This is a genomic window from Brevundimonas sp., assembly GCF_003248455.1.
Lineage (GTDB): Bacteria > Pseudomonadota > Alphaproteobacteria > Caulobacterales > Caulobacteraceae > Brevundimonas.
In genome coordinates this window covers 1-56079 of the sequence record NZ_QFNM01000005.1, presented here as the reverse complement: position 1 = coordinate 56079, position 56079 = coordinate 1, and the positions used below count along the sequence as shown (strand labels likewise).

Sequence of the window (56079 nt, the reverse complement as noted above, 5' to 3'; positions counted from 1 at the left end):
CCGCCCCGCCGCCGTCAGCGTCTCCCCCAGCCTCAGTCCGTGCATCTCTCCCCCAATACGATCGTCCGATATAGCCGCGCACCATGACACGGCGCCAGCCAGTGGCTAGAAGGCCGCGATGACTGTTTCCTCCTCTTCCCCGCCCGTCCATGTCATCGGCGGCGGCCTGGCCGGCTCAGAGGCCGCCTGGCAGATCGCCCAGGCCGGCGTACCCGTCGTCCTGCACGAGATGCGCGGCGCGCCAGGCGTAAAGACCGACGCCCACCACACGGACGGCCTGGCCGAACTGGTCTGTTCCAACTCCTTCCGGTCGGACGACTGGGAATACAATGCCGTGGGCCTGCTGCACGCCGAGATGCGGGCGCTGGATTCGATCATCATGGCCTGCGGCGACGCCCATCAGGTGCCGGCCGGCGGCGCCCTGGCTGTGGATCGGGAGGGTTTTTCCCAGGCGGTCACGGCCAGGCTGGAAGCCCATCCGCTGGTCAGGATCGTCCGCGAGGAGATCGCCGGCCTGCCGCCGGAAGACTGGGACAACGTCATCGTCGCCACCGGCCCCCTGACGTCGCCCGCCCTGGCCGAGGCCGTGCTGAAGGCGACCGGCGAGGAAAGCCTCAGCTTCTTCGACGCCATCGCCCCCATCGTCCACGCCGACTCGATCGACTTCGACATCGCCTGGCGTCAGTCGCGCTACGACAAGGAGGGGCCGGGCGGAGACGCCGCCGCCTACGTCAACTGCCCGATGGACAAGGCCCAGTACGACGCCTTCATCGACGCCCTGCTGGACGGCCCCAAGGCCGAGTTCAAGGACTGGGAAAACGTCCCCTATTTCGACGGCTGCCTGCCCATCGAGGTGATGGCCGAGCGGGGCCGCGAAACCCTGCGGCACGGCCCGATGAAGCCCGTCGGCCTCACAAATCCGCGCGACCCGACGGTCAAGCCCTACGCTGTCGTGCAACTGCGCCAGGACAATGCGCTGGGCACGCTGTTCAACCTGGTCGGCTTCCAGACCAAGCTGAAGCACGGGGCGCAGGCGGAGACCTTCCGCATGATCCCCGGCTTGCAGAACGCCCAGTTCGCGCGCCTGGGCGGTCTGCACCGCAACACCTTTTTGAACAGTCCGAAGTTGCTGGACAAGCAGTTGCGGCTGAAGGCCATGCCGCGCCTGCGCTTCGCCGGTCAGGTGACGGGCGTCGAAGGCTATGTCGAGAGCGCGTCCATGGGTCTGCTGACCGGCCGCCTGGCTGCGGCTCAGGCGCTGGGGCGCGATCTGTCGGCCCCGCCGCCCGAGACCGCCATGGGCGCGCTGGTCGAACACATCACCGGCGGACACCTGGAAGGCTCCAAGTTCCAGCCGATGAACATCAACTACGGCCTCTTGCCCCCTTTGGAGGCGCCCAAGATCGACGAAGACGGCAAACGCATCCACCCCAAGGAACGCGGCCGGGCCAAGAAGCGGCTGATGAGCCTGCGGGCGATGGAGAGCCTGAAGGTGTGGCGGGACGCCGGCTAGACCCGCCCCCGCAGCGTCGCCCATAGCAGGCGCAGGCGTTTGAGCGGCTCGGGCTCGTCCTGACGGATCAGGGTTGCCGAGGCCACGGCGGGAAAGGCGGAAATCGGAAGTCCCTTCAGGGCGGCGTTTGCGCCCGATCGCGCCGCCTTCGCCTCTTCCACACGTCCGACCTGGCCCAGGGCTCGCATCCGACCGGCCTCGATCACCCTGTCCGCATGGCCCGGCCCGGCCAACACTTGCACCGCCGCCTGCATCGGACCAACGTAGAAGGCGTCCAGGTCGTGAGCCTCGCCGTGGACGCGACCGATATGCGCCTCGATCAGGGCGTCGAAGGGGGCACGGTCCAAGGCGTGGCGCGCGACCAGGTCGGTCAGGACCTCCAGCACCGGATGACCCTTGCGGGGGACGCCCGCGAAGACCCCGTCCATCTGTTCCGCCCACCAGGTGTAACGCATCTCGGCCAGCAGGGGCTGGGTGACGCGCGTCGGAATGGCCATCAGTTCGGCCTCGAAGGCGTAGAGGGCGATCAGATCGGCGCGCGCCTGCGGATCCGAGACCAGGCGGCTGGACAGCCAGCGATCCAGGTCGGCCCCGCGAACCTGGGCTTCCAGCGGGGACGCAGCCTCGGTCACGGTCAGGCCGCGCGCGACACCGCGAAATCGGCCAAATCCTCCAGCGCCGCGCGCCAGTCGGAAGCGGGCAGAACCGCCAGAGCGGTCTTCGCGGCGTCGGCGTAATCGCCCGCCAGGTCCAGGGTCGCGCCGATGGCGCCGGAGCCGACCACCAGTTCACGGGCGCGGGCGAAGTCGTCGGGCGTGCGCTCGCCCCTGGTCACGGTCCGCTCCCAGAAGGCGTCCTCGCGGCCCCGTGTCCGGGCGACGGCCAGCAGCAGCGGCAGGGTGGCCTTGCCCTCGTTGAAGTCGTCGCCGGCGTTCTTGCCCAGGGCTTCGGCCGTCGCGCCATAATCCAGGGCGTCGTCGGCCAACTGGAAGGCGACGCCCAGCGCCATGCCATAGTCGCGCAGCGCCTTGACCGCCTCGGCCGAGGCGCCGGCCCCGACCGCGCCCGCCTCGGCGGCGGCGGCGAACAGTTCGGCGGTCTTGGCCGAGATGATCTGCAGATAGGTCGCCTGGTCCAGGTTCAGGTCGTGGGCGCGGGTCAGTTGCAACACCTCGCCTTCCGAGATCACGCGCGACGCCTCGGCGAGGATGCCCAGCGCCCGCATCGAATCGGTCTCGACCATCAGTTCGAAGGCGCGCGCGAACAAAAAGTCGCCGACCAGGACGCTGGTCGGCGCGCCCCAGATCAGATGGGCGGCGACCTTGCCCCGGCGCAGTTCGGACGCATCGACGATGTCGTCGTGCAGCAGGGTGGCGGTGTGGATGAACTCGACCGCCGCGGCCAGCTTCTTGGGCGAGGCGATGTCGCCGGTCGCGCCTGCGGCCCGGGCGGCGGCGACGGTCAGCAGCGGACGTAGCCGTTTGCCGCCCGCCGACACCAGATGTTCGGCCAGCTTCGGAATGATCGGCACGTCCGACTGCATCCGGTCCAGGATCAGGGCGTCCACGGCGGCCATGTCGCCCTCGGCCAGCCGGACAAGGGCGTTGACGTCCCCCTTGGGGCGGGGAGCGGCGGCGAGAGCGACTTCCAAGAGATACTCTTTCACTGGCGCGGCGAACCGCGTCGAAGGTTTGGCGGCCGGTTCGGCTTGCCCCGGCGCACTGCGGCGCACAATGATGTTCACCCCCTTGAGGGTCAAGGAGATTGAGGCTTGGACGCGGTCGAAACGACGCCGCCGCAGATCGTGGAGAACGGGCTGCTGAACGGACGGGTGCGGCTGCGCCAGCCCGCGCGCGGCTATCGCGCCGGCATGGATGCGGCCCTGCTGGCGGCGGCCGTCGACGCCTCGCCGGGCCAGACGGTGATCGAGGCCGGATGCGGCGCGGGCGCCGTGCTGATGCAGATCGCGGCGCGGCGGCCGGGGGTCGTCCTGACGGGGATCGAGCGCGATCCGGCCATGGCGGCCCTGGCGATGGAGAACGCAGCGCTGAACGGCATGGAGGCGACGGCCACGATCCGACAGGGCGATGTCGCGGCGGGCTTTCGCGCGCTGGGCAGGGCGCCTGCGGACTGGGCGGTGTCGAACCCGCCCTTCTTCGACGACGCCAAGGCGCTTCGCGCCCCGTCCGAGGGCAAGCGGGGCGCCTGGATGGCCGACGACGGGTTGCGGGCCTGGACCGGCTTTCTGCTGAAGGCCGTGCGCGAAGGGGGGCGGATCGTCGTGATCCACCGGGCGGACCGGCTGGCGGACCTGCTGGCCTTGCTGGGCGACAAGGCGGGGTCCTTCGCCGTCAGGCCCGTTCATCCTTTCGCGGACGAACCGGCCAAGCGGGTTCTGGTCCATGCGGTCAAGAGCGGCCGGGCGCCGCTGCGCCTGTTGCCCCCCTTGGTTCTGCACGACCGCGAGGGCGGCAAGCACAGCGCCCAGGCCGAGGCCATTCTGCGCGGCGAGGCGGCGCTGGAGTGGTGAGCCGGGTGGTCATTCGCCGCCAGACGCCCTAAATGCCGCCTCCCCGACAACAAACGAGCCCCGAACAGTGTCCGCCGACCATCTGCCCGACGACCTCAAGGACGGCCTGATCGCCGTCGGCGAGGCCGCGCGCGATCTGAAGTCGCCGTGGTGGATCTTCGGCGGGGCGGCCATGGCGCTCTACGGCCTGACCGACCTCCATGTGCCCGACGTCGACGTGCTGTGCGCGCCGCGCGACGCCCGCGCCCTGCTGGCGGCGCTAGGCGGCCATGTGGAGCCCGATCCGGGCGAGGGCCTGTTCCGCTCGGCCGTGTTCGGCCGGGCGCCGGACCAACCGATCCTGATCGAGGTCATGGCCGGGCTGGAGGTGCGCGACGGCGGCGACTGGGCCGAGGCGGCCTTCTCTTCGCGCCGCCAGGTCTTCGTCGAGGACACGCCCCTCTTCGTGCCCGACATCCGGGACCACATCGCCCTTTACCGCCTGTTCGGCCGCCCCAAGGATCTGGCGCGGGTCGAACTGCTTGAACGACTGATCGCCTGATGCCCTTCCCCTACCAGATCACCGCTGTTGAAGGCCGCGCCCGCGCCGGCGTGCTGAAGACCGCGCGCGGCGAAATCCGCACCCCCGCCTTCATGCCCGTCGGCACCGCCGCCACGGTCAAGGCCCTGACGGTCGACCAGGTCGCGGCGACCGGCGCCGACATCATCCTGGGCAACACCTATCACCTGATGCTGCGCCCCGGCCCCGAGCGGATGGAGCGCCTGGGCGGGCTCCACCAATTCATGGGCTGGGACAAGCCGATCCTGACCGACAGCGGCGGCTTCCAGGTCATGTCCCTGGCCGGCATCTCCAAGGTGAAGGAAGAGGCCGTCACCTTCTCCTCCCATATCGACGGCTCCAAACATGTCCTGACGCCGGAACGGTCCATCGAGATCCAGGCCGACCGCATCGGCGCCGACATCTCCATGCAGTTGGACCAGTGCGTGGCCTATCCGGCCGAGAGGGACGCCGCGAGAAAGGCGATGGAGCTTTCCATCCGCTGGGGCGCCCGCTCCAAGGCCCGGTTCGGCGCGCGCGAAGCCCAGGCCCTGTTCGGCATCCAGCAGGGCTCGACCTTCGAGGATCTGCGCCGCCAGTCGTCGGAACAGCTTCAGGAAATCGGCTTCGACGGCTACGCCATCGGCGGCCTGGCCGTGGGCGAAGGCCACCAGGCCATGTGCGAGGTGCTGGACTACGCCCCCGAATTCCTGCCCGCCGACCGTCCCCGCTATCTGATGGGGGTGGGCAAGCCGGTCGATCTGGTCGAGGCGGTGTGGCGCGGGGTGGACATGTTCGACTGCGTCCTCCCGACGCGGGCCGGCCGCCACGGCCAGGCCTGGACCTGGGACGGGCCGCTGAACCTGAAGAACGCGCGCTTCGCAGAGGATCAGGACCCGCTCGATGAGACGAGCCGATGCCCGGCCTCGTCCGGCTATTCGAAGGCCTATCTGCACCACCTGATCCGGGCGGACGAAATCCTCGGCAAGGTGCTGCTGAGCTGGCACAACATCGCCTTCTATCAGGCGCTGACGGCGGCCATGCGGGCGGCGATTTCGGAAGGCCGATTCGAGCGGTTCCGCCGCGACTTCCACGCCCGGCACACGTCGAACGGCTGACGCCTATCGGTGCGGCCGGAACCAGCTGGGGGCCGCCGGAGGCGTACAGTTTCGCTGCATCCCCATGCCCTTCAGGAAGGCGCGGCGAATCCGGCCGGCCTGGATGGCGGACTGGACGTGCTTGGAATGCTGGTCGGCCCCGCTCAGGCGGCGAATCCAGCTGCGGCCGGGGATGAAGTCCGTGGCGGTGTCGCGTATGGCGTCCAGCGTCGCCTTGGCCGCCGCATCGGCCGCGCGCTCGCTGAGATAGGAGCCGTCCTGACGCGGCGGCTCGTCGGTGTCCGGTCCCAGGGCCTCGTCCAGCCGGGCGACCTCTGCGCCGATGGTGGAGCATCGGTTCAGGTTGCGCAGGTCGTAGGGATTGGCCTGGGCCTGAAGCAGGACAGTCGGAATGATCTGGCGGCGCAGGTTGAAATCCTCCAGCGGCGCGGTCGCCGCCGCCGCGAACCCCGCACCGACCTGTTCGGCCCCGCCCACGGCCGAACGCCCGGCGTTGCACCCGGCCAGACCGCCCGCCAGGCCGCCGACCGCCAACATCACGCAAACAACGGTTCTCATCCGATCCTTAGACCATGCCCTGCGACGGGCGCCAAAGGCCGCGTGTCGTCCCAGACAGCAGAAGCCCGCCGAAGCGTGTCGGGTTTCAATAGGCGTGATTCACAGCCTCTGCCACTAAGCTCAGGACCCATTGATGTGAGGCGCGCGATCTGATTCAGGCTCCTGAGGAATCTGGATATGAGTGACCTGTATTGGCTGACAGACGAGCAGATGGCTCGGCTGGAGCCCTATTTTCCCAAGAGCCACGGCAAGCCCAGGGTGGACGATCGCCGGGTGTTGAGCGGGATCATCTTCGTCAACCGCAACGGTCTGCGCTGGCGGGATGCACCGGCGGCCTATGGGCCGCATAAAACGCTCTACAATCGCTGGAAGCGGTGGAGTGAAGCCGGTGTCTTCGTTCGGATGATGGAGGGCCTGTCCGGCGCTCAGACCGAGCGTCGGACTGTCATGATCGACGCGACCTATCTGAAGGCGCACCGCACGGCCTCGAGCCTGCGGGTGAAAAAGGGGGCCTGGGGCGGCTGATCGGACGCACCAAGGGCGGCATGAACACCAAGCTTCACGCCGTGACCGATGCGAACGGAAGGCCCATCAGCCTGTTCATGACGGCAGGTCAGGTCAGCGACTACACCGGCGCCGCCGCCCTGCTGGACAGCCTGCCCCGCGCCCAGTGCCTGCTGGGAGACCGGGGCTATGATGCGGACGGGTTCAGGGACGCTCTACAGGCCAGGGGGATCACGCCCTGCATCCCTGGCCACAAAACCCGTACTGAACCCATCCGTTACGACAAGCGCCGCTACAAGCGGCGAAACCGGATCAAAATCATGTTCGGCAGGCTGAAGGACTGGCAACGGGTCGCCACCCGCTACGATCGTTGCCCGACCGTCTTCCTGTCCGCCATAGCCCTCGCCGCAACCGTGCTCTTCTGGCTATGAGTCCTGAGCCTAGGTCAGCGCGGCCTCGGCGGTGCGGCGGGTGGCGCTGAAAGCCGAGACGGGCGGCCACGGGGTCACAGTCGCGGATATTGGCCAGGAACTGGTTGCCCAGCCCCTCGCCCTTGGACGCGCCGCGCACGAGGCCGGCGACATCGACGACCACATTTACCGGCGGGCTGCGCTGCGACGGCCTGAGCGCGCCCTTCATGCTCGACGGACCGATGAACCGGGAGGCCTTCCTGATCTATGTCGATCAGGGGTTGGGCCCGACGCTCAAACCCGGAGACATCGTCGTCATGGACAACCCTCCCGCTCATAAGGGCGATCAGGTCCGCGACCTTATCCGAAAGCACGGCGCAACCCTGCGCTTCCTGCCACCCTGCTCGCCGACCTGAATCCCATCGAAATGGCCTTCGGAAAGCTCAAGGCCTTGTTGAGAGCCGCCGCCGAGGCGACCATGACCGCCCTGTGGGACCGCATCGCCGATGTCCTCAAGACCTTCACGCCTCAAGAATGCGCAAACGACTTCCGACACGACGGCTATGCGCCAACTTGAGCGCCGAATGCTCTAGCGCAACTCCGGCGCGGCCGCTCGCCGCTGGGAACGACGGATTCCAACTAACAAGAATCCTCCGCCGGCGACCAGATAGGCTCCGCCGATCAGCGAAACCGCAAATCCGATCCCGCCGAGGGCGACGAGCGGCGCGACGACCCAGGGGTTGAGGAAGGGTCCCAGGAACATGGCGACGACATTCAGTCCAAGCGCGCGATCATGCGATGGCTCAGGCACGCGCTTGATAATCTCGGAGGCGATGGTGGCCTCGACCACGCCCATGCCCAAACCGGTCACGAAGGATGCCAGGACAAACCAGGCGTTGTTCGGCGCCCAGACCGCCAGCACCAATCCCCCGCCCATAGTTGCGGAAATCCATACGAACATGCCGCCAAAGTCGAGCCAGCGGCGCATGAAGCCGTAGCAGAAGCCGCCCAGCGCACCGAAAAGCGACGACACGGCCAGCAGCGTTCCGATGGTCGACGACGCCGTCACCCCGTGCGATTCCAGCAGGAAAGCACCCTGGATCGCCATCATGAACACGCCGATCGTATATGCGGTGAGCAGCACATAGATCGGCCAGATCGCGAAGACGGGCCCCCAGCTCGGCCCTTGCTCCCGCCGTTTGACCGCCGTCCGCCCGCCGACGCCGATCGCGAGCGGAATCAGGACCGCGCTGATGAGATACAGGAGGAAGGGCGCCCGCCAGCCGAAAGCCTCGACCAACTGACCGCCCAGGGCCAGCATGAGGACCGCCGCCAGCGACCCGGTCATGGACATGAACCCTAGGATGCGCTCGCGCGCCTGGCCCTCATAGTACTCGCCGACCAGGCCGTAGGCCGTCGTCATCAGCACGCCCGCCGAGAAGCCGAGAATCGCGCGGCCGACCAGCATCGGCGCCAGCGTATCCACGACATAGCCGACGCCCCCGCCCAGCGCATAGGCTATCATGAACAGGATCAGTGTCGTGCGTCGGCCCAGACGTTCGGCGATCAGCCCGGCGCACCCGGCGCCCACGATCATGAGCAGCATGGGCAGGGTCTGGATAAGCTGGGCCTGGCTCGTGCCGAAGACTCTGGCCAGATCCAGAAGGCCGGGCGCAATCGCCAGCACGATCATGGCGATGAGGGCCGGGATCAGCATGCACAGGGCCAATATCCCCGGTCCGCCCCGGGGCGGGTCCCTTGGAAGATCATGGGTGGCGGTCATGGCGAGGATGTCCTTCTGCATCAGGCGGATGAGATGTCGGGGCGTCAGACGCCGAAACCGCCGGAGACGGAAATCTGCTGGCCGGTGATGTAGTTGGCCTTGGCCGAGGCCAGGAACACGGCCGCCTCGCCGATATCCTCGGGCCTGCCCCAGCGTTTGAGCGCCAGCATGCGGTGGGTGGCCTCCACCCATTGCGCATCGAAGGCGCCTCGCTCCAGCAGTTCCAGGAACATGCCGGCCTCGATGACGCCGACCAGGACGCTGTTGGCGCGGATCTCGTGCCGGCCCTCCTCCTTGGCGATGCCGCGCACCAGGGCTTCATTGACGGCCTTGGGCGCCACCGACAGGCCGTCGCGCTGGGGCCAGTACTGGTCGCCGGCGGAGCCGAGGTGGACGAAGGAGCCGCCGCCGGCCTCGCGGAAATGCGGCAGGGTCGCCTGGACGGCGTTGAAGAAGCCGAAGGTCTCGGTCTCCAGGGCAAGCCGCCATTGCGCCTGGGTGGTCTCGGCCAGCAGAACCTGATCGACGACGGGTCCGGCGCCCCAGACCACGGTGTGGATCCGGCCGTGCGCCTCGACCGCCTGCGCCAGGGTTTCGCGGACCTGGTCCTCGGCCGTGACGTCCACCCTGTGGGCGGTGGCCTTGACACCCTGGTCTTCGAACGAAGCGGCCAGAGCTTCAGCCCGCTCCTTCTTGGAGCGGTAGCAGATCGCCACGCCCGTTCCAGCGCGGGCGAAACAGGCCGCGACGCCCTGGCCGATGCCGCCGCTGCCGCCAAAGATCAGCGCCGCGCCGGCGGGAAAGTCCGCATCGGCCATATTCCGAACCCTTATCGGCCCCTCCGACAGCCCATCGGACCTGAAGCGGCGCCTTTGAAACGTTTCCATCCTCCGAAGCAAGGCTTCGGCGGGCCTGTTTTTACGCATTTCATCTGCGCAGCAGCCTTGTCACTGCAGTTTGCACGATATTTAAGGGCAAGCAACCACGCAAATCGCGCGGGATAATAATGGAGGAAACCATGTCCATCGAAGCCCGCATCGCGAAACTCGAAGCCGAAAGCGACATCCGTCGCCTGAAGGCGCGCTACTGGAACGCCTGCGACGCCAAGGACGTCGCCGCCATAAGGGCCTGCTTCACCGAAGACGCCGAGCTGGATTACCCGCCATTGGGCCAGTTCGGTCTCGACGGTCTCATCGAGATCTTCACGTCCATCGCGGTCGGGACCCCGGTGGTGGATGTCCACCAGGGCCACAACGCCGAAATTCGCGTCATCGACGGCGACAACGCCGAGGGCGTCTGGAATTTGGGTTTCTCGACCTTCAATCCTGCCGTGGGCGCCTACAGAACGATCGCCGGCATCTACCACGACCGTTACGTCCGCACGGCCGATGGGTGGCGGATAGCCTACAGCCGCCATCAGCCTCGCTCGGTCGTGGACGGCCAGATGGGCGCGGAGGGAATGACCGGCGCATGGAGCCCCGGCTGACACGCCGCATCACGGGGTCAGGATGCAGTATTTGAGGTCGTGCTTGATGAAGGTCTGGCCGAGGCTGTAGCGAACGCGGCGCACGCCGGGGATCTTGTCGATCGTTTGGTGCAGGTAGTCCGTCAGGTCTCGGCCGTTCTCAACTAGGGTCATGGCCAGAATGTCCGCGCGGCCCAGGGTGGTGGAGACGAAGCCGATCTCTGGAAGCTCCGCCAGGGCGGCGGCCAAGTGCTGGATGTCCGCGGAAGTCTCGGCCTCGATCCATAGATAGGCCAGGAACGGATTGCGCAGCCGATTGGCGTTGGTCACAGCCACGACCCGGATCACCTCATCGTCGAACAGGCGCTTCAGCCGGGCGCGGATGGCGCCTTCGGTCAGGTTCATTTCCCGGCCGATCTCGCGGTTGCTGACTCGAACATCCAGGGTAAGGCGTTCGATCAGCGCGCGGTCGAGATCATCCAGAGCCGAGGCGCTCATAGCGGCGCCCATTCGGGATTGTATTTCAGCACGTTCAGCGCCAGGGCCGGATACACCCGCGCTACGCCGGGCGTTTTGGCGACGACCGTCGTGAGCATGGTCTCCAGTTCCTTCAGGTCGCGGGCGATCACCTGGATTTCCAAGTCATAGAAGCCGACGGTGACATTGACCGTGGTGATCTGCTCGTGCCGGGCCAGGTCCTGTCCGACATCCAGGGCCGAACGGCCTTTCACCTCGACGCCGACGGCGGCCAACGCCTCGAAACCCATGGCCCGCAGGTCGCGAAGGGCGATCAGGCGCAGGACTCGCTCGTCCTCCAGGCGACGCGTACGGGATCGAACGGTCGCCTCGTTGGCCCCGATGGTCCGGGCCACTTCGCTGTAGGACGCCCGGCTGTTTCGACGGAGCACGGCGATGATGCGCTCGTCGATCTCGTCCAGCACGAGTTGGTCGCCGGCTTCGCCATCGCTTTTTCGTCCCCGCGACCGGCGCGGCGCGGCATTGGAATCCGCCATCTACTACTCCACGGCGACTGAACACGGTCACGCACGCCGTGAATGCGCCTAGCCCGAAAGGCAAGTCAACGTCGGCGCGAGTCCGAAGGTCGGCGTCTTGTCGCGACGCGGCTGGGAGATATGGTCTAGCCGCGGTCCCACTTGTGGCCCCACAGGCTCTCCTTGAGGCTGAAGGTCGGGGTGAAGGAGGACCAGTCCGGACGCAGCCCGCCCGTGCCGTACTCCAGGTCGCAACCGGCCGGGGTGCGCATGTAGAAGGACACCATCTCGTCGTTCGAGTGCTTGCCGAGGGTCGCCGAAATGTGGACCCCGGCGTTGAGGGCGCGGTCGTAGCCCCGTCCGACATCGTCCAACGTCGCCACCTCCACCATGAAGTGGACCAGCCCGCTCGGAACCGGGATTTCGCCCAGGGCGAGGCTGTGGTGCCGGGGATTGTCGCAGTGGAGGAAATGGAAGCCCAGGCCGGGATCGTCGGGCCAGCCTTGCATGAAGAACCGCGCCTCGTCGCTGTCGCCAAAGCCCAGGACCTGGGTGTAGAAGTCATAGGCCGCGGCCAGGTTCTGGGCGGGCAGGACGACATGGCCCAGTCCCATTTCCCCCGTCACGAAACCGGCGACGCCGACCGGAGAGATGAAGGGCCGATAGTCTAGCGTGTGGCCCCAACCGATCTCCAGACGATTGCCGGCCGGATCCGTGCACCGGAACATGGCCTGGAACGACCGCGCCCGCGCTTCCGCCGTCGATGCGGATTCCGTCGCGACGCCGGCGGCCTCGACGGCGGTGCGGGCAGCGGCGAAGGCGGCGCGGGTCGCGCACTGCCAGCCCGCGACGAGGAAGCGATCCTGGGCGCCCTTTTCGACCCGGACGCGGAAGGGACGCCCATCCATGCGCAGCAGCAGGGCGTCGTCTCCGCTGTCTTCGGCCTCAGCCATGCCGACGATCTCGCAGCCGAAGCGGCGCCAGGCGTCGAGGTCGGTCGTCTCCAGGACGATATAGGCAAGAGATTGGATGGTCATTGAAACTCCTTCGATCTAAGCGCCGCGGCGGTCGCCGGACGCGACGGGAAAGGTGGGTTCAGCGCACGATGGCGGGGTGGGGAATGCGGGGCTCGCCCAGCATCTCGCGGTAGGACGGGGGTTCGCGGCCGCCCGTGTCGGTCAGACCGTAGATCCTGGCCTGCTCCGCGCCGATCAGGGTGCGGCCGGACAGGGCCATCCGCTCAACGTCCGCATGGATGGCTGCGATCAATTGGCCGGTGAACTCCGGGGTCTCCGCGACCGTCATCATCTCGTCATACTGGCCGGGGCGCCGCTTGGCCGACCAGGCCGTCCGCTCGGTGACGAGAGGCCCCATCCAGATGGAGACGGCGGCGACGTCGCTGTCCCGCAGATCGACCGCCATGTCGGCCGCGAACTTGTCGAGGCCGGCCTTCTGCGCCCCATAGGCCGGCCCGTGCATATAGCAGGCCGAACCGAAGGAGGAGGTGAAGGCGATCAGCCCGCCGCCCGTGGCCGCCATCAGCGGCGCCGCATAGTAGCTGGCGACATAGGCCGACCGCAGCCCGACATCGAGAATGTCCACCTGGCTCAGGGGCTTCTCCCAGAAGGGGCCCGGATCGACCAGGGTGTCGTCGATGGTCGTCGCATTGTTGACGAGGATGTCGAGCCGCCCGGTTTCCGCCCGGATGCGCTCCAGAAGCCCGGCGACGGCCGCGTCGTCCCGATGATCGACGGCGCAGGCGATCCCTTGCCCTCCGGCGTCGGTGACGGCGGCGGCCGTGGCGCTGATCGTGCCGGGAAGCGGTGCGTCCCCCTCCACCACGGAACGGCCGGTGAGATAGACGGTGTACTTCGCCGCGCCCAGCGCACGGGCGATCCCGGCTCCCGCACCCCGACTGGCCCCTGTCACAAGGGCTACCTGTTCGCCATCCGCCATGATCGTCCTCCATGCCGCGCCGTGTGAGCGCGATCGTTATTTGACGCTTGCGGCCGATGCGGCCAGCCCGCCTTCTATACGCGATACGCAAAGATATGAAAATAGTTTGACGGAATGCGTAGCACGGATCACTATATGACTGCGAAAAATGATGCGCCGTTTAACGGACGCCCGCTGGAGGAAGTCGAATGTCCAACCTTGCCGCCCTGGCGACGAAAGCCGGCGACGCGCCGTCTGCAGAGGTTCTGATCGCTCGCGCCCATGCGCTGGCTCCCGCCCTGCGCGCTCGTGCGGCCGAGGCTGTCGCCGGGCGCCGAATTCCGGCCGACACCATCGCGGACCTGCATGCGGCAGGGCTGTTCCGGATTCTCCAGCCCCGCCGTTGGGGCGGCTATGAGATGCATCCGAACGTCTTCTTCGAGGTGCAGCAGATCCTTGCCCAGGCCTGCATGTCGACGGGCTGGGTGTTCGGCGTGGTGGGGGGGCACCCCTATGAACTGGCCCTGTTCCCCGACCAGGCGCAGCAGGATGTCTGGGGTCGGGACGACACGGTGCTGGTGTCCTCGTCCTACCAGCCGGTCGGAAAGGTCGAGCGCGTCGATGGAGGCTTCCGCCTCTCGGGCCGCTGGGGCTTTTCCAGCGGTTCGGACCACTGCGACTGGGTCCTGCTGGGGGCGATGATCCCGCCGCTGGAGGCCGGAGGGCCGCCGGACATGCGCACCTTCCTGGTGCCGCGCACCGACTACGAGATCGCCGACGCCTGGCACGTCTTCGGCCTCCAGGGCACCGGCAGCCAGGACGTCGTGGTGGACGGCGCCTTCGTGCCCGAGCACCGCACGCACCGCAGCATCGACGGCTTCCTGTGCCAGAATCCGGGCCAGGTCGAGAACGACGGTGCCCTGTATCGCCTGCCCTGGGCCCAGGTCTTCCTGCGCCTGGTGTCCACCGCCGCCCTGGGCGGGGCGACCGCCGCCGTCGAAGGGGCGCTGGAAATCACCCGTTCCCGCGTCTCGACCAATACCGGAAAGGCCTCGAAGTCGGACCCTAACGTCCTGGCCGCGATCGCCGACGCCCATGCGCAGATCGCGGAGATGAGGGTCGTATTGCGCAACAGTTTCGACACCCTGATGGACCTGGCCGAACGCGGCGAGACCATCCCCCTCCAGACCCGCGCCCTCTATCGATATCAGTCGTCCAGCGTGGTGCGACGCTGCGCGGCGCTGGTCGACCGGCTCATGCCCCTGCTCGGCGGGCGGGCGGTCTATATGTCCAGCCCGATCGTGCAGCCCTGGCTCGACCTGAACGCGGCCCGCGCCCACGTCGCCAACGACCCGAACAACATGGCGCCGGACCTGGCCAATGGCCTGCTGTCCGGCGAGCCGCCGGCCTTCCCCTTCCTCTAAGGCGCCTCGTCATGTCTCTCGCCCTGACCTCCCGCCGCATCCCCGTCGCCGGGGGCCACGAGATCGTCGTCGCCGAGGCGGGCGACGGTCCCGCCGTCGTCTTCATCCACGGCAGCGGCCCCGGAGCCTCCGGCGTTTCCAACTTCCGGGGCAATATCGGCGCCTTCGTCGACGCCGGCTTCCGAGTCCTGGCGCCGGACCTGATCGGCTATGGCGGATCCTCTAAGCCCGACGACATCGACTATACCCTGCAACTCTTCAGCGACACGCTGTACGAGGCTTTGCGCGCCGTCGGCGTGGAACGCGCCGTGCTGGTGGGAAATTCCCTGGGCGGCGGCATCGCCCTGCAGATCGCCCTCGATCATCCCGAATTCGTGCACCGACTGGTGCTGATGGCGCCGGGCTGCATCGAGGAGCGCGAGGTCTATTTCGCCATGCCGGGCATCAGCCGAATGGTGGTCGATTTCACCAGCGCCGAGTTTTCGCTCGACGACCAGCGCACCCTGGTCTCCCGCCTGGTGTTCGATCCGTCCGTGGTTTCGGACGCGCTCGTCGCCGAACGCTATGCGGTGGCGCGCACCCAGCCCAAGGCGGTGCTGGCGCGGATGCGGACGCCGAATCTGGCGGCCCGCCTTTCGGATATCGCGGTCCCCATCCTCGGCTTCTGGGGCGCCGAGGACGCCTTCTGCCCCGCGTCCGGCGTCCGCCACTTCGAGCCCTGCGCCGATGCACGCTTCGTCACCTTCACGCGCACGGGCCACTGGGTTCAGGTGGAGCGGACGGCGGCCTTCAACTTCATGACGCTGGAGTTCCTCAATGGCTGACCGCGACTGGGCCGGGTCGCTCTATCGCGCGCTCAGGGATGGGACGACCATCGCCCCGCCGAGCGAGACGGACCCCTCGCTGACGATCGACGACGCCTACGCCATCTCCCTGGCCGTCCTCGAACGACGCCTCGCCGACGGCGAACGGCTGATCGGCAAGAAGATCGGCGTGACCTCAAAAGTGGTCCAGGACATGCTCGGGGTCGATCAGCCCGATTTCGGCTTCCTGACCGACGTCATGCTGGTCGAAGACGGCGTGATCGACATGGCGGCGCACGGGCTGATTTCGCCCCGGGCCGAGGCCGAAATCGCCTTCTGCCTGAAGGACGATCTGGAGGGACCCGGCGTCACCGAGGCGGCAGTGCTGGCCGCGAGCGACCGGATCGCGCCCTGTTTCGAGATCGTCGACAGCCGCATCGCCGATTGGCGGATCGGAATCGTCGACACCGTGGCCGACAACGCCTCCTGCGGCGTCTTCGTGGTCGGCGCCGCCCGTGCGGACCCGGCGGCCTATGACCTTGCGGCCCTGCGGGTGACGGTTCGCAAGAATGGCGGCTTCCTGTCGGAGGGGCTGGGATCGGCCGTCCAGGGCTCGCCGCTCGCGTCTGTCGCCTGGCTCGCCAACACGCTGGGCCGATACGGCGTCGGGCTGAAGGCCGGCGACATCATCCTGTCGGGCAGTCTGGTGCCGCTCGAGCCGGCCCGGGCCGGGGACCGGTTCGACATGACGCTGGACGGCGTCGGCGCGTGTTCCGTGCGCTTCATCTGAGGAGAACGATCATGAACTCGGTCAAGGCGGCCATCATCGGATCGGGCAATATCGGCTCGGACCTGATGATGAAGATGATCCGGCGTCCGGAGGCGATGACGCTGGCTGCGGTGGTCGGCGTGGACCCACAGAGCGACGGCCTGGCGCTCGCCCGCAGTCACGGCGTCTGGACCACTCACGAGGGCCTCGAGGGCCTGCGGGCCTGGGAGGGCTATGCCGACATCGGAATCGTCTTCGACGCGACCTCCGCCTACGCCCATCGCGATCACGACAAGGCCTTGCGCGCCGACGGCAAGCTGATCGTCGACCTGACCCCGGCCGCGATCGGCCCCTTCACCATCCCCTCGGTCAATGGGACGGCTCATCTGGGCGAAGCCAACGTCAACATGGTCACCTGCGGCGGCCAGGCGACGATCCCCATGGTCGCCGCCGTCAGCCAGGTCGCCACCGTCCACTATGCCGAGATCGTGGCCTCGGTGTCGTCGCGCTCGGCGGGGCCGGGCACAAGAGCCAATATCGACGAGTTCACGAGGACGACGGCGCGCGCGATCGAAACGGTCGGCGGGGCCGGGCGCGGCAAGGCCATCATCATCCTCAATCCCGCCGAGCCGCCGATGATCATGCGCGACACCGTCTTCACCCTGTCTTCCGGCGCGGACGAAGACGCCGTGCGCGCCTCGATCGAGGCCATGGTCCGCAAGGTCCAGGCCTATGTCCCCGGCTACCGCCTCAAGCAGGAGGTCCAGTTCGAGCGTTTCGGCGACAACGACCCGGTCCACATTCCTGGCCTGGGCGACTTCGCTGGCCTGAAGACGTCCGTCTACCTCGAGGTCGAAGGCGCTGGAGACTATCTTCCGCCCTATGCCGGCAACCTGGATATCATGACCGCCGCCGCCAAGGCGACGGGCGACCTGATGGCGGCCCGCCTCCAGGCCGGGAGGGCGGCGGCATGAGCGCCTTCGACCCCGCCGTCGACGCCCTCTACATCCAGGACGTCACGCTGCGCGACGGCATGCACGCCATCCGTCACAAATACAGCCTGGACGAGGTCCGGGTCATCGCCCGCGCGCTGGACGAGGCCGGCGTCGCCGCCATCGAGGTGGCGCACGGGGACGGGCTGTCGGGCGCCAGCTTCAACTACGGATTCGGCGCCCACACCGACTGGGCTTGGCTGGAAGCCTGCGCCGAGGTGCTGACACGGTCTGTCCTGACCACCCTGATCCTGCCAGGCGTCGGCACCGTCGAGGACCTGAAGCGCGCCTATGACCTGGGCGTCCGCTCGGTCCGGGTCGCCACCCACTGCACCGAGGCGGACGTGTCGCGCCAGCATATCGGCTTCGCCCGCGACCTGGGCATGGACGTCGCCGGCTTCCTGATGATGAGCCACATGATCGAGCCCGAGGCGCTGGCCGCCCAGGCCCTGCTGATGGAGGGCTATGGCGCCCACTGCGTCTATGTGACCGACAGCGGCGGCGCCCTGGACATGGACGGCGTCCGCGCCCGTTTCGAAGCCTATGACCGGGTGCTCAAGCCCGAGACCCAGCGCGGGATGCACGCCCACCACAATCTGTCGCTGGGGGTCGCCAACTCCATCGTTGCGGCCCAGTGCGGGGCGGTCCGCATCGACGCCAGCCTGGCGGGCATGGGCGCCGGCGCCGGGAACGCCCCGCTGGAAGTCTTCGCCGCCGCAGCCGACCGCAAGGGTTGGCGGCACGGCTGCGACGTGATGAAACTGATGGACGCCGCCGAGGATCTGGTTCGCCCGCTGCAGGATCGCCCGGTGCGGGTGGACCGCGAAACCCTGAGCCTGGGCTATGCGGGCGTCTACTCCAGCTTCCTGCGCCATGCGGAAAAGGCGGCGGCCGACCATGGCCTGGACACCCGCGCCATCCTGGTCGAACTTGGCCGGCGACGCATGGTCGGCGGCCAGGAGGACATGATCCTGGATGTCGCCCTGGACATGGTCCGGGCCCGCCCGGCGTCATGACGATGCCCAACGACCGACCGGAGATCGGCGTGGTCGAGCCGGCGGCCGTCGCAGAGGCGACGCGCGCGGCGCTTCGCCGGTTGGCTGGGTCGGTGGCCGTGGTCACCAGCCGTCATGACGGGCGGCGTTTCGCGATGTCGGTAACGGCCGTGGACGCCCTAAGTCTGGATCCGCCCGCCGTGCTCGTCTGCATCAATCGCACGACGGCCATCCATCCCCCGCTGGCCGCCGGCGCCGACTTCGCGATCAATCTGCTCGGCCGCTCGCACGAAGACATCGCCCGCGCCTGCGGCGGTTACATGAAGGGCGACGAACGCTTCACCCTGGGTCAGTGGCGGGACGATGGCGGGGCGCCCGTGCTGGAGGGGGCCCAGGCGACGCTGCTGTGCCGCCAGGACGGCCGGTTCGACTACGGAACCCATACGATCTTCGTCGGCCGGGTCGTGGAGGCGATCTCGGGGGACGTGGTCGATCCTCTGCTTTACGCCGACGGTGGCTACAACGGGCTGGCAGACCTTTCCCAAGCCTCATCGCGGCGTTTTGCGTAAGAATTCTTCTATTTTTCCACGCAAAACGTATATCGAAGAACCATCGATATTGTTTTGCGTCACGATCCGGGTTACTCCTTGGGCACACGATCGCCACAAAAACAGATCGGGGAGGGTAACACCATGAATCGACCAGCAAAGCAGGCTGCCTGGCTTGCGACGACATCCTTCTGCGCTCTTCTCTATGCATTGCCGTCATATGCGCAGGAACCGACCACCGGGCCTACGCAGCAACAAGAGACAACCGTCGTGGACGACATCGTCGTCACCGCCCGCCGTCGCGAGGAGAACCTCCAGGACGTTCCGATCGCCGTCACCGCCTTCAGCGCCGAAAATCTGGAAGCGCGCGGCTACACCTCGATCACCGACATCCAGCAGTCCACGCCCAATCTGAACTTCACGCCTGGCACGGGGGGGACTTCGAGTCAGGTGTCCGCCTTCGTCAGAGGGGTGGGCGAGTTCGACTACATCGTCACCTCCGACCCGGCCGTCGCGGTCTTCGTGGACGGCGTCTACCAGGCCCGGCCGTTCGCGGCCCTGACGTCGCTGATGGGCATCGAGCGCGTCGAGGTCCTTCGTGGCCCCCAGGGCTCGCTGTTCGGCAAGAATACCATCGGCGGCGCGGTCAATGTCGTGCTGGCGCGGCCGACGGGATCCAATACGGGCTCGGTCGATCTGCGCGTGGGCAGCTACGATTCCTTCCAGGGCCGCTTCAGCTATGACGGCGCCATCACCGACGACCTGTCGTTCCGGGTGTCGGGGCTCGGGACCGTGGCCGACGGCTGGCAGAAACTGGACAGCGGCGGAACCCTGGGCGACCAGAACGTCGTCGCGGGGCGGGCCGCACTCCGCTGGCGAAGGGGCGACCTGGACGCGACCTTTACGGTGGATGGTCTGCGGCAGCGACAGAATTCCGCCGCGCACAGTATGATCGCCTTCGAACCGACCTTCTTTTCGGACCTCTTTTCAACCTTTGTCGGACCGTGCTGCACGGTTCCATCCAGCATAGATCGAACCGAAAGCACGCCCGAACTGAACATCGACAACGCGGACGCCCTCAACACGAGTCTGATCATCGATCTTCCGGCGTTCGGCGGAGACCTGAAATCGATCTCGGCGGTGCGCTACTCCGATGTGGAATTCGCGCGCGACGCCGACGCGTCGGTCCTCAACTACACGGGGGACCGCCAGCACATCCGCAGCACGCAGTACTCCCAGGAGTTCCAGCTTTCCCACGACCTGTTCGACGGCCGGGTGACCAGCCTCCTCGGCGTCTACGGCTTTTTCGAGCGATCGAGCCAGAAGACCCGTCTGGTGACGGCCGACGGCCTTTATCCGCGCCTTATCGACGCGGGATTCCCGCCAGCGGACGCCGCAGGCCTGGATTTCAATATCGACTTCGACATGCGCCAGAAGACCCAGAACGTGGCTGTTTTCGGCAACGCCACCGTCCGCCTCACCGACGCGCTGTCGGTCGATATTGGCGCCCGTTACACCTGGGAGGACAAGGACTTCTACCAAAGCGCCATGCGAGTCTACGCCGGCGTTCCGCTGATCCCGGGCATGGCCTCCTACACACTTGACGAATCCTGGTCGAACTTCTCGCCGAAGGTGACGGCGAACTACAAGATCAACGAAGATGTCAGTATCTACGCCCTCGCCTCTCGCGGATTCCGCAGCGGAGGGTTCAACGGCCGCCCGACCTCGGCGGCCGAGGTCGGAGCCTTCGACCCGGAGGAACTGACCAGCTACGAGGTCGGCATGAAATCCGACTGGCTGGATCGCCGTCTGCGCCTCAATCTCAGCGCCTTCCACAACACCTACGACAATATGCAGGTTACGGTGCAATACCCGTTGCCTGGCGGGGTTGGAATCATCGCGCGAACGGAGAATGCGGGCAAGGCGACGATCTGGGGACTGGAGGCCGAAGGCCGGCTGGTCGCGACCGACTGGCTGACCTTTGACACCAGCGTCGGCTATCTGAACGGCTCCTACGACGAGTATCTGAGCCAGGACGCCGCCGGTAATCCGGTCGATCTCAGCGATCTGGACCTGCGTCACGCCCCGCCGCTCTCGGCCAGCCTTGGGGCGACGTTCAACTGGACCGTGAATTCGGACATCGACGCCAGCCTGCGGATCGACGCCGCCTACCAGGACCGCCAGTTCATCAACGCCCAGAACACGCCCGAGTTGGAAGCGGAGGCCAACACCATCGTCAACGCCTCGCTGCGGTTCGCTTGGCGGTCGGGACTGTCCTTCAGCATCGACGGGCAGAACCTGACCGACGAGCAGGTCATCAAGGAGGGCTTTGGCGCCTTCGGATCGTTCGGCTTCATCGAGGCCTACTACAATCCGCCGCGTCGCGTGTTCGCGACGATCCGGTACGATTTCTGATCGTCCGATCAATCCGTTCGCCGAGCCCCCTTACTCCCCGCTCAGCGCAACTGCCGCCCGGTTTCCGCCGGGCGGCTTTTTATTGTCGGAAACGCCGCTCAGTGAATGCGACCGGCTGCCAGACCGGACGCTCGCCCAATTGGCCTGGACGTTTCAGATCATTTCCAAGATCGCGGTCCCAGTGCGATGGGCTGAAATAAGCATGATTTCCGACATGATGTCCTGCCTATGTGGGTTTCACGCGTGGCCGTCAGCAAGTTGGCGGAGCGTCTGAAGTCCGACTCCGCCTTCGACGACCTGACCGCGTCCCTGGGCGATTCCCGTCCGCACCGGAGCGAGGATGCGCTGGTCCAGCTCGTGCGCGCGCTCATGACCGAACTGATGGACGTGATCTCCGACACGGCCCTGGAGGATTATCAGACAATCATCGGAGAGGCCCTGATCGGCGCCTTCCATTCGGCGGCCGGACGCATCGAATGGGATGCGGACCCGACCCGGGACGCGATGCGCGCCCTCGACCGCGACTTCGACGGATCGGAAGGCGGCCGACATCGAGCTTCAGGCGGCGACCGTTCAGGCCCGCGCGGGCGACGCCGCGCCCCGGGCCTGTGAACTGATCAGGGATGCTGCGTCCGAGACCTGGACGATCGCGACCGGCGAGGTCTGGACCCCTGGCGCGGATCGCGGCGCGGCACGTATCTCACGCCGCCCAGCTGGAAGCGAAACAAGCGATCCGGGCGATCAAATACCGGCGGCACGTGAGGCCGCTCCCGGCGGCCAGGTGGTCGCCTTCCGGGGCCGGCTGCCGACCTCGCCGAGGATGGGGGCCGGATTTTCGACGCCCTGAACTGGGCGAAGGGGCAGTGGCCGCACATGCGCTGGCGACGACCAGGGCAAAGGACTCCGAGAAGCTGGCGATCGGATGGGGCCAGCAGAAGGGGGTGAAACTGTTCCTCCCGCGGGCGAATTTCGATGATCCCGCTCAGCACTCGACGATCATCCAACCTGGGCTTGCCGTGGCTCTTAGGGAGATAGGGCTCCAGTCGAGCCATCTGCTCGTCGGTCAGCCCAATACAGGTCAGTCATAATCCAGATTCCTTGGGAGCCTGAATCAGATCGAGCGCTTCACATCCATGGGGCCTGAGCCTAACGCGGCGATTGAATCACTCGAGTGAAATTCGAATCACTCTCGGTGAAACCCGACATCCAAAAAGAAAATGGTACGTCCTCTCGGGCTCGAACCGAGGACCCTCTGATTAAAAGTCAGATGCTCTAACCAACTGAGCTAAGGACGCACCGCGCGACGTCCGGGCGGCGCCCGAACGGTCGAAGGGCGCCTTCTGTTGCAATCCGGCCTTCCGGTCAAGACCGGGTCTGCTACCAATGTCGGATGCAACCGCTTCAAGGTCTCCGCATCATCGAGTTCGACGGGCTGGGGCCGGTGACGTTCGCCGCCATGATGCTGGCCGACCTGGGGGCGGAGGTGCTGCGACTGACCCGCAGCGAATCGGCCGCGCCCGCCGTGTTCGACCAGGTGGGCGGGGCGGTGCTGCATCGCGGACGCGATATCGTGCCGGTCGATCTGAAGAGTCGGGCGGACAAGGCGGCGATCCTGACGCTGGTCGAAGGCGCCGATGCGGTCATCGAAGGGTTTCGGCCCGGCGTGATGGAACGGCTGGGCCTGGGCCCGGAGGTCTTGCAGGCCTTTAACCCCGCCCTGGTGTTCGGGCGGGTGACTGGATGGGGCCAGACGGGGCCGCTGGCGCAGTCGGTCGGTCACGACCTGAACTACATCGGCCTGACCGGCGTGCTGCACGCCATGGGCGAGGCGGACCGTCCGCCGGCCCCGCCGCTGAACCTGGTCGGCGACTATGGCGGCGGAGCGATGATGCTGGTGACGGGCGTCCTGGCCGCCCTGATCGAGGCCAGGACCACCGGGCGGGGTCGGGTGGTGGATGCGGCCATGACCGACGGCGCGGCCCTGCTGGCCGGCCTGTTCCAGGCGCTGCGGGGCCAGGGGATGTGGAGCGATCGACGCGGCGCCAACCTGCTGGACGGGGGAGCGCCCTTCTACCGCTGCTACACCTGCCGCGACGGCGGTTTCGTCGCCGTGGCGGCGCTGGAGCCGCGATTCTACGCCGCCCTGCTGGCCGGGCTGGAGATACGGCCCGAGACGGCGCCGCAGTACGACATGGGCGGATGGCCGGCGCTGCACGCCCGGTTCGCCGATCTGTTCGCCCGGCGCGACCGCGACGACTGGGCCGCACGCTTCGCGGGGACCGAGGCCTGCGTCACGCCGGTCCTCAGCCTGGCCGAAGCGCCCGATCATCCGCACAACCGCGCCAGGGGCGTCTTCGACCAGGGTCTGCCCGGGCCCGCGCCTCGCTTTGGCGCGGCCTCGAATGCGCCGCGTCATAGTTCCGCCCTGCCCCTGCACGAGGCTGTCGCCCGCTGGTCGGCCGCGCGGTCGGGCCGGGCCGGATGACCCGCGCGGTTTTCGGCGCTAAGGAACATGAGCGCGCGAAAAGCGTTGCAAGGGCGAGGACCCGGGGAATTCAATGAGACCTTCCAACACCCTACTGGCCGCCGCCGCCCTGCTCGCGCTCGCGCTCTCTGCGTGCGACGACCGCCCGTCGCGGTCGGACGGGGGTCGCGAGCCCGTCCAGATCCAGCAGGAAGCGCCGCCGCCGGTCGAGGAGCAGCCCCCCGCCCCCGCGCCCGAAGTGCGTGACCCCGCCCCCACGCCGCCGACCGACACCCTGCCGCCCGAAGAACGCTCGTCGGAGCAGTCCGTCCAACCCGAAAGCGAGACCCTGTTCTATTGAGAACCGGGTCTCCAGGCGCCGTGCTTTGACGAAAGATCGAGTTTGACGTTCAGGCCTTCCCTGCTGGTCGCGGCGCTCGCGGCCTTTTCGGGCTGCGCGCATGTGGCCGCCGCCGATCCCCGCGCCCAGATCCGCGGGGAGATGGACGCCGAACTGCGCCGCGCGCTGGAACGGGCCGTGGGCGAGGTGGACGATGCGCCCGAAAGCCGGTTCGAGGCGCGCCGTCGCGCCGAAGGGGCGGTCGCCGCCGCCACCGCCCTGTTGCGTTCCGAAGGCTATTACCAGCCCACGGTTGAGGATCTGGTCGAAGGGGACGACAGCCCCGTCGCCATCGTCGCGGTCCAGCCGGGCCGGCGCTTTCTGCTGACCGATCCGACGGTGGCCTGGACAGACCCCGCGCCCGAGGCGGAGACGCAACGGAAGGGGCGCGAGGCCATCGGGCTGAAGGCCGGCGATCCCGGCCGCGCCGTCGATGTGATCGCGGGCGAAGGGCGGTTGGTCGCGGCCCTGGTGCGCGACGGCTACGCCGACGCCACGGCCGATCCGCGCCGGGTGGTGGTGGACCACGCCGCCTATACCGTCGCGCCGGAATACCGGATCGATTCGGGTGCCCTGGTGCGGCTGAACGGGGTGCGGGTGCTGGGTCGGGGGCGGACCAATCCCGGATGGGTCGCCGGTCTCGCGCCCTGGGGGGAAGGCGACCGCTACGACCCCGATCAGGTCGCGGAACTGGAGCGGCGGCTTCTGGACACGGGCGTCTACGACGGCGTCGGCGTGTCCCTGTCGCCGGTGGACCAGACCACGCCCGAAGGCCTGAGACCCGTGATCGTCAGCCTGCAGGATCGGCCGCGCCGCGTGCTGGAGGCCGGCGCCACCTGGTCGACCGCCGAGGGCGTGGGCGTCGATCTGATCCAGACCCGCTACAACCGCTTCGGCCGCGCCGACACGTTGAGGCTGGAAGCGCGCGTGGCCGATATCGACAGCCGGATCGGCGCCGACCTGTCCCTGCCCCACTGGCGCAAGCCCGGCCGGACGCTGAAGCTGGGCGCCGCCGTGGTCAACGAGGACACCGACGCCTATCTGCGCACGGCCCTGGTGCTGTACGCCGACCTGCAGCAGCGGATCGGCAAGACCTCCTATTTCAACTATGGGATCGGGCTGGACGCGGGGCGCTACAGCGAGACGCGCTACGACTACACCACCCTTCCGCCGCAGCGGGTGACGTTCGACCGCGACCTGGCGATCATCACCGCGCGGACCAGCGCCTACATCGACCAGTCGAACGACCCGCTGAACCCGACCAAGGGCTGGCGCGTGAATCTGGCGGTTCAGCCGACCGCGGTGACGGGCGAGAGCAACATCCTGTTCCTGCGCACCGAGACCCAGGCCACCGCCTATATGCCGGTGGGGGGCGAGCGGACCATTCTGGCCGGGCGGGTTCGGATCGGCTCCATCGTCGGCGGCAGCGAGCTGAACGTGCCGTCCGATCGCCTGTTCTATTCCGGCGGCGGCGGATCGGTGCGGGGATACTCCTATCAGGGCGTGAACCCCCAACTGCCCGACGGCACGCCGCGCGGGGGGCTGTCGTTGTTCGAGACCTCGCTGGAGGCGCGCCAGTCGATCGGCCAGAGCTTCCAGGCCGTCGCCTTCGTGGACGCCGGGTCCATCGGCTTCCAGGAGACGCCGAACTTTTCCAACATGCGCTACGGCGCGGGCGTGGGGGTGCGCTACATGCTGCCGTTCGGACCGATCCGCGCCGACGTCGCCCTGCCTCTGAACAAGCGCGAAGGCGATTCCGACTTCCAGATCTACATCAGCATCGGGCAGGCGTTTTGACCGAGACACCGCCCGAGCGCGAGGCCGAACACAAGCCCCAGGTCGCGTCGCAAGAGACGACATCCGCGACCCCGGCCAAGCGGTCGCGGCGGCGCGGCCTGGCCCAGCGCGTCGCCCTGATCGCCGGGGCGGTGGTCGCGGGCTTGCTGGTGCTGGCCGCGGCGGCCCTCGTGGCGGGTCGATTCTACATCGCCTCGGACGGCGGACGGCAGATGGTGCTGGAGAGAATCCAGGACTTGAAGATCAGCCGCTACGGCCGGCTGAAGGTCTATGGGCTGAAGGGCGACTTGCTGAGCGACTTCAGCATCGACCGCATCACCCTGGCCGACGCCCAGGGCGTCTGGCTGGAAGCGAACAACCTCAGCCTGGACTGGTCGTATAGGGCGCTGCTGGGCCGCCGCTTCCACGCCAACGACCTGAAGGCCGAGACGATCCGGGTGCTGCGCCGCCCTGTGCTGGAGCCGCCGACCAACGAACCCTCCCGCCCCCAGCCGATCTCGGTGCGGATCGACAAGTTCGCCGCCGACATCGAACTGATGGAGGGCTTCTCCAAAGAATATGGCCGCTGGAGCCTATCGGGCGACGCGAGCCTGCCCCGCCGCGGCGCCAAGAGCGCCACCATCAATGCCGACAGCCTGAACCGGCCCGGCGACTATCTGCGGCTGGCGGCCAGTTTCGGCGGCAAGCTGGAGGACACCCGACTGAACCTGCGCGCCAACGAGGCTCAGGGCGGCCCCCTGGCCGGCGCCCTGGGCTATTCGCCCGACCAGCCCTTCTCGGCCGTCGCGGTGGTGAACGCCGACGTGGTCGACGCCCGGGTCCAGACGGGCCGATTCGTTCCTCTGATCGTCCAGGGCCATTTCGGCGAAAAGGGTTCGCGCGTTTCGGGCTTCGCCGACTTCAGCGGATCGGACCTGCTGGCGCCCTTCGTGACGCGGGTCGGGCGCACGGCGCGGTTCGGCTTCGCCATGGTTCCCACCCCGGACAAGGCCAGTCAGGGCGTGGCCTGGAAGCTGATCTCCGAAAACGTCCAGTCCGAGGCGCGGGGCCTGATCCGAATGTCGGATCGCAGCGCGCCGGACGGAATCAAGCTGGATATCCAGACCGCTTCCTTGAGCCGGCTGGCCGGATCGGACGTGGCTGGACCGGCGGCCTATGGCGGGCTGTTCAAGGGCGACGCGCGGAACTGGACGCTGGACGGACAGGTCACACTGCTGAACGCCAATGTCGCCAGCTATCGCGCCACCCGCATCGCCGGGCCGCTGAACGTCGCGGTCATGAACGGCCAGATGGATCTGAACGGCGACATCCGCGCCAACGGCGGATCCGGCGAAGGCATCATCGGCGGCCTGCTGGGCGCCGCGCCGCGGGTGCAGATGCAGGCGGCGCGGATGAGGGACGGGGCCATCCTGCTGAAGAAGATCGACCTGCAGGGCCAGGGACTGAGGCTGAACGGCTCGGGCTCGCGCAATCTGCTGGGCGGCATGAGCTTCAGGGGCGAGGCGCAGTTGACGGACGCCGCGCGTATCCGGCGCGAGGCGCGCGGCGCCTTCGGGGGACCGATCCGGGCGTCGTCGGCGCGCGCGGGCGCGCCCTGGGTCCTGAACTTCGACGGGCGGGGCCGCAATCTGAGCGTCGGCATGGCCGAGCTGGATCGCATCCTGGGCAGGACGCCGCGTCTGCAACTGGCGGGACGGTTGAACGGCGGCCGCATCGAGGTGGAGCGCGGCGAACTGACCGGCGCGGCCGGCCGCGCGGGCGCCAAGGGGCTGATCGAGACGGCGGGACGGCTGCGGCTGGCGCTGAACTGGAACGCGCGAGGACCGTTCGCGGCCGGGCCGGTCGAGATCGGCGGCGACATGAATGGACGCGGCGCCCTGACCGGCACCCTGTCGCAGCCGCGCGTCGACCTGACCGCCGGCTTCCAGCGGGTGACGGCCGGCGCCCTGACGCTGAACGACGCCGACATGACGCTGAGCTTCCGCAAGGGGGCCGACGCCTCCGACGGCCGGATCACGGTGGTCAGCGGATCGAACTACGGACCGGCCCGCGCCTCGGGCAACTTCTTCCTGGGCGGCCAGCGCATCCGCCTCAGCGACCTGGACGTGGATGCGGGCGGGGTGACGGCCAAGGGCGCCGTCGCCCTGTCGGACAACATCCCCTCCAGCGCCGACCTGACCTTCACCGCGCGCGCCGGGGCCTTCCTGGCGTCGGGCGAGGCGAACGGCCGGGTGCGCCTGACCGACGGGGGCGGATCGGACAGCGCCATTCTGGACATCAACGGCCGAAACGTGCGGCTGGCGGGCCAGGGCTGGGTCATCCGCACCCTGGACCTGGACGGGCGCGGCACGCTGAACAACCTGCCCTTCACCCTGGCGCTGGACGTCGGCGGGTCGACGCCGGCGCAATTCAACGGCACGGGCGTCTATTCGCGCCAGAATACGACCCACGGCCTGACGCTGCGCGGCGGCGGGCGGGTGCGCGAGGTGGCCTTCACCACCCGCAGCCCGGCCTCCATCACTCTGAACGGGGCCAATCGCACGGCGCATCTGGATCTGGGCGTCGGCGGCGGGGTGCTGCTGGCCGACCTGAGGCAGGATGCGCGCACGGTCGCGGTCCAGGCCGATCTGACACGGGTGGACCTGGGTTCCATCTCGCCGGACCTGCGCGGCAGCGTGACCGGCCAGGTGGCGATGCGCGGCGCCGGAAGCGATCTGTCGGGCGCGGCCAACATCGCCTTGCAGAACGTGCGCAGCATCGACGCGCCGCGCGGCCTGGCCGTGGACGGCCGGGTTGACGCGACCCTGGCCGGCGACCGGCTGACGATCAAGGCGACGGCCGTGGACGAGGGCGCGGTTCAGGCCTCGGCCGACGTGGTTCTGCCGGTCGAGGCGTCGGCGGCGCCGCTGCGGCTGGCCATCGCCCGCACGCGCGAGATGTCGGGACGGGTGTCGATCAACGGTCAGATCCAGCCGATCTGGGACCTGTTCCTGGGCGGCGAACGCAGCCTGGCGGGCCAGGTGGCGGGCCAGGCGACGATCGGCGGCAGCCTGAACGCGCCGCGCCTGAACGGCCGCTTCGACCTGAGCCAGGGCAGCTATCGCGAGAAGGCGGTGGGCCTGGTGCTGGGCGATCTGACGCTGCGGACCCGGTTCGACGACACGGCGGCTCAGATCGAGACCTTCACCGCCAACGACACGAGCGGCGGGACCGTGTCCGGCCAGGGCCGGGTGGGCCTGCGCCAGGGGTCGGGCTCCAACGCCCAGCTGACGCTGAACCGTTTCCGGGTCATCGACAACGACATCGCCGAGGCGCGGGCCTCGGGGCCGATCACCATCGTTCGCGGGGCCGACGGCAACATTCAGCTCGGCGGCCAGATCGTGGTCGACGAGGCCAATATCGAACCCGAACTGCCCGGCTCGACAGGCATCGTCTCGATGGACGTCGTCGAGATCAACCGCCCCGGCGGCGATCCGGTCGAAACCGAGCGGAAGGCGCGCGGTCCCCAGATCGGCATGGACATCAGCCTGAGGTCGTCAGGCGGCAAGGTGCGGGTCAACGGGCGGGGCCTGAACGTGATCCTGGACGTCAACGCCAGGGTGCGCGGCACCATCGCCGATCCGCAGCTGACCGGCGCAGCCAATGTGGTGCGCGGCGACTACGAGTTCGCGGGCAAGCGGTTCGTGTTCGACGACACCGGCCGCGTCACCCTGTCGACCGATCCCAAGCAGATTCGCCTGAACCTGTCGGCCACGCGCGAGGACGCGGCCCTGACCGCCTCCATCGACGTGACGGGCACGGCGGCCGAGCCGAAGATCGCCCTGACCTCCACGCCCGCCCTGCCGCAGGACGAAATCCTGTCGCAGGTGCTGTTCGGGCGGTCGGCGTCGCAACTGTCGGCGTTCGAGGCGGCGCAGCTGGCGGCGGGGGTCGCGGCCTTGGCCGGCGGCGGCGGCTTCGACGTGATCGGCAACCTCCGCGAACTTGCGGGCCTGGATCGGCTGTCGTTCGGCGGCGAAGCGTCGGCGGTCACGGTGGCGGGCGGACGCTACATCACCGACGACGTCTATCTGGAGGTCATCGGCGGCGGCCAGAACGGCGCGGCGGTCAAGGTCGAGTGGCAGCCCCGGCGCAATATCGCCGTCGCCTCCCAGTTCGGCGGCCAGGGCGACACCAGCCTGTCGATCCGCTGGCGCCACGAAAGCCGCGAGGCCGGCGACCGTCGTCCGAACCGGGGCGGACGAAACCGCTAGGTTCGATCGACATTCGATCCATGATCGTCATTCGACGAGTCCAACAGAAGAAAAAAACAGTCCAACGAGTCCAACGAGTCCAAGTCCAGGCGGGAAATGGCGATGTCAAAGACCGGTCTGGATCATAACCCCGTTCGACATCGTGGGCGGGTAAATGCCGATACCGGCTTTCAAGCCGCTGAAAAGACAGGGGTTGGCGTGCGGGATTAGGCGGGTCGGCGGCCGCAACCCATCGGTCCGGCTAGGTTCGATCGACATTCGAGAAGACAGGCGTCTCGGCGCGTCATTCCGGGGCTGAGCGGAGCGAAGAACCCGGAACCCAGGGCCGCAGTCGCGCTATTGGACGCCTCCAATGCCCGACGCCCGCCTCCTGGGTTCAGGGTTCGTCCTGCGGACGCCCCGGAATGACGTTCATCGTCCGAATGTCGATTGAACCTAGAGAACCTCCAGCACCCGCTCCAGCGGACGGCCGACGACGGCGCCCTTGTCGGTCTCGACGATGGGGCGTTCGATCAGGATCGGCTGGGCCAGGGCGGCGGCCATCAGCGCCTGATCGTCGGCGCCGGCGTCCATCAGGGCCCTGGCCTCGGCCTCCTTGTCGCGCATCAGGCCGGACAGGCCGCCGCCGGTCCTGGCCGCCAGCCGTTCCAGCGTGGCCCGGTCCCAGCCGGTCTTCAGATATTCCACCACGGTCGGCTCAATCCCCCGCTCGCGCAGCAAGGCCAGGGCGTTGCGCGAGGTCGAGCATTTGGGATTGTGATACAGGACGACGGCCGTCACGCTTGGCTCCGCCGTGGCCTGCGCAGCATCTTTCCGCGCGGGGGATTCAGCGGCTTCACGGCCCGCAGCCAGAGCTTGATCGTATCGCGCGCCATCGTCGCCCCCTCGTGATGTCGCGCGGACACTAGCGGCGATCGGCGACGACTTACAGACCCCGACCTTCACCTTTGCCGTCGGGCCGTCTAGGGTGCGGCCGATGCGGATTCTGACCTCCGACCAGGCCGTCCTCGACCACGTCGCCGGGCGACGCGAGGCCATCGTCGGGCGCACCATCGACTGGGCGAACATCAACTCCGGCAGCCGCAACGCGGTCGGTTTGAACGCCGTGCTGGATGCGCTGGAAACGACGGCGAAGGCCCTGCCCGCCACGGTCGAGCGTATCCCGACGCATGGCTCGACCAGCGTCGCCGACGACGGATCGGTGCGGACCGAGGCCCACGCCGACGCCCTGAAGATCTCCGCGCGACCCAGTGCGCCGCTCCAGGTCGTGCTGACCGGCCATTACGACACGGTCTTCCCCGCCGACAGCCGGTTCCAGACCGTGACGACGCGGGCGGACGGCGCCCTGAACGGGCCGGGCGTGGCGGACATGAAGGGCGGAATCAGCGTGATGCTGGCCGCGCTGGAGGCGTTCGAGACCCACCCGGATCGGGGCGGCGTCGGCTGGACCGTGCTGCTCAGCCCCGACGAGGAGATCGGCTCGCCGGCCTCCGGGCCGCTGCTGGCCGAACTGGGCGCGCGCGGTCATGTGGGCCTGACCTATGAGCCGGCGCTGGCGGACGGGACCTTGGCGGGCGCGCGCAAGGGCAGCGGCAACTATCATCTGATCGTGGCGGGTCGCGCGGCCCACGCCGGGCGGGCTTTCGACGAGGGGCGCAATGCGGTGGCCGGCGCGGCCATCCTCGCCGCCGCCCTGCACGGGCTGAACGGTCGCCACGCGGGCGTCACGGTCAACGTCGCCAAGATTTCGGGCGGCGGCGCCCTGAACGTGGTGGCCGACAAGGCCGTGGTGCGCTTCAATGTGCGCGTGCCGGACAAGGCGGCCGCCGACTGGATCGACGCGGCGGTGCGCCAGATCGCGGCCGAACCGCCGTTCGAGGGGCTGACGCTGGACCTGCACGGCGGCTTCACCCGCCCGCCCAAGCCGATGGACGCGGCCCAGACCGCCCTGTTCGAAGCGGTGAAGGCGGCCGGCGCCCTGCTGGGCCAGGACATCGCCTGGACGCCGTCGGGCGGTGTGTGCGAAGGCAACAATCTGCACGCCGCCGGCCTGCCCAACATAGACACCCTGGGCGTCCGGGGCGGCGACATCCATTCGGGCCAGGAGTTCGCCTGGCCCGACAGCTTCGTCGAACGCGCGCAGTTGAGCGCCCTGATCCTGTGCAAGATCGCCTCGGGCGAGATCGACGCGGCCAAGCTGAAGTCCTTGCGTCTGGAGACGATGTGATTTCGACCCTTGTTCTTTCGTCATCCTCCGGCAAGGCGCGCAGCGCCGCAGACCGGGGGACCCAGCGGCGCGCGAAAGCGCGAACCTGCCACGCACCGCAGCCGCAGCCCCATCCCCTTCGCCACGCTGTGGCGCCGCTGGGTCCCCCGGTCTCGCTGCGCTCGCCGGAGGATGACGACAGACCAATGATGGGAGGGGCGTTCTGAATGCTTGTCGTGCGTCCTGCCGGCCCCGCCGATCTCGACAGCCTGCTGGAACTGGCCATCCTGTCCGGGCCGGGCTTCACCAGCCTGCCCGAAGACCCCGACGCCCTGTCGGATCGGCTGGAGTTGAGCCAGGCCAGCTTCCGCGGCGAGGTCGCGCGGCAGGAGGCCTGGTACACCTTGATGCTGGAGGACGGCGACACGGGCGACATCGACGGCGTCGGCTCGGTCAAGGCTACGGTGGGGCTGAAACGACCGTTCTTCTCGTTCCGGGTGGTCAACAACACGGTCCAGTCGCCGTCCCTGGGGGTCAAGCTGGATCACCAGACCCTGGTGCTGGTCAACGAATGCACCGGCTGGACCGAGGTCGGATCGCTGTTCCTGAAGGCGGACCGCAGGAAGGGCGGCGCGGGGCGGCTGCTCAGCCAGTCGCGATACATGCTGATCGGCGCCCAGCCCGAACTGTTCGCCGAGAACGTGCTGGCCGAACTTCGCGGGGTGTTCACCCCCGACGGCGCCTGCCCCTTCTGGGATCATGTGGCGCACAAATTCTTTCCGATGGAGTTCGACCACGCCGACCGGATGACCGGCTCCACCGACAAGCAGTTCATCCTGGACCTGGCGCCGCGCCACCCGATCTATGTCGAACTGCTGCCCGAACCGGCCCGCGCCGTGATCGGCAAGGTGCATCCGCAAGGGGTGCCGGCGATGGCGCTGCTGGAAAGCGAGGGCTTTCGCCCCAACGGTCTGGTGGACATCTTCGATGCGGGACCGACCGTCTCGTGCGGGCGGGACAATATCCGCACCGTGCGCGATGCGCGCGTTCTGACGGCGGAGATCGCGGAGGAGGTGGAGGCGGAGCTGCCGGCCCTGATCTCGACCGACAGCGTCGCCGCCTTCCGGGCCGTGCGCGCCAGGTGCGACATCCATGATCCGGTCGTGCGCATCACCCCCGAAACCGCCGCCGCGCTGAAGGTGCGGAACGGCGCCGTCGTCCGAGTGAAATCGTGATTTCTCTCTTTCCGCTCATCCCCGCGAAAGCGGGGATCCAGTGCTTTCGCATCGTCGGTGCGTCGGATGACCGCCGGAATTTGATCTCACGCACCTTTCGCCCAAAGCGCTGGGTCCCCGCTTTCGCGGGGATGAGCGGATTGGAATAGAGCCATGACCCACTTCAAATCCTTCGACCCCGCCACCGAAGCGACCAACTGGGAAGGCGAGGCCGCCGGCCCCGCCCAGGTGCAGGCCGCCGTGGACGCCGGCCGCGCCGCCTTCCCCGCCTGGGCCGATGCGCCGCGCGCCGAGCGGATCGACGCCGTCAAACGCTATCAAGCCGTGCTGAAGGACCACGCGCCCCGGATCGCCGAGGCCATCAGCCGCGAAACCGGCAAACCCCTGTGGGAGACAAGGACCGAGGCGGCCGCCATGATCGGCAAGGTCGACATCTCGATCCGGGCCTATGACGAACGCACCGGCGAACGCGCCAGCGACACCGCCTTCGGCCGCGCCGTCCTGCGCCACCGGCCGCACGGGGTCGCGGCGGTGCTGGGGCCGTTCAACTTCCCCGGCCACCTGCCCAACGGCCATATCGTCCCGGCCCTGCTGGCGGGCGACACGGTCGTCTTCAAGCCCTCGGAGGAAACGCCCCTGGTCGGCCAGGTCATGGCCGAGGCGTTCGAAGCCGCCGACCTGCCCCGGGGCGTGGTCAATGTGGTCCAGGGCGGGCGCGAGACGGGCGCGGCCCTGCTGGACGCCGGCATCGACGCCCTGATGTTCACCGGCTCGGGCGCGGCGGGGGCGCACTTCCGGCGGAAATTCGCCGACGATCCGCACGTCGTCCTGGCGCTGGAACTGGGCGGCAACAATCCGCTGGTCGTCTGGGACGCCGCCGACGCCGAGGCCGTGGCGGGGATCGCGGTGCAGTCCGCCTTCGTCACCACCGGCCAGCGCTGCTCGTGCGCGCGGCGCCTGATCGTGCCGGAAGGGCCGCAGGGCGACGCCGTCGTCGAAGCGATAGCCGCCCTGTCCGACCGTCTGGTGTTCGGCCCCTGGGACAGCGATCCCGAACCCTATGCCGGACCGCTGATCTCGGCCCGCGCCGCCGAGACCGCGCTGAGGGCGCTGCAGGACCGGATCGACAGGGGGGCCAAGGTCGTTCGCGCCTCCGGCCCTGTCGCCAATCTGCCCGGCGCCTTCGTCAAACCGGCCATCATCGACGTGACCGGCGTCGACGTTCCCGACGAGGAGATGTTCGCCCCCTTCCTGTCTGTGACTCGCGTCCCCAGCTTCGACGCCGCGATCCAGGCCGCCAACGCCACCCGCTACGGGCTCTCCGCCGGTCTGGTCAGCGACGATCCCGCCCACTGGGACCGGTTCATCCGCCGCATCCGAGCGGGCGTGGTCAACTTCAACCGCCCGACCACCGGCGCCGCCGGCGACATGCCCTTCGGCGGCCTGGGGGCCAGCGGCAACCACCGGCCCAGCGCCTATTACGCCGCCGACTACTGCGCCTATCCGGTCGCCAGCTTCGAGGCCGATGCGGTCGCCAACATCGAAGGCGAGATCAAGGGGCTGCGGTCGTGACGGCCCACCATGCCTCTCCCTCCCCGTTCCGGGGAGGGTCGTCGCGCAGCGACGGGGTGGGGGCGGCCCGGCAGGGACGCACTGCTGGATGCCGAACAGGTCTGTGGGACGTCGCCTGGCCCTCCCCACCCGGCTTCGCTTCGCTCAGCCACCCTCCCCGGATCGGGGAGGGAGAATTCCAGTGACCGCCGCCGTCGAAGCCAACGCCGACGGCCTGATCGGACCGACGCACTCCTACGCCGGCCTGTCGCCGGGCAATCTGGCCTCCAGCCTGAACAGGGGCGAGGCGTCCAACCCGCGCGCGGCGGTGTTGCAGGGCCTGGACAAGATGAAGGCCCTGGCGGACCTGGGCCTGCCGCAATTCGTCCTGCCGCCGCACGAGCGGCCGGACATCCCCTTTCTGCGGACGCTGGGGTTCGCCGGATCGGACGCCCAGGTGCTGGAGCGGGCGTGGAAGGACGCTCCGGCCTTCGCCGCCGCCGCCTGTTCGGCCTCGCCGATGTGGGCCGCCAACGCCGCGACGGTGACGCCCAGCGCCGACGCCCGTGACGGCCGGGTGCATTTCACCCCCGCCAACCTGATCACGAACCTGCACCGGTCGCTGGAGCATCAGCAGACGAAGCGCGCATTGGACGCCTTGTTCCCCGATACGGCGCGGTTCGCCGTCCACGACGCCCTGCCGTCAGTCGCCCATCTGGCCGACGAGGGCGCCGCCAACCACGTCCGCCTGTGCGCCGACCACGGCGCGCCGGGCGTCAACCTGCTGGTCTGGGGCCGGGAGGCGTTCGAGCCGTGGGACGGCCTGTACCCCGCCCGCCAGACCCGTGAAGCGTCACAGGCCGTCGCCCGCCGCCATGAGGCGTCCGGCGTGGTCCTGGCCCAGCAGTCGAAGGCCGCCATCGCCGGCGGGACGTTCCACAACGACGTGGTCTGCGTCGGGGCGCTGGAGACCCTGTTCTTCCACGACCTGGCGTTCGAGGACGCCGCCGGAACGCAGGACGCCGTCCGCCGCGCCGCGGACGGGCTGTTCGACCCGATCTTCGTGGAGGTCTCGTCCGCCGACCTGCCGCTGGCCGACGCCATATCCAGCTATCTGTTCAATTCCATGCTGATCCGAATCCCGGGCGAGGACCGCCTGACCCTGATCTGCCCGACCGAGACCCGCGACAACCCGAAAAGCCATGCCGTGGCGCAAGGCCTGGCCGCCTCCAACGGTCCGATCGGCGCTGTCCGCTATGTCGACGTGCGCCAGTCGATGCGGAACGGCGGCGGGCCCGCCTGCCTGCGTCTCCGGGTCGTGCTGACCGAGCCGGAACTGGCCGCGACCAACCCCGCCATGCGCCTGACCGACGCCCTGCACGCCGACCTCTCGACCTGGGCGAACCGCTGGTATCGCGACGAACTGCGGCCCGCCGACCTGGCCGATCCGGCCCTGCTGGACGAGAGCCGGGGCGCGCTGGACGAACTGACGACCATCCTGAAGCTGGGCGCCGGCTTCTATCCCTTCCAGAGAGCCTAGCCGATGACCGCCGAAGCCCCCGCCGAACCCATGAGCCCCGCCCGCCGCCTGAGAAACATCGTCGGCGGGTCCGCCGGCAATCTGGTGGAGTGGTTCGACTGGTACGCCTATGCGGCCTTCACCCTGTATTTCGCCCCGGTGTTCTTTCCCAGCGAGGACCCCACCGCCCAGCTTCTGAGCGCCGCCGCCGTCTTCGCGGTCGGTTTCCTGATGCGGCCGATCGGCGCCTGGATCATGGGCGTCTATGCGGACCGCAAGGGCAGGAAGGCGGGATTGACCCTGTCGGTGACGCTGATGTGCACAGGCTCGCTGATCATCGGCCTGACGCCTGGCTATGCGACGATCGGCCTGGCGGCGCCGGCGCTTCTGCTGTTCGCGCGGCTGCTGCAGGGCCTCAGCGTCGGCGGGGAGTATGGGTCCAGCGCCACCTATCTTTCGGAAATGGCCGAGCCGCACCGGAGGGGCTTCTGGTCCAGTTTCCAGTACGTCACCCTGATCTCGGGCCAGTTGATCGCCCTGATGCTGCTGATCCTGTTGCAGAACACGCTCAGCGAGACGGCGCTGGCGAGTTGGGGTTGGCGCATCCCCTTCTTCGTCGGCGCGGCCCTGGCCGTGGTCGTCTTCTGGCTGCGTCGCCGGCTGGACGAAACGCATAAGGAATCCGACATCAAGGACACGCCGAAATCCAGCGCCGTCCAGCTGATCCTGAAACATCCGAAGGAAGCGCTGATGGTGCTCGGCCTGACGGCCGGCGGCACCCTGGCCTTCTATACCTACACGACCTACCTGCAGAAGTTCCTGGTCAACACGACCGGCTTTCCCAAGAACACGGCGACCGAGATCAGCGCGGCGGCCCTATTTCTGTTCATGCTGTTGCAGCCTGCCGTGGGCGCCCTGTCGGACCGGATCGGGCGGCGGCCGGTGATGATCGCCTTCGGGGTTCTGGGCGTCTTGTGCACCGTGCCGATCATGACCACGCTGTCGCGGGTCGAAAGCCCGTTCACAGCCTTCCTGCTGGCCCTGGCCGGCCTGGTGATCGTGTCGGGCTATACGGCGATCAATGCGGTGGTGAAGGCCGAGCTGTTTCCGGCCCATATCCGCGCCCTGGGCGTCGCCCTGCCCTACGCCATCGCCAACGCCGTGTTCGGCGGGACGGCGGAATATGTCGCCCTGTGGTTCAAGAACGCAGGCCTGGAGAGCGTCTTCTTCTGGTATGTGACGGGCATGATCGGGTTGTCGCTGATCACCTTCATCAGGATGCGGGACACCAAGCGTAACAGCCTGATCACGCATACCTGACGTCGGTCAGGCGGCGAACCGCCCGCCCTTGCCGGCGTAGGCCTGGGTTCCGCGGGTGAAGACCTGGTCGGTCGGCAGGACGGCGTCGATGGCGATGTCGTCCTGGCCCTTCAACGCCTCATAGACCGGGCCGAAATCCTTCAGCGTCTCGTTCTTCAGCGCCTCGAGCCCATCGATGACGAAATAGACCTGCTGGAAGTCGTCGATCCGATAGAGCGTCCGCATCACCCGCTCAAGGTCGAAGCCCAGCCGGTTCGGCGACGGATCGTCCAGGGCGAAGACGCTCTCGGTCGCCGACGAGACGATGCCGGCCCCATAGATGCGCAAGCCCCCCGCCTCCCGCATCAGGCCGAACTCGACCGTGTACCAATAAAGCCGCGCCAGGTTCGGCAGCATGCCCAGGCCGGCGGCCCGCTGTCCGCCCTTGCCGTAGGCCTCCATATAGGCGGCGAAATCCGGGTCGGTCAGCATGGGCACATGGCCGAAGACGTCGTGGAAGATGTCCGGCTCCTGCAGATAGTCCAGTTGGTCCGGTTTCCTGATGAATTGGCCCGAGACGAAGCGGCGGTTGGCCAGGTGGTCGAAGAAGACCTCGTCCGGCACCAGCCCCGGCACGCAGACCACGGTCCAGCCGGTCAGGGCCTGGAGCCTGGGATTGATCGCCTCGAAATCGGGGATGCCGCCGGCGTTGAGGTCCAGCGCCTTCAGCCCGTTCAGAAAGGCGTCGCAGGCGCGACCGGGCAGAATCTCCATCTGGCGGGCGTAAAGCGTGTCCCAGGTCCGATGCTCGACCTCGGTGTAGGCGGCCCAGTTCTGGGGGATGGTCCAATCGGCGGCCGCGCCCTCGGGCGGCTGTTCGAAGACATGCTCGAAATCGGACATCGGACGCTCCTCATTTTTCGCCACTCTAGCGAGGAGCGCCCGCCCCTTCCACCGCCGTGCGCACAGGCGACGAAGTCGACTTCCGCCGGCCGTTCATCTTCGTGACAGAATGGCTTGGCGCGGACGATCCCGGCGCGCTAGGCTGACGGGGACGGGCGCCGCTTCGGACCGCCCACATCGGAATGACGACCCATGCCGGAGACCCCCGGCGCGCCCCGACGGCGCGACGAGCGGTCCCAGCCTTCCCGTCCGCGGGATGCGTCGGGTCGGGATGCGCCGCTGTATGGCGCGCTCGATCTGGGGACCAATAATTGTCGGCTGCTGATCGCGCGGCCGTCGCGCGACGGCTTTCGCGTGGTGGACAGTTTCAGCCGCATCGTGCGCCTGGGCGAGGGCCTGACGCGCAGCGGGCGGCTGGACCCCCAGGCGATGGATCGGGCCTATGACGCCCTGGCCCTGTGCGCGGAACGGATCGTCAGGAAGGGCGTGGATTCCGCCCGGCTCAGCGCCGTCGCCACCCAGGCCTGCCGCGCCGCCGAAAACGGTGCGGACTTCATCGACCGGGTGCGCAGGGGCACCGGGCTTCGCCTGCGCATCATCGACCCGGCCGAGGAGGCGCGGCTGGCGGTCGAGGGCTGCCTGAACCTGATCGACCCACGGGCCGAGGGGGTGGTCATCATCGACGTGGGCGGCGGCTCGACCGAACTGTCGTGGCTGAAGCGCGAGGAGACCCAGTGGCGGACCACCGGCTGGATGTCGGCGCCGCTGGGCGTCGTCTCCCTGGCCGAACGCCACCCGGAACCGGCGAATGCGGGCGATAGCTGGTACGAGGCCATGGTCGCCGACATGGGCGCGGCCCTGGCGGCTGGCGGGATCCAGGATGCGGGGATGCTGGCCCTGCTTGCGCGGGATCGGGCGCATCTGATCGGCACGTCCGGGGCGATCACCAGCCTGGCCGGCATCCACCTGAAACTGCCGCGCTACAACCGCGACCGGGTCGACGGGCTGTGGATGACGCGGAGCGACTGCGAGGCGGCGGCGGACCGGCTGAAGGCCCTGGGGCCGGACGGCCGGGCGCGCGAGGCCTGCATCGGCCCCGATCGCGCCGATCTGGTGCTGGCCGGGGCGGCGATCCTGGAGGCGATCCAGCGCGCCTGGCCGTCCGAACGGGTGCGGGTGGCCGACCGGGGTCTGCGCGAGGGTCTGCTGCTGCAAAGGATGCGCGAGGAGCAGAAGCCGCCGCGCCGTCGCCGCCGTCGGCGCGGGCGGGGACGGGCTTCGGCGGCCTGAAAGTTCACGCCCCCGGCGTGACCTGCACGGGCACGTCTATATCGCAGACGGAGAAGTCGGCCCCCTTGGCCTGACGCGCCTGTTCGGCCAGGGCGCGGAAGGCGGCGGAGGCGGTGTTCATCATCCGCACCGCCGGACGCTCGGCCTCGGGCAGGTCCGAGGCCAGGCGCACGCGGGTCATGCGATCCGGCTCGGTCACGATTCCGTCGGGGTTGGGACTGGCCTTCAGGGCGCGCACCACGTCGAGTCCCGAAACCACGCGGCCCCAGACGGTGTAGCGCTTGTCCAGCGCGGGATAGGCCTGGCGCATCAGGAAGAACTGGCTGTTGGCGGTGTCATTGCCCTCGTCGCGCGCCATGCCGGCGACGCCGGGGCAATACAGGCCCCAGCCGTGCACCTTCTTGTCGCCGGTGCCGGCCATCAGGTCGTCGGGCTGGGTCTGGACCGGCACGGAGCGGACGAAGCCGACCAGGGCGCCGGTCGGCGCGGCGACGGGGATGAAGGCCATGTCGGGGCCGCGGCGGAAGGTGAACTCTCCCTTCAGGTCGGGATACCAGCTCTGGCCCTCGCCCGTGCCCAGGGGATCGCCGGTCTGGGCCATGAACCAGTCGATCACCCGGTGCCAGGCCAGGTTGTCGTAAAAGCCCCGCGCAGCCAGCAGCTTGATGCGATCCACGTGGGCGGGAGCCAGTTCGGGCGCCAGCTCGACCAGGATGCGCCCCTTGGTCGTGTCGACGACCAGAAGGTCGCCGGGGGCGATGGCGCGCCAGTCGGTCGGGGCCGGAGGCGGCGGAGGGGGCGCGGGCGGCGCGGCCTCCTGCGCCAGCGCCGGGCCGGAAAGAAGGGCGGCCACGACCGCCGCCGTCAGTACGTTTCGAACCATGTCCCCTGCCCCCTATGATCGTCTCAGCCGCCGACGACCTCGGCGACCGGCTGGACGTCGCAAATGCTGAAGGCGGCGCCGCGCGCGGCGCGGGCCGCGGCGATCCGCTCGGCGAAGGCCGCGCTGCCGGCGTTCAGCACCCGCACGGTCGGGCGCCGCTCCTCCGGCAGGGCCGAGGCCATGCGGACCTGCGTCATGACGTCGGGATCGCTCACCTTGCCGTCCTCGGCCTCCGAGCCCTTCTTGAGCTTGTCCAGCACATCCATGCCCGACACCACGCGGCCGAAGGCGGTATAGACGCCGTCCAGCTGATCGCGGGCGCCCATCATCAGGAAGAACTGGCTGTTGGCGCTGTCCGGCGAACCCGCCCGCGCCATGCCCAGGACGCCAGGGCAGAACAGGCCATGGGCGTCGACCTTGAAGTCGGCCGTGACCATCATCTGGGCGTCGGGCTGGGTCTGGACAGGCAGGTCGCCGACCAGGCCGCGCACACCTGCGCCCGAGCTCGGAACGGCGACGAAGCCGGCGTCGCGGCCGCGGCGGAAGCTGAACTCGGCCTTCAGGTCGGGCAGATCGCTGCCCCCCTCGCCCGTGCCCTTGGGGTCTCCGGTCTGGGCCATGAAGCCGGGGATGACGCGGTGGAACTTCAGTCCGTCGTAGAAGCCCTGATTGGCCAGGGTGCGGATGCGTTCGGCGTGGTTGGGCGCCGCGACCGGGATCAGCTCCACCAGGATGCGCCCCTTGGCGGTGTCGATGACCAGGAGGTTTTCGGGCGCGACGGCGCGCCAGTCGCCGGGCGAGGCGACGACTGGGGCGACGGCTGGGGCGACGGCTGGGGCGGCCGTCTGGGCCTGGACCGCGCTGGAAGCCAGAAGGACGCCGAGGCCGGCCGCGATGATCGCCTTACGCATAGTCTCTCTCAAATCCCGTGCTTGACCTTGTCCCGCACGCGCGCGGCGATGGCGGGGCTGACGAAACTGTCGATCGCGCCGTCCAGACGGGCGATTTCCTTGACCAGCCGCGAGGCGATGGCCTGATGCCGCGGATCGGCCATCAGGAATACGGTCTCGATGTCCTGATTGAGGCGCTGGTTCATGGCCGTCATCTGGAACTCGTATTCGAAGTCGGCGACCGCGCGCAAACCCCGGATGATGACGTTGGCGTTCAGCTCTTCGGCGAAATGCATCAGCAGGTTCGAAAACGGCTGGACGACGATGTCGCCGCCCAGGCCCGCGACCTCGGCCTGAAGCATCTGGACCCGTTCGTCGGTCGTGAACAGCGGTCCCTTCTCGTCGTTGCGCGCCACGCCGATCACGATCCGGTCGACAAGCTTCAGCGCCCGTTTGATGATGTCGGTGTGCCCGTTCGTCACCGGGTCGAAGGTGCCCGGATAAAGTCCGATGCGCATGGCGTTTCTCCCCAGCCTGTCGCCTGTCGTTCGGCGTGACTTAGCAGGTGCGAAATCAGCGGCCTAGGCTGCTGACGGCTTCGTCATCGCCTTAAACCGCGACAGGTTGAGGCGGCTGCGATGACCAGGCGCGTTCCAGCCTGCTCAGGATCGCCGGGTCAGCGGCAAAGGTCACATCGCCGATGGCGGTGATCGGACAGACCGGCGTGGCGGCGTTGCACAGGAAGGCGCCGTCCAGGGTTCCAGCCTCGTCCAGACGCACCGGCCGGATTTCCGACGACAGACCCGCTTCCTCCAGCCCCCGCTGGATCAGGCTCTGGGTCACGCCCGCCAGCATGAGGGCCTGGGGCCAGACGATCCGGTCGCCCTGGATGAAGCCGATATTCCAGGTCGCCCCCTCGGAGACGCAGCCCTGATCGTCGATGAACAGCACGTCGTCGAACCCGGCCGCGCGGGCGGCCCGACGCGCCCGGGTCTGGCCGAAGGTGGCGACGTGTTTCAGATGCGCCGCCTCGCGGACATGAGGCACGGTCGTCACCCTCATGCTGGTCGCCAGAGGCGGCGGCGGAGGCGAGACCACAGTCATCACCCTGGGCCGGCCCACGAAGGATGGATTGCGGTGACCGATCTCGGGCGCGAAGAGACTGACCCGCAGCCAGCAGGCGTCCCGTCCATCCACCGCCAGCGCCATCAGGCGGCGCAGCTCAGCCTCGCCGGGACTTTCCCCGAACAGTTCGACTGCCGCCTGCTCCAACCGGGTCAGATGCAGGTCGAGACCGCGCACGCCCCCCTGCTCCACGCGGAAGGAGGTATAGGCGCCGTAGTTGACGAGAGCCTGATGGGTCAGGTCCTCGGTCGTGGCAGGGCGGCCGTCGATCAGGATCGTCATTCAACCGACTGCGTGACTGTGGGCTTCTTGGGTTTGCGCATCGGTTTTGGCCGCCATTTCTTCAAGATCCAGAAGAAGATCGCCGGAAGCGGCAGGGCGAAGAACATGACCCACGCGTCTGTGATGAGCGGCCCCTTCACGAGGCCAGCGCCAAGTACGGCGAACTGCAAGGCTTGAAACTGGATCGCCCCGGTCGCCCAGTTGAACGACACCTGACCGACACCGAACAGGCAGGCGACCATCCAGCCCCACCTCCGCCGGAATGCCGCAACCCCAACAGTGACGAGACAGATGAGTGGCGTGACCACCAGTGCGGCCAAGACGAAATAGTGAAGTGGCGATCTGTTCGCGATCGTAAAGCGCCCCAAAGCTATCTGGGCGGCGGTGAAGCTGTTGATGTGCACGGCCTCCACCTGCCATGCTCCCCCAGATCCGCGCACCATAAGCGTTTCGAACTGAACGACCTTGTCCGGATAGCCGTACTCGCGAACAACCTTGTAGGCGCTGGTCTGTGGCGTGAAGCTGGACTGCCATTGAACGGTCTTGGCGGCCTCCGGCTTTTGGACGGATCCAAAGCCTTTCAACTGCTCCAACACATCGCCGTTCAGATTAGCCTTCAAACCGTCAGTCGCTATCGCGGCCAAGCCCTTTTCGTCACCGGAAGCGACATAGCCGTAAGCTCTATCCGCCTGATCTTCGCGAGCCGGATCGGCGGTCGGCATGGCGCATGCCGTCACAAGGAACAGCAGCACAAAACATATATAGCGTATCATAGAGCCCCCTCTCCCCACCATGCGGGGAGAGGGGCGCAATATCAATCACTCAGGCGTGTCGGTTTCAACTTCCGCGTCATCCCCGCCGCTCTCGGGCAGGCGTTCGACCGAGACGACCTTCTCGTCCTTGCCGGTGCGGAAGATGGTGACGCCCTGGCTGGAGCGGCCGACGATGCGGACCTGGTCCATGCGGGTGCGGATCATCTGGCCGCCCGAGGTGACAAGCAGCAGGTCGTCCGTCTCCTCGACGGGGAAGGCGGCGGCCAGGCGGTCGCCCGCGCGTCCGCCCAGGCCGTGGGCCGTCAGCCCCTGGCCGCCGCGTCCGGTGCGCCGATATTCATAGGCCGAGGACCGCTTGCCGAAGCCGGTTTCGGTGACGGTCAGGATGAACTGTTCGGCCGCGCCCAGTTCGGCGATGCGTTCGACCGACAGGACGGCGTCGCCGGCGGCCTCGTCGTCGGCCTCGACCGGGGCCGCCTCGTCTTCGCCCTCGGCGCCGGCCAGGGCCTTGCGCATGGCGTTGGCGTGTTTGACGTAGGCGGCGCGTTCTTCCGGCGTCGCATCCACGCGGCCCAGAATGGCCATGGAGATGACCTCGTCCCCGTCCTGCAGGCGCACGCCCCGCACGCCGGTCGAATCCCGTCCCTTGAACACCCGCACGTCGTCGGCCTTGAAGCGGATCGCCCGGCCCAGCGCCGTGGTCAGCATCACATCGTCTTCCGCCGTGCACAGGCCGACGCCGACCATCCGGTCGTCGCCTTCCAGCTTCATGGCGATCTTGCCGGCGCGGTTGACGGTGGCGAAATCCGACAGCTTGTTGCGGCGCACGTCGCCGGAACTGGTGGCGAACATGATGTCGTAGTCGCCCCAGGTCGCCTCGTCCTCGGGCAGGGGCAGGACGTTCATGATGCTGTCGCCCGGTTCGATCGGCAGCAGGTTGACGAACGCCTTGCCGCGCGACTGCGGATTGCCCAGCGGCAGGCGCCAGGTCTTCAGCTTGTAGGCCTTGCCGTTGGTGGCGAAGAACAGGACCGGCGTGTGGGTCGAGGCGCTGAAGACGCCGGTGATGGCGTCCTCGTCCTTCATCGCCATGCCGGAACGGCCCTTGCCGCCGCGATGCTGGGTCCGATAGGCGTTCAGGGCCACGCGCTTGACGTAGCCGCCGTGGGTGACGGTGACGACCATGTCCTCGCGCGGGATCAGGTCCTCGTCCTCCATCTCGCCGTCGCCTTCCCCGATCAGGGTGCGGCGGGGCACCGCGAACCTGTCCTTCACGTCGATCAGGTCGTCGCGGATGATGGCCAGGACGTTCTTTCGGTCCGACAGTATGGTCAGGTGGCCCTGGATGGTCCCGGCCAGGCCGTGCGCCTCGCCGAAGATGTCGTCGCGGCCCAGGCCGGTCAGGCGCGACAGGGTCAGGGCCAGGATGGCGCGGGCCTGTTCGTCGGTCAGGCGGATCTTGTCGCCCTCGACGATCACGGTGCGCGGGTCGGCGATCAGTTCGACCAGGGCCATCATGTCGCCCACGGGCCAGGCCTTGCCCTGAAGCCGCTCGCGCGCCTCGGTCGGATCGGCCGAGGAGCGGATGATGTGGATCACCTCGTCGATATTGGCCACGGCGACGGCCAGACCGACCAGGACGTGGCCCCGGTCGCGCGCCTTGTTCAGTTCGTACTTGACGCGGCGGACGACGACTTCCTCGCGGAAGTCCAGGAAGATCTGCAACAGGTCGCGCAGACCCGTCTGCTCGGGCCGGCCATGGTTCAGCGCCAGCATGTTGACGCCGAACGAGCTCTGCATGGCCGTATAGCGCCACAGCTGGTTCAGGATCACGTCGCCCGAGGCGTCGCGCTTCAGTTCGATGACGATCCGCATCCCCTGCCGGTCGGATTCGTCGCGGACGTCGGAAATCCCTTCCAGACGCTTCTCGCGCACCATTTCGGCGATGCGTTCGATCAGGGTCAGCTTATTGACCTGATAGGGCAGTTCCGTGACCACGATGGCCTCGCGGTCTTTGCGGATTTCCTCGATGGAGGCGCGGCCGCGCACGATGACCGAGCCGCGCCCGTCGCGCAGCGCATTGCGCGGCGCCGTGCGGCCCATGATCTCGCCGCCGGTCGGAAAGTCCGGGCCGGGCACGATGTCCAGAAGCGCGTCGTCCGACACGTTCGGATCGTCCAGCAGGGCCAGGGCCGCGTCCACGACCTCGCCCAGATTATGCGGCGGGATGTTGGTCGCCATGCCCACGGCGATGCCGCCCGCGCCATTGACCAGCAGGTTGGGGATGCGCGACGGCAGGACGACCGGCTCCAGCTCCTTCTCGTCGTAGTTGGGCTGGAAATCGACGGTGTCCTTGTCGATGTCGGCCATCAGGGCCACGGCCGCCGGGGCCATCCGGGCCTCGGTGTAACGCATCGAGGCGGGCATATCGCCGTCGACCGAGCCGAAGTTGCCCTGGCCGTCGACCAGCATCAGCCCCATCGAGAAGGGCTGGGCCATCCGCACCAGGGCCATATAGACCGAGGCGTCGCCGTGGGGGTGGAACCGGCCCAGCACGTCCCCGACCACGCGCGCGCACTTCGAATAGCTGCGCTCCGGCGTCATGTTCAGATCGTGCATCGAATACAGGATGCGACGGTGAACCGGCTTCAGGCCGTCGCGCGCGTCCGGCAGGGCGCGGCTGACGATCACGCTCATGGCGTAGTCGAGGTACGAACGCTTCAGTTCGTCCTCGATCGTGATCGTGGAAATGTCGGAGCCGCCGCCCCGGCCGTTGATCGGAGTTGCGGCGTTTTCGTAGCTGTCGTCGGTCAAGGAAGCGTGGCTTTATGCGGCCGGAATCGGAACGTGATCCGCTGTGACGATTTCTAGCATTCAAGGGCCTCGGTGGCAAAGCGACGTCGCCGTGAAAGCCCGTCTCTGAAAGGACTTTCCACATGCGCGTCTCTACGCTCGCCGCCGCCCTCCTGATCGCCTCGCCCCTTGCCCTGACGACGGCCTGCGCCGCGACCGGGAACGCCTCTCAGGCCCATGTGGACCGCGCGCCCGTCGGCGCCACGGGGCAGGCCGTCCTGATCAACGCCTCGGGCGCCAATATCGGCCGCGTCGATCTGCGTCAGGGGCCGACCGGCCTGTTGATCAAGGTCGAGGCCTCCGGCCTGACGCCGGGCTGGCACGGCATCCACATCCATGCGACCGGCGAATGCGCCGCGCCCTTCACCTCGTCCGGCGCCCACGTCAATCACGGCGAGCCCAAGGCCCCGCACGGCCTGCTGAACGCCGCCGGTCCCGACGACGGCGACCTGCCCAACATCTACGCCGGCGCCGACGGCAAGGTGAACGCCGAACTGTTCACGCCCCGCGTCCGCATCTCGTCCGAAGGCCCGGGACAGTGGCTGTGGGACGCCGACGGGTCGGCCGTCATCATCCACGCCAATCCCGACGACCACGTCAGCCAGCCCATCGGCGGCGCCGGCGACCGCGTGGCCTGCGCGGCGCTCAGCGCCAGCTGATCGGTCAGCGCGCCCGTTCGGCCAGGAGGCGGAGGATCATCTCGGTCTGCTCCTCCTGCCGGGCGGTCAGGTGCTCGACCTTGTCCAACAGGGCCATGATCTCGATCTCGGCCTTCAGGTTGACCTGATAGTCGTTGCCCGCGTCCAGCCTGTCCCTGGCGGCCTGGCGGTTCTGGCTCATCATGATGACGGGCGCCTGGACCGCCGCCAGCATGGACAGGACCAGGTTCAGAAAGATGAACGGATAGGGATCGAACGCCTCTTTGCTCAGCAGCAGATTGAGGACGGTCCATCCCGCCAGGAACACCCCGAAGGCGATGATGAAGGGCCAGGAGCCGCCGAACGCCGCCACCCGGTCGGCCAGCCGCTCGCCGAAGGTCTGGCGATCGGCGAAGGCCTCGTTGACGTCCTCGGAGATCGGGCGGCGGTCGGCGGTGCTGCGCACCACGCTGGCCTCGCTGGCGGGCAGGTCGTGCGTCGCCTTGCCCAGCCAGCGGCGAGAGACGTGATCGGCGTCGACGGGGGCGTGGGACATGGCGGTCTCCTGGGATGTGGCTCAGGCGCAGATCAAGCCTTGGCGGCGCCCGCGCGCAAGCCCCGTTCGGCCAGGGCCACCAGCGCCACCCCGCCCATGGCGACGGCCGAGCCGATCAGGATCTGCGGCGTCAGCACATCGCCCATGAAGCCCCAGCCGATCGCCATCGACACCACCGGCGTCGCCAGCAGATAGGGCGTCACCCGCCCCGCCTCGCGCCGCTGGACCAGCCAGAACAGCAGGGTCGTCGCCAGGACCGACGACACGACGCCGGCCCACAGCAGCGAGGCCCAGACCATGGGCGTGGCGCGCTGGATCGCCTGCCACTGGCCCTGTTCGAACACGGCCGAGCCGAAGGCCATGACGGGAAGGGCGCCCAGGGCCAGCAGACCCTGCATCTTCAGCGGCGGGATGGAGGTGGTCCGTCTGGCGACCACCGTCGTCACGCCCCAGGCGGCGCCCGCGGCGATGGCGACCAGAATGGCCTTCCAGTCCTGAAGCGCATGGGCGTCCAGCGTCATCCAGGCCACGCCGACGAAGGCCACGGCCATGCCGAGCAGCGCCGCCTTCGACAATCGCTCGCCAAGGATCAGAAAGGCGAACAGGGCGGTGAAGGGAATCCACAGCTGGTTGGCCACCGTCACCGGGCTGACGTCGTTCGCCAGCCAATAGGCGGTATAGACGAGGCCGTACTGGATCGGCCCGCCCAGCAGGACGATCAGCAGCAGGCTTTTCCAGTCCGGGAACGGCGGACGCACGAAGGCGATCAGACAGGCCGAGGCGACGCCGAAACGAATGGCCCCGACCAGCAGCGGCGACAGGGTCTCGGTCGCCAGCTTGGCCCCGGCGTTGTTCACCCCCCAGACCACGATGATCGCCACGATGGCGGCGATCTCCAGCCCCGTCAGCGCATGGGGCTTGATCGGCGATGGCGCGGGGGCGGGGGCGGTTCGGGCGGCGGCGTCGGTCATGGGCGCTCTATGACACGGCGCGGACCCGCCGTCGGCTCACTTTGGATGATCCGGGGTTTCGCGTCCGAGCCTCCGACGGGCGGCATGAAAGGCGTCCCCGACCCTCTCATAGCCCCCCACCGGCCGGGCCTCAGAAAGGAATGTCGTCGTTCAGGTCGTAGCTTTCCTTGGGTCCGCTGGGCTTGTTGGCGCCGCCGGTGGAGAAGCCCGAGGAATAGTCGTCGTCGCCGCCGCGGCCGCCGCCATAGCCCCCGCCCTGGCCGGCGCCGTCCGAACGGCCGCCCAGCATGGTCAGTTCGCCCTTGAAGCGCCCGACCACGATCTCGGTCGAATATTTCTCGACGCCCTGCTGGTCGGTCCATTTGCGGGTCTGGAGCGCGCCCTCGACATAGACGGTCGAGCCCTTCTTCACATAGTTCTCGACCACCTTGACGATGTTGTCATTGAAGATGACGACCCGGTGCCACTCGGTCTTTTCCTTGCGCTCGCCCGAGGACTTGTCGCGCCAGGTTTCCGAGGTGGCGATGGACAGGTTGGCGATGCGGTCGCCGTTGGGCATGGAGCGGATTTCCGGGTCGCGACCCAGGTTGCCGACCAGAATGACCTTGTTGACGCTGCCCGCCATGGGAACTTCCTTCTCTGCACAGGCCGCGAGTCTCTCGCGCGCCCCGGTATTCAGCCGGATGTCTTAGGACGGAAGCGGAGCGCCGCCATCCGCATTCTTCATCCGACCCGCCAAATCGGTGGATTAACGAAATGTTCCACCTTTGTTCGCGGCGCGCAAGCCCTAGTTCGCGACCGGCTCCGCCGCCACAGCGACGGGGCGGCCCGCCTCGTCGCGCTGAATGGCGCCGGGGATGGCCAGGCGGCCGTCGCCGGTGCGCGCCATGGCGAAGAAGCGGCTGCCGTTCAGGCTCTTGCCGATCTTGACCCCCTCGCGGTCGATGAAAATGTAGCGCCCCTGATAGGCGCCGGTCACTTCCTGGTTCGAACCGCCCATGCGCAGGAACCGCAGGCGCATCTCCTCCAGCCGCGCGGCGCACTGTTCGATCTGGGGCTGGTCGTCGGCGATCTTCTGTAGGCGCGGGGCGGCGTTGTCGGGCGTGGCGAGGAAATAGCAGGCGCCGTCCACGAACTCGAACTTCGGCTCGTTGGAACAGGCGCTCGCAAGGGCGGCGCCGGCGACGACCGCGGCAGGGACGAGAACGGCGAGGCGCATCAGTTCATTCCAGGAAATTGGCAGTTGCGATCCTGCTCGGCCAGGGTGCGGAAACGCGCGTTGTCGTTCGACTGTTCCACCCGGCGCGGCACCAGACGCAGCGTCGTGTCGCCCCATCGGCCGTATTGGGCGTCGCCCGGCCCCACGCAGGTTCCGGCGTAAAGCGCCTGGACGCAGGCGTTCAAACTCATGCTGCCCGACAGGGTGCGCCAGTCCGAGCCCGTGTGCCGCAGGCAGGGGCTGCCCGAGGCGCTCGGCGCCGGTCGAGGCGCAGGCGCGGGCTCCAGGCTGTCCGCCGGCGGCGCCTCGGCCATCTCGACGGCGGGCAGTTCCGGCGGCGGGGCGAAGGCGGCAGTGGGGGCGGCGGCAAGGGCGCCGGTCGAGTCCAGCCCCACGTCAAGCGCATCGGTCGCCAGGCCGTTGCGGCGCGCGCAGTCGGCCAGGGTCGCCATGCCCACGAACTGGCCGTCCACGAAGCAGCGCAACTCGCGCGTCGGCTCCAGGCTGGGCGCCTCGGCCAGATTGACCACCAGCCCGCCCTTGGACGCCGGCGGCGGCTCGGTCGTCCTGTTTCCCCCGGCGGTGAAGACCAGGGCCAGCACCACCGCGGCGATGATCACCACGCCGGCGCCGACCGCTATGATGACGCGGTTGTCTTTCGGAAGGGCCATGAACGGTCTTTCGCGGATGAGGGGGCCAATAAGGCCAAGCGGGCGCCGGGCGTCAACCGCCTTGGCGGGACGAAGACGCGATCAGGCCAGGAGGCGGTTGAGGGCGGCCTGGAAGTTGGCGGCCTGGGCCTGTTGATAGGCGGTCGAGGAGCCGGCGCCGGTCTGGGTGTTGGTTGCGGGCGTCGTCTGCGGCCCCAAGGAGCGATAGGCCGAGCGGACCGCCGTCATGGCCTGGGCCAGGGCGTCGATGGCGGCTTTGACGCCGGCGGCGTCGTTCAGGTTCAATGTGTTGGGCAGGTTCAGCCCATAGGTCTTGGCCGTCTTGTCCGATGTCTTGCCGACGAAGCCGGGCGACAGGCCCAGCGCCGCCAGGGCGTCCTTGCCCACCGCCCCGGCCGAGATGACGGCGCCCTCCTTGTTGTCGGCGGCGACGATCTGGAGCCGCTGGACCGGCGGGACGACGCGCGAGTCGGTGACGACCGTGGCCTTCAGCTGGCGGTTGGAGGCGGTCACGATCTTCTTGGCCAGGGTGTCCAGCGTGTCCTTGGCGTCGATGGTGACGGTGACGGCCCGCCCGCCGCCGGCCGGAGAGATGCTGAACTGATCGCCGACGCGCGCGGCGGTGGCCACGGTCAGCAGCTTGGAATCGGCCTGCATGATCTCGCCCTGGGGCAGGCCCAGCCGGTCCAGCACGCTGGCGCCGCCCGAGGCCAGGCTGAGGCTGGTCGGCGCGGCCTGATCCCCCTCTCCGCGCCAGGTCTGATTGTATTCGACCGCGCCGGTGGCCAGGTCCAGCCGCGCCAGATAGGCCCGGGTCGGATCGGTCTTTTCGGCCCCCGCTTCGCGGTTCGTGCCGGTGATCCAGACCTTGCCGTCCTTGATCGCGACATCGGCGGCGGTGTCGTTTCCGGCCCCGCCGAAATAGGTCAGCCGGTCGCCGGACGCAGGCTGCAGATCCGTGGACAGGGTGGCCACGAAGACATCGGTCCCGCCCGCATGGGGGTTCGTCACCGCGCCGATGTCCAGGGCCGGATTGTCGGTCTGGCCGGTCAGCACGACCTGGCCGTTCTCGACCGATATGCCCGCGATGGAGCCGCTGGCCAGGCCCAGGTCGCGCGTCGCCGCCAGGGTGGGAACGCCCGCCGCGTCCAGGGTGAAGCGGCGCACCACCGCCCGCCCGCTCTCGACGCCTGCGGTGTAGATGTCCGAACCGGACACCGTCATGGCCTGGACGGAATCGTCGTCGCCCGTGCCGAATTGCAGGGTGGAGACATTGACCCCGGCGACGGGGCCGATGACGGTCAGCGGCTTTTCCTGGAAGGTCTGAAGATAGGAATCCCAGCCGCCCAGCGCCGCCTGGCCGGGCATGGCCGACTTGGACCGGCCGGCGACGTAGACCATGCCGTCGGCGCCGAAACCGACCTCGGTCGCCTCGTCGGCCGCCTTGGCGCCGCGGCGCTGGGTCCACAGCTCCTTGCCGTCCGCGTCGAAGACGGTGACGAAACTGTCGGCGACATTGGCGGCGTCGCCGCTCTTGCCCGGCTCCAAAGCTCCGGTGACGGAGCCGGCCACCGCGACCCGGCCGTCGGCGTCCACGGCGATGGAGAAGCCGTTGGCGATGGAGGCGGCGCCCAGCAGCTTGGTCTGCATCAGATTGCCGGCGGAATCGTATTTCAACAGGGCGACGTCGCGGTCGCCCTTGATCGGCTGGTTGTCCGCGCCCTGGGTCAGGTCGGCGACGACCCAGACCGAACCGTCCGGGGCCGTGGCGCTGGAGCGGACGGCGGCCATCCCGGCGGGCAGGTCGGCCTGCCCTACCCGCCCCTCGACCCAGAACGGATCGCCGACGCCCTGCTGGGCGGCCGGCGCCGCGCCGCCGTCGGCCTGGAACTTCAGCAGTTGGGCCGCGCCGTTCACGCCGGACCCTTGGGTCACATAGACGGCGTCGGACGTATCGACGGCCTGGAAGCCGACGGTTTCGCCCGCCGCGCCCCGGATCCGCAGCGCCCACTGATCGGGACCGGCCGGCAGGGTGATGGTCTTGGAGCCGCTCTTGACGATCTTGGGCTGGGCCTCGATCATCTGGCGTTCGACGCGGGTGGCGACGCCGGCGTCTTCGAGCACGCCGTTGATGTGGGCGATCACATTGTCCATCGTCCGGGGCGTCGCGCCCATGTCGGACAGGTCCACGCCGACCGACTGGGTTCCCGCAGCGGTGCGGATGGTGACGGCGAACTGCACATCGCCCTCGAACGCCTTGACGCTGTCGGTCAGGGCGCCGTCGTGGATCGGCGTGGTGGTGAAGGTGGACTGCGCCTTTTCCAGCGCATAGCCGGTCTTGACCGTGGACTGGGACACGCCCTGCACCAGCCGCACGTCCTGAAAGGAGGCGGACTTCAGATAGTCCGACATCTCGACCATCCCGGCTTCGAACCGTTTGGAGACCTGGGCGGCCTCGGCGCTGCTCAGCCCCTTGGCGTTGGCGCGGTCTGCCAGGGCGCTCAGCGAATTCAGGCCCTGATACAGGGCGAAAAGCTTGCGATAGTCGGCCGAGGCGCCGGCCATATCCAGGTCGACGGCGGATTCGTTGATCAGGCGACGGCCCGCCAGTGCGGCGCGCACCATGTCGCTGGCCTTGGGCGCCGTCTCGGCGGAGGTCGAGGCCCAGGGGGCGGTCGGCTGGGTCTTCCTGGCCGCGGCGGCGGACGTGGTCGCGCCGATCAGCGACGACGTATCCGTCGACGCCCCGAACAGACCCAGCAGATAGCTGTTGTTGATCATTCAGGCGGCTCCGCCCCGATCATGCCGCCCGGCCCGATAACGAACCCTTAAATCCCCGATCAGCCCTTGAAGAGCGACAGGATGATCTGCGGCGACTGGTTGGCGATGGACAGGGCCTGGACGCCCAGCTGCTGCTGCACCTGGAGCGCGGTCAGGCGCGCGCTTTCCTTGGCCATGTCGGCGTCCACCAGATTGCCGATGCCCGCCTCCAGCGCGTCCGACAACTTGCCGACATAGGTGGTGTGGCGTTCGATCTGCTTGGCCTGGGCGCCCAGCTCGGCCAGGCGCGAGCTGCTGGTGGCGATGGCCGCGTTGACCGCCGTCAGGGCCGCGGTCGCATTGGCCTCGCTTGTCAGGCTCGTGCCTGTCAGCGACAGTCCGGCCAGCGTCAGGTTCTGCCGGTCCAGCGAAATGGTTTCGGAGGCGTCGGCGCTGGCCAGGAAGTTCAGCGCGGTCGTGGCGGTCCCATCCAAGATGTTGGAGCCGTCGAAGACGGCGTTGTCGGCGAACGACTGGATCGAGCTCAGAAGCGACTGGAACTCGTCGTTGTAGGAGGTCCGCATCGCCGCAGTGGCGCTGGGATCGGCGGCGGCGGTGGCCTTTTGCTTCAGTTCGACCAGGATGTCGGAAATCTGTTCGCCGGCGGCCAGGGACACGTCGGCGATGGAGGTGGCGCGGTTCAGGCTGGTGGTCACGGCCTCCAGGGAACCGCGATCCGCGCGCTGCCCCTGGGCCACGGCCCAGACGGCGGCGTTGTCCTTGGCGCCCTGCACCTTCAGCCCCGTGTTCACCCGGCTCTGCGTCGAGGCCAACTGATCGTTGGTCCGGTTCAGATTCTGCAGGGCGATCATCGCCGAGGTATTGGTGTGGATGCTGGTGGTCATGGCTTCAAGCCCCGGACGTTCTGTTCCGCGCACTATTAACCATGAGTCGTGAGCGGAGGGTTAACGCGCCGGAAACCATGATCGCGCCGTCCGGCGCGCCGGCGGCGTTGACGAATCCGGGGTCGATCGGACGGCCGTTCAGGCCGTGGTGTCGACGATCTTTCCGCCGCGATAGGTGGGATCGGAGGCCAGTTTCTCGACCTCTTCGCGCGGCAGTTGGCGGATGACCTCGCCCGTCACCCGGTCGAGAATCTTGTAGATGAACCGATTGTCGCCCACGGCCTCGATCGTCAGGCGATAGCGGCTGGCGTCGGCGTTGTCGTTACGGGCTTCGGGCGCGGCGACCTGCGGGGTCGTCGACGCGATCGGCTGGGGTACGCTGGTTACTCTCGCGACATGGTTTGTCATGGCTCCATCGGCGGCCGCGGCCGCGCGCCTCTAAAGGATCGGGGGACGCTCGGACGGGACGGCGGAAGCCGCCCCGTCCGGTCGCCTTAGCGGAACAGGCCCAGCAGGATCGAGCTGGACGAGTTGGCGATGGACAGCGCCTGCACGCCGAGCTGCTGCTTGGTCTGCAGGGCCGTCAGACGGGCGCTTTCCTTGGCCAGGTCGGCGTCCACCAGGTTGCCGATGCCGGCTTCCAGGGCGTCCTGGAGCTTGCCGACGTAGGCGATCTGACGACCCACCGACTTGGACTGGGTGCCCAGCGTCGCCAGGTCCGAGGTCACGGACTTGATGGCGGCGTCCACCTTGGTCGAGAAGGCGGCGGCGGCGGCGGCGTTGGCAGGGGCGGTCGCGGTCGCGGTGATGTCGGTGATCGCCGTGGCGGCCGCCTTGTCCACCGTGCCGAAACCGATCTGGTAGGTGTTGCCGGTCGCGGCCGTCGAGGTCGTCACGTTCGTCGCCGTGGTGGTGTTCCACAGGTTCACGCCGTCGAAGCTGGCGCCTTTCAGCGCCGCGTCGACTTCCTTGCCCAGGGCGTTCCAGTCGGCCAGATAGGCCGCCTGCGCGTCGCCGGTCGAGGAGGCGATGTTGACCGCCAGGGCCTTCATCTCTTCCAGGGCCGAGGTCGCCGTGTCGCCCGCCGCCAGGGCGACGTCGATGATCGACTGACCCCGTTGCAGCGAATTACGCACAGCGTCCTGAGCGCCCATATTGGCCCGCTGGCTGGTGGCGATGGCGAAGATGGCGCCATTGTCCTTGGCCGAGGAGACCTTCATCCCGGTGTTGATCCGGTTCTGAGCAGTCTCCAGCTGGGCGTTGGTCTTGTTCAGGCTCTGCAGGGCGACCGCAGCGCCGTAGTTGGTGTTGATGCTGTTAGCCATTTTGGCTGTCCTTCTTCAC

Annotated in this window: 51 protein-coding genes, 1 tRNA gene and 3 pseudogenes; 26 read left to right on the top strand and 29 right to left on the bottom strand. The window is 68.3% G+C overall.

All coding sequences use genetic code 11. From position 1 onward, the window contains the following. Nucleotides 1-118 precede the first annotated feature (118 nt). Entirely contained in the window at nt 119-1513 is a 1395-nt protein-coding gene (gene trmFO / locus DI624_RS02985) for a methylenetetrahydrofolate--tRNA-(uracil(54)-C(5))-methyltransferase (FADH(2)-oxidizing) TrmFO (protein WP_291535912.1), read from the top strand. Here trmFO and DI624_RS02980 read toward each other — a convergent pair. Both DI624_RS02980 and DI624_RS02975 read right to left on the bottom strand, forming a co-directional pair. After that, on the bottom strand, nt 1510-2145 hold the full coding sequence (locus tag DI624_RS02980; protein WP_291535911.1) for a squalene/phytoene synthase family protein: 636 nt from the start codon (nt 2143-2145) through the stop codon (nt 1510-1512). The two genes, trmFO and DI624_RS02980, sit on opposite strands and share 4 nt — an antisense overlap. 2 nt (nt 2146-2147) lie before the next feature. After that, entirely contained in the window at nt 2148-3164 is a 1017-nt protein-coding gene (locus tag DI624_RS02975; protein ID WP_291535910.1) for a polyprenyl synthetase family protein, read from the bottom strand. 120 nt (nt 3165-3284) lie between these two features. Between DI624_RS02975 and DI624_RS02970 the strand changes: the two genes are divergently transcribed. From DI624_RS02970 to tgt, 3 genes are all read left to right on the top strand, one after another. Continuing rightward, a complete protein-coding gene (locus DI624_RS02970; protein WP_291535909.1) occupies nt 3285-4043 on the top strand; it encodes a methyltransferase in 759 nt (252 codons plus the stop codon). A gap of 67 nt (nt 4044-4110) precedes the next feature. Next, nucleotides 4111-4584, top strand: a complete 474-nt coding sequence (locus tag DI624_RS02965; protein WP_291535908.1) for a hypothetical protein — start codon at nt 4111-4113, stop codon at nt 4582-4584. Then, complete coding sequence (gene tgt, locus DI624_RS02960) at nt 4581-5699, top strand: tRNA guanosine(34) transglycosylase Tgt (RefSeq protein WP_291536051.1); 1119 nt, start codon at nt 4581-4583, stop codon at nt 5697-5699. Before DI624_RS02965 ends, tgt begins: the two co-directional genes overlap by 4 nt. 3 nt (nt 5700-5702) lie before the next feature. Here the strand turns inward: tgt and DI624_RS02955 are convergent, their stop codons facing one another. Then, complete coding sequence (locus DI624_RS02955; RefSeq protein WP_291535907.1) at nt 5703-6257, bottom strand: hypothetical protein; 555 nt, start codon at nt 6255-6257, stop codon at nt 5703-5705. Between the two features lie 177 nt (nt 6258-6434). Between DI624_RS02955 and DI624_RS02950 the strand changes: the two genes are divergently transcribed. Next, a protein-coding gene (locus DI624_RS02950) for an IS5 family transposase (RefSeq protein ID WP_291535906.1) occupies nt 6435-7192 on the top strand; the annotation gives its coding sequence in 2 pieces (ribosomal slippage) (nt 6435-6759 and nt 6759-7192; 759 coding nt in all). A 64-nt stretch (nt 7193-7256) separates the two neighbouring features. On the opposite strand, the pseudogene DI624_RS02945 reads toward DI624_RS02950, so the two are convergent. Then, nucleotides 7257-7349 (bottom strand): annotated as a pseudogene (locus DI624_RS02945) (hypothetical protein); the annotation flags it as partial. Between DI624_RS02945 and DI624_RS02940 the strand changes: the two are divergent. Beyond that, a pseudogene (locus DI624_RS02940) lies at nt 7315-7748 on the top strand (transposase). The pseudogenes DI624_RS02945 and DI624_RS02940 overlap by 35 nt on opposite strands. Nucleotides 7749-7760: 12 nt before the next feature. On the opposite strand, the gene DI624_RS02935 reads toward DI624_RS02940, so the two are convergent. Together DI624_RS02935 and DI624_RS02930 are read right to left on the bottom strand one after the other, a co-directional pair. Continuing rightward, a complete protein-coding gene (locus tag DI624_RS02935) occupies nt 7761-8888 on the bottom strand; it encodes an MFS transporter (protein ID WP_291535905.1) in 1128 nt (375 codons plus the stop codon). 110 nt (nt 8889-8998) lie between these two features. Further along, nucleotides 8999-9772, bottom strand: coding sequence for an SDR family oxidoreductase (locus DI624_RS02930; RefSeq protein WP_291535904.1), 774 nt, complete (start codon nt 9770-9772; stop codon nt 8999-9001). A 200-nt stretch (nt 9773-9972) separates the two neighbouring features. Between DI624_RS02930 and DI624_RS02925 the strand changes: the two genes are divergently transcribed. Next, a complete protein-coding gene (locus DI624_RS02925; RefSeq protein WP_291535903.1) occupies nt 9973-10440 on the top strand; it encodes a nuclear transport factor 2 family protein in 468 nt (155 codons plus the stop codon). Between the two features lie 9 nt (nt 10441-10449). Here the strand turns inward: DI624_RS02925 and DI624_RS02920 are convergent, their stop codons facing one another. The 4 genes from DI624_RS02920 to DI624_RS02905 all read right to left on the bottom strand — a co-directional run bounded on the left by DI624_RS02920 (nt 10450) and on the right by DI624_RS02905 (nt 13367). Beyond that, entirely contained in the window at nt 10450-10917 is a 468-nt protein-coding gene (locus tag DI624_RS02920) for an Lrp/AsnC family transcriptional regulator (RefSeq protein ID WP_291535902.1), read from the bottom strand. Next, nucleotides 10914-11432 carry an Lrp/AsnC family transcriptional regulator gene (locus tag DI624_RS02915; RefSeq protein WP_291535901.1) on the bottom strand — a complete coding sequence of 173 codons (519 nt, stop codon included), beginning with the start codon at nt 11430-11432 and terminating at the stop codon, nt 10914-10916. Before DI624_RS02915 ends, DI624_RS02920 begins: the two co-directional genes overlap by 4 nt. Before the next feature lie 125 nt (nt 11433-11557). Further along, complete coding sequence (locus tag DI624_RS02910) at nt 11558-12448, bottom strand: VOC family protein (protein ID WP_291535900.1); 891 nt, start codon at nt 12446-12448, stop codon at nt 11558-11560. A gap of 58 nt (nt 12449-12506) precedes the next feature. Beyond that, nucleotides 12507-13367 carry an SDR family NAD(P)-dependent oxidoreductase gene (locus DI624_RS02905; protein WP_291535899.1) on the bottom strand — a complete coding sequence of 287 codons (861 nt, stop codon included), beginning with the start codon at nt 13365-13367 and terminating at the stop codon, nt 12507-12509. A 188-nt stretch (nt 13368-13555) separates the two neighbouring features. Between DI624_RS02905 and DI624_RS02900 the strand changes: the two genes are divergently transcribed. The 8 genes from DI624_RS02900 to DI624_RS02865 all read left to right on the top strand — a co-directional run bounded on the left by DI624_RS02900 (nt 13556) and on the right by DI624_RS02865 (nt 21904). After that, nucleotides 13556-14770 carry a hypothetical protein gene (locus DI624_RS02900; protein ID WP_291535898.1) on the top strand — a complete coding sequence of 405 codons (1215 nt, stop codon included), beginning with the start codon at nt 13556-13558 and terminating at the stop codon, nt 14768-14770. An 11-nt stretch (nt 14771-14781) separates the two neighbouring features. Next, entirely contained in the window at nt 14782-15594 is an 813-nt protein-coding gene (locus DI624_RS02895; protein ID WP_291535897.1) for an alpha/beta fold hydrolase, read from the top strand. Next, the gene (locus DI624_RS02890) at nt 15587-16363 is read left to right on the top strand and encodes a fumarylacetoacetate hydrolase family protein (protein ID WP_291535896.1); all 777 of its coding nucleotides are present in this window, start codon (nt 15587-15589) and stop codon (nt 16361-16363) included. Before DI624_RS02895 ends, DI624_RS02890 begins: the two co-directional genes overlap by 8 nt. Nucleotides 16364-16371: 8 nt before the next feature. Next, complete coding sequence (locus tag DI624_RS02885; protein WP_291536050.1) at nt 16372-17316, top strand: acetaldehyde dehydrogenase (acetylating); 945 nt, start codon at nt 16372-16374, stop codon at nt 17314-17316. Then, nucleotides 17313-18350 (top strand): 4-hydroxy-2-oxovalerate aldolase, encoded by a 1038-nt coding sequence (gene dmpG / locus DI624_RS02880; protein WP_291535895.1) that lies wholly within the window; start codon nt 17313-17315, stop codon nt 18348-18350. The genes DI624_RS02885 and dmpG overlap by 4 nt, the downstream gene beginning before the upstream one ends. Continuing rightward, nucleotides 18347-18898, top strand: coding sequence for a flavin reductase family protein (locus DI624_RS02875; RefSeq protein WP_291535894.1), 552 nt, complete (start codon nt 18347-18349; stop codon nt 18896-18898). Before dmpG ends, DI624_RS02875 begins: the two co-directional genes overlap by 4 nt. 249 nt (nt 18899-19147) lie before the next feature. Further along, nucleotides 19148-21292, top strand: coding sequence for a TonB-dependent receptor (locus DI624_RS02870; protein ID WP_291535893.1), 2145 nt, complete (start codon nt 19148-19150; stop codon nt 21290-21292). A gap of 243 nt (nt 21293-21535) precedes the next feature. Then, complete coding sequence (locus DI624_RS02865; protein ID WP_291535892.1) at nt 21536-21904, top strand: hypothetical protein; 369 nt, start codon at nt 21536-21538, stop codon at nt 21902-21904. Nucleotides 21905-22257: 353 nt separating this feature from the next. Here the strand turns inward: DI624_RS02865 and DI624_RS02860 are convergent. Together DI624_RS02860 and DI624_RS02855 are read right to left on the bottom strand one after the other, a co-directional pair. Beyond that, nucleotides 22258-22378: pseudogene (locus DI624_RS02860) on the bottom strand (transposase); the annotation flags it as partial. Nucleotides 22379-22510: 132 nt separating this feature from the next. After that, a tRNA-Lys gene (locus DI624_RS02855) sits at nt 22511-22587 on the bottom strand. Nucleotides 22588-22682: 95 nt separating this feature from the next. On the opposite strand from DI624_RS02855, the gene DI624_RS02850 reads away from it, so the two are divergent. The 4 genes from DI624_RS02850 (at nt 22683) to DI624_RS02835 (ending at nt 30206) form a co-directional block, all read left to right on the top strand. Continuing rightward, nucleotides 22683-23777, top strand: coding sequence for a CaiB/BaiF CoA-transferase family protein (locus DI624_RS02850; RefSeq protein ID WP_291535891.1), 1095 nt, complete (start codon nt 22683-22685; stop codon nt 23775-23777). Nucleotides 23778-23850: 73 nt separating this feature from the next. After that, on the top strand, nt 23851-24117 hold the full coding sequence (locus DI624_RS02845; protein ID WP_291535890.1) for a hypothetical protein: 267 nt from the start codon (nt 23851-23853) through the stop codon (nt 24115-24117). Between the two features lie 42 nt (nt 24118-24159). Further along, the gene (locus DI624_RS02840; protein ID WP_291535889.1) at nt 24160-25953 is read left to right on the top strand and encodes an autotransporter assembly complex family protein; all 1794 of its coding nucleotides are present in this window, start codon (nt 24160-24162) and stop codon (nt 25951-25953) included. Continuing rightward, nucleotides 25950-30206 carry a translocation/assembly module TamB domain-containing protein gene (locus tag DI624_RS02835; protein ID WP_291535888.1) on the top strand — a complete coding sequence of 1419 codons (4257 nt, stop codon included), beginning with the start codon at nt 25950-25952 and terminating at the stop codon, nt 30204-30206. Before DI624_RS02840 ends, DI624_RS02835 begins: the two co-directional genes overlap by 4 nt. A gap of 435 nt (nt 30207-30641) precedes the next feature. Here the strand turns inward: DI624_RS02835 and arsC are convergent, their stop codons facing one another. Continuing rightward, nucleotides 30642-30986: an arsenate reductase (glutaredoxin) gene (arsC, locus tag DI624_RS02830; protein ID WP_291535887.1), complete on the bottom strand. Its 345-nt coding sequence runs from the start codon at nt 30984-30986 to the stop codon at nt 30642-30644. A gap of 196 nt (nt 30987-31182) precedes the next feature. On the opposite strand from arsC, the gene DI624_RS02825 reads away from it, so the two are divergent. From DI624_RS02825 to DI624_RS02805, 5 genes are all read left to right on the top strand, one after another. Next, complete coding sequence (locus DI624_RS02825; RefSeq protein WP_291535886.1) at nt 31183-32433, top strand: hydrolase; 1251 nt, start codon at nt 31183-31185, stop codon at nt 32431-32433. A gap of 206 nt (nt 32434-32639) precedes the next feature. Further along, entirely contained in the window at nt 32640-33647 is a 1008-nt protein-coding gene (locus tag DI624_RS02820) for an arginine N-succinyltransferase (protein WP_291535885.1), read from the top strand. A 153-nt stretch (nt 33648-33800) separates the two neighbouring features. Further along, entirely contained in the window at nt 33801-35219 is a 1419-nt protein-coding gene (gene astD / locus DI624_RS02815) for a succinylglutamate-semialdehyde dehydrogenase (protein WP_291535884.1), read from the top strand. 181 nt (nt 35220-35400) lie between these two features. Further along, a complete protein-coding gene (astB, locus tag DI624_RS02810) occupies nt 35401-36738 on the top strand; it encodes an N-succinylarginine dihydrolase (RefSeq protein ID WP_291535883.1) in 1338 nt (445 codons plus the stop codon). Nucleotides 36739-36741: 3 nt separating this feature from the next. Continuing rightward, nucleotides 36742-38037 (top strand): MFS transporter, encoded by a 1296-nt coding sequence (locus DI624_RS02805; RefSeq protein WP_291535882.1) that lies wholly within the window; start codon nt 36742-36744, stop codon nt 38035-38037. A gap of 6 nt (nt 38038-38043) precedes the next feature. On the opposite strand, the gene phhA is transcribed toward DI624_RS02805, so the two are convergent. Next, nucleotides 38044-38919, bottom strand: coding sequence for a phenylalanine 4-monooxygenase (phhA, locus tag DI624_RS02800; protein ID WP_291535881.1), 876 nt, complete (start codon nt 38917-38919; stop codon nt 38044-38046). A 192-nt stretch (nt 38920-39111) separates the two neighbouring features. Here phhA and DI624_RS02795 point away from each other — a divergent pair, with 192 nt between their 5' ends. Further along, nucleotides 39112-40209 carry a Ppx/GppA phosphatase family protein gene (locus DI624_RS02795; protein ID WP_291535880.1) on the top strand — a complete coding sequence of 366 codons (1098 nt, stop codon included), beginning with the start codon at nt 39112-39114 and terminating at the stop codon, nt 40207-40209. Between the two features lie 4 nt (nt 40210-40213). On the opposite strand, the gene DI624_RS02790 is transcribed toward DI624_RS02795, so the two are convergent. From DI624_RS02790 to gyrA, 6 genes are all read right to left on the bottom strand, one after another. After that, complete coding sequence (locus DI624_RS02790; protein WP_291535879.1) at nt 40214-41092, bottom strand: peptidylprolyl isomerase; 879 nt, start codon at nt 41090-41092, stop codon at nt 40214-40216. A 23-nt stretch (nt 41093-41115) separates the two neighbouring features. Beyond that, nucleotides 41116-42003 (bottom strand): peptidylprolyl isomerase, encoded by an 888-nt coding sequence (locus DI624_RS02785; RefSeq protein WP_291535878.1) that lies wholly within the window; start codon nt 42001-42003, stop codon nt 41116-41118. A gap of 8 nt (nt 42004-42011) precedes the next feature. Continuing rightward, nucleotides 42012-42500 (bottom strand): pantetheine-phosphate adenylyltransferase, encoded by a 489-nt coding sequence (gene coaD, locus DI624_RS02780; protein ID WP_291535876.1) that lies wholly within the window; start codon nt 42498-42500, stop codon nt 42012-42014. A gap of 91 nt (nt 42501-42591) precedes the next feature. Continuing rightward, complete coding sequence (locus DI624_RS02775) at nt 42592-43389, bottom strand: aminotransferase class IV (protein WP_291535875.1); 798 nt, start codon at nt 43387-43389, stop codon at nt 42592-42594. Then, nucleotides 43386-44162, bottom strand: a complete 777-nt coding sequence (locus tag DI624_RS02770) for a hypothetical protein (RefSeq protein WP_291535874.1) — start codon at nt 44160-44162, stop codon at nt 43386-43388. Before DI624_RS02770 ends, DI624_RS02775 begins: the two co-directional genes overlap by 4 nt. A gap of 45 nt (nt 44163-44207) precedes the next feature. Then, nucleotides 44208-46976 carry a DNA gyrase subunit A gene (gene gyrA, locus DI624_RS02765; protein WP_291535873.1) on the bottom strand — a complete coding sequence of 923 codons (2769 nt, stop codon included), beginning with the start codon at nt 46974-46976 and terminating at the stop codon, nt 44208-44210. 122 nt (nt 46977-47098) lie between these two features. Between gyrA and DI624_RS02760 the strand changes: the two genes are divergently transcribed. Further along, entirely contained in the window at nt 47099-47674 is a 576-nt protein-coding gene (locus DI624_RS02760) for a superoxide dismutase family protein (RefSeq protein ID WP_291535872.1), read from the top strand. 4 nt (nt 47675-47678) lie between these two features. Here DI624_RS02760 and DI624_RS02755 read toward each other — a convergent pair whose 3' ends face one another. The 9 genes from DI624_RS02755 to DI624_RS02715 form a co-directional block, all read right to left on the bottom strand. Next, nucleotides 47679-48209 carry a DUF1003 domain-containing protein gene (locus tag DI624_RS02755; RefSeq protein ID WP_291535871.1) on the bottom strand — a complete coding sequence of 177 codons (531 nt, stop codon included), beginning with the start codon at nt 48207-48209 and terminating at the stop codon, nt 47679-47681. A gap of 32 nt (nt 48210-48241) precedes the next feature. Continuing rightward, nucleotides 48242-49180, bottom strand: a complete 939-nt coding sequence (locus DI624_RS02750; protein WP_291535870.1) for a DMT family transporter — start codon at nt 49178-49180, stop codon at nt 48242-48244. Nucleotides 49181-49310: 130 nt separating this feature from the next. Further along, nucleotides 49311-49805: a single-stranded DNA-binding protein gene (ssb, locus tag DI624_RS02745; protein ID WP_291535869.1), complete on the bottom strand. Its 495-nt coding sequence runs from the start codon at nt 49803-49805 to the stop codon at nt 49311-49313. A 162-nt stretch (nt 49806-49967) separates the two neighbouring features. Then, on the bottom strand, nt 49968-50399 hold the full coding sequence (locus DI624_RS02740) for a hypothetical protein (RefSeq protein ID WP_291535868.1): 432 nt from the start codon (nt 50397-50399) through the stop codon (nt 49968-49970). Then, on the bottom strand, nt 50399-51070 hold the full coding sequence (locus tag DI624_RS02735) for a hypothetical protein (RefSeq protein ID WP_291535867.1): 672 nt from the start codon (nt 51068-51070) through the stop codon (nt 50399-50401). Before DI624_RS02735 ends, DI624_RS02740 begins: the two co-directional genes overlap by 1 nt. Before the next feature lie 81 nt (nt 51071-51151). Beyond that, the gene (locus tag DI624_RS02730; protein ID WP_291535866.1) at nt 51152-53851 is read right to left on the bottom strand and encodes a transcriptional regulator; all 2700 of its coding nucleotides are present in this window, start codon (nt 53849-53851) and stop codon (nt 51152-51154) included. 59 nt (nt 53852-53910) lie between these two features. After that, a complete protein-coding gene (locus DI624_RS02725) occupies nt 53911-54735 on the bottom strand; it encodes a flagellin (protein WP_291535865.1) in 825 nt (274 codons plus the stop codon). A 138-nt stretch (nt 54736-54873) separates the two neighbouring features. Further along, nucleotides 54874-55143: a flagellar protein FlaG gene (locus DI624_RS02720; protein ID WP_291535864.1), complete on the bottom strand. Its 270-nt coding sequence runs from the start codon at nt 55141-55143 to the stop codon at nt 54874-54876. Between the two features lie 86 nt (nt 55144-55229). Further along, a complete protein-coding gene (locus DI624_RS02715) occupies nt 55230-56060 on the bottom strand; it encodes a flagellin (protein ID WP_291535863.1) in 831 nt (276 codons plus the stop codon). Nucleotides 56061-56079 lie beyond the last annotated feature (19 nt).

What these genes read in the sequence shown, in the direction of transcription:
- trmFO (WP_291535912.1), top strand. Translation starts at nt 119, where the DNA reads ATGACTGTTTCCTCCTCTTCCCCGCCCGTCCATGTCATCGGCGGCGGC.
- DI624_RS02955 (WP_291535907.1), bottom strand. Translation starts at nt 6,257, where the DNA reads ATGAGAACCGTTGTTTGCGTGATGTTGGCGGTCGGCGGCCTGGCGGGC.
- DI624_RS02935 (WP_291535905.1), bottom strand. Translation starts at nt 8,888, where the DNA reads ATGCTGATCCCGGCCCTCATCGCCATGATCGTGCTGGCGATTGCGCCC.
- DI624_RS02930 (WP_291535904.1), bottom strand. Translation starts at nt 9,772, where the DNA reads ATGGCCGATGCGGACTTTCCCGCCGGCGCGGCGCTGATCTTTGGCGGC.
- DI624_RS02925 (WP_291535903.1), top strand. Translation starts at nt 9,973, where the DNA reads ATGTCCATCGAAGCCCGCATCGCGAAACTCGAAGCCGAAAGCGACATC.
- DI624_RS02920 (WP_291535902.1), bottom strand. Translation starts at nt 10,917, where the DNA reads ATGAGCGCCTCGGCTCTGGATGATCTCGACCGCGCGCTGATCGAACGC.
- DI624_RS02915 (WP_291535901.1), bottom strand. Translation starts at nt 11,432, where the DNA reads ATGGCGGATTCCAATGCCGCGCCGCGCCGGTCGCGGGGACGAAAAAGC.
- DI624_RS02910 (WP_291535900.1), bottom strand. Translation starts at nt 12,448, where the DNA reads ATGACCATCCAATCTCTTGCCTATATCGTCCTGGAGACGACCGACCTC.
- DI624_RS02905 (WP_291535899.1), bottom strand. Translation starts at nt 13,367, where the DNA reads ATGGCGGATGGCGAACAGGTAGCCCTTGTGACAGGGGCCAGTCGGGGT.
- DI624_RS02900 (WP_291535898.1), top strand. Translation starts at nt 13,556, where the DNA reads ATGTCCAACCTTGCCGCCCTGGCGACGAAAGCCGGCGACGCGCCGTCT.
- DI624_RS02895 (WP_291535897.1), top strand. Translation starts at nt 14,782, where the DNA reads ATGTCTCTCGCCCTGACCTCCCGCCGCATCCCCGTCGCCGGGGGCCAC.
- DI624_RS02890 (WP_291535896.1), top strand. Translation starts at nt 15,587, where the DNA reads ATGGCTGACCGCGACTGGGCCGGGTCGCTCTATCGCGCGCTCAGGGAT.
- dmpG (WP_291535895.1), top strand. Translation starts at nt 17,313, where the DNA reads ATGAGCGCCTTCGACCCCGCCGTCGACGCCCTCTACATCCAGGACGTC.
- DI624_RS02875 (WP_291535894.1), top strand. Translation starts at nt 18,347, where the DNA reads ATGACGATGCCCAACGACCGACCGGAGATCGGCGTGGTCGAGCCGGCG.
- DI624_RS02850 (WP_291535891.1), top strand. Translation starts at nt 22,683, where the DNA reads ATGCAACCGCTTCAAGGTCTCCGCATCATCGAGTTCGACGGGCTGGGG.
- DI624_RS02845 (WP_291535890.1), top strand. Translation starts at nt 23,851, where the DNA reads ATGAGACCTTCCAACACCCTACTGGCCGCCGCCGCCCTGCTCGCGCTC.
- DI624_RS02825 (WP_291535886.1), top strand. Translation starts at nt 31,183, where the DNA reads ATGCGGATTCTGACCTCCGACCAGGCCGTCCTCGACCACGTCGCCGGG.
- DI624_RS02820 (WP_291535885.1), top strand. Translation starts at nt 32,640, where the DNA reads ATGCTTGTCGTGCGTCCTGCCGGCCCCGCCGATCTCGACAGCCTGCTG.
- astD (WP_291535884.1), top strand. Translation starts at nt 33,801, where the DNA reads ATGACCCACTTCAAATCCTTCGACCCCGCCACCGAAGCGACCAACTGG.
- DI624_RS02805 (WP_291535882.1), top strand. Translation starts at nt 36,742, where the DNA reads ATGACCGCCGAAGCCCCCGCCGAACCCATGAGCCCCGCCCGCCGCCTG.
- phhA (WP_291535881.1), bottom strand. Translation starts at nt 38,919, where the DNA reads ATGTCCGATTTCGAGCATGTCTTCGAACAGCCGCCCGAGGGCGCGGCC.
- DI624_RS02795 (WP_291535880.1), top strand. Translation starts at nt 39,112, where the DNA reads ATGCCGGAGACCCCCGGCGCGCCCCGACGGCGCGACGAGCGGTCCCAG.
- DI624_RS02790 (WP_291535879.1), bottom strand. Translation starts at nt 41,092, where the DNA reads ATGGTTCGAAACGTACTGACGGCGGCGGTCGTGGCCGCCCTTCTTTCC.
- DI624_RS02785 (WP_291535878.1), bottom strand. Translation starts at nt 42,003, where the DNA reads ATGCGTAAGGCGATCATCGCGGCCGGCCTCGGCGTCCTTCTGGCTTCC.
- coaD (WP_291535876.1), bottom strand. Translation starts at nt 42,500, where the DNA reads ATGCGCATCGGACTTTATCCGGGCACCTTCGACCCGGTGACGAACGGG.
- DI624_RS02775 (WP_291535875.1), bottom strand. Translation starts at nt 43,389, where the DNA reads ATGACGATCCTGATCGACGGCCGCCCTGCCACGACCGAGGACCTGACC.
- DI624_RS02770 (WP_291535874.1), bottom strand. Translation starts at nt 44,162, where the DNA reads ATGATACGCTATATATGTTTTGTGCTGCTGTTCCTTGTGACGGCATGC.
- DI624_RS02760 (WP_291535872.1), top strand. Translation starts at nt 47,099, where the DNA reads ATGCGCGTCTCTACGCTCGCCGCCGCCCTCCTGATCGCCTCGCCCCTT.
- DI624_RS02755 (WP_291535871.1), bottom strand. Translation starts at nt 48,209, where the DNA reads ATGTCCCACGCCCCCGTCGACGCCGATCACGTCTCTCGCCGCTGGCTG.
- DI624_RS02750 (WP_291535870.1), bottom strand. Translation starts at nt 49,180, where the DNA reads ATGACCGACGCCGCCGCCCGAACCGCCCCCGCCCCCGCGCCATCGCCG.
- ssb (WP_291535869.1), bottom strand. Translation starts at nt 49,805, where the DNA reads ATGGCGGGCAGCGTCAACAAGGTCATTCTGGTCGGCAACCTGGGTCGC.
- DI624_RS02740 (WP_291535868.1), bottom strand. Translation starts at nt 50,399, where the DNA reads ATGCGCCTCGCCGTTCTCGTCCCTGCCGCGGTCGTCGCCGGCGCCGCC.
- DI624_RS02735 (WP_291535867.1), bottom strand. Translation starts at nt 51,070, where the DNA reads ATGGCCCTTCCGAAAGACAACCGCGTCATCATAGCGGTCGGCGCCGGC.
- DI624_RS02730 (WP_291535866.1), bottom strand. Translation starts at nt 53,851, where the DNA reads ATGATCAACAACAGCTATCTGCTGGGTCTGTTCGGGGCGTCGACGGAT.
- DI624_RS02725 (WP_291535865.1), bottom strand. Translation starts at nt 54,735, where the DNA reads ATGACCACCAGCATCCACACCAATACCTCGGCGATGATCGCCCTGCAG.
- DI624_RS02720 (WP_291535864.1), bottom strand. Translation starts at nt 55,143, where the DNA reads ATGACAAACCATGTCGCGAGAGTAACCAGCGTACCCCAGCCGATCGCG.
- DI624_RS02715 (WP_291535863.1), bottom strand. Translation starts at nt 56,060, where the DNA reads ATGGCTAACAGCATCAACACCAACTACGGCGCTGCGGTCGCCCTGCAG.